This is a genomic window from Chloracidobacterium sp. D (assembly GCF_018304685.1).
GTDB lineage: Bacteria > Acidobacteriota > Blastocatellia > Chloracidobacteriales > Chloracidobacteriaceae > Chloracidobacterium > Chloracidobacterium thermophilum.
In genome coordinates, this window is sequence record NZ_CP072635.1 from 461,374 (window position 1) to 519,044 (window position 57,671).

Consider the following 57,671-nt stretch of genomic DNA (forward strand, 5'->3'; position numbering starts at 1 on the left):
GTGCTGCGCGCACAATCGCTGGTCAGCGCCGCTGAGCGCGAAATCGTGACGGCGCGCGCTCTGGTGCATCTGGCGCAGGAACAGCGCGCGGCCGGACTGGCCACCCAGCTCGATGTTGTTCGGGCCGGCGTCCGCCTGGCCGAGGAAGATGCCCGCCGGGCGCAGGCGCAGGTTGAGCTGGAGCAGTCCCAGGCGCGGTTGCGGCGGCTCATGGCCGTACCGGCCGACGCCGAACTGACCCTGACTGGCGAGCTGCGGTTCGTCCCCGTATCCACGCCGGACGTGGCCACCGCCCAGTCGGCCGCGCTGCGGCAACGGCTTGAAGTCGTCCTGGCCCGGCTTCAGTACGAAGCGGCCACCCGGGAACAGGCGGCCGTGGCGGCCGAACATCTCCCCTCGGTTGAAGTTTTCGCTGACTATGGCCTGAACGGCGTGCGCCCGAACCGCTTTGCCCTGCCGACGCGCACGTTCGGGGTGCGGGTCAACGTTCCGGTGTTCAACGGCGGCGCTTCGTTTGGCCGGCTGGTGGCCGAAAAGAGCCGGGCCCGCCAGCGTGAGTTGGAGGTTGCCGATGTCCAGCGGCAGGTCGAGCAGGAGGTACGGCTGGCCGTGGTCCTGCTGTCGGCCGCAGCGGAGCAGGTTGCCGCAGCCGAGCAGGCCGTGACACTGGCGCAGCGTGAAGTCGAGCTCGCCGAAGAACGCTTTGCCGCCGGTGTGGCCGACAACTTGGAGGTCATCCGGGCGCAGTCGGCGCTCAGTCAGGCCCGCACGGCACGGATTCAGGCGCTGGCACAGCACGTCATGACGCGCGTCAACTGGGCTTTGGCCCTGGGCACGATTGAGCAGTTTCAGTGGTGAGGCCATTTCAGAGGGTGACGCCACACCGTGCGCCGTGTTAGTCTGCTGTCTCCTGCACGTTGCCAACCTGGTCTGTTCGGTGCGTGCCATTCCCACCGTGGAGGAAAGGCCGTCATGAAGTGTCCGGCTTGTGGCTTTGAAAACCTGCCTGGCGCAGAAACCTGTGAGGCCTGTGGCTCTGACCTCACCGCCGTGGAGATGGATGAGCCGGAGCTTCCGATTCAGCAGCCCCTGGCCGAAGACACCATTGACCGTCTCTTTCCCTATCCGGCCATTACGGTCGAGGTGGGCGCTTCGATTGGGGCCACCCTGCGCGCCATGCAGGAAAAGCGGTTTGGCTGCGCGATGATCGTCCGTGGCGGGAAGCTGGTCGGCATCGTGACCGAGCGCGACATGCTCTACAAGGTTGCCAATCGCATCACCGAGCTGGACGCCACGCCGGTGGATACCATCATGACGCCCAACCCCGGCGTTGTGCGGCATGGCGATACCCTGGCCAAGACGCTCAATCTCATGGCGATGCACAAGTACCGCCACGTGCCGATTGTGGACGACGAGGACAAGCCCATCGGTTTCCTCTCCTCGAAGGGCATTTTCAAGTACCTCTGCCAGCACGCTCTGCCCAAGGCCTAGGCGGCAAGACGGCGGGTTGCCGCTCCAGCGGCGCTTGCCGGACATCAGGCGGGCGGCACTGTGGTTTCGGGAAGTGGCGGCTTCTCCTCGGCGACGAGAACAGCATACAGGCTGGGCAGAGCCAGCAGCGTCAGAATCAGGGCCGAAAAGAGACCGCCCACGACGACGGTCGCCAGCGGACGCTGGACATCCGAGGAGCCGATTCCGACGGCGCGCGCTGCCGGAATCATCCCCAGCAGCGCCACGATGAGCATCATCAGCACCGGCCGCATCTGCTGACAGGCGCCGGTGAAAATGGCGTCCCGTACGGACAGCCTCTCAACTTCACGCAGGCGGTTGATTTCCGACACGATGAGCACGCCGCTCATCACCGCGACGCCAAACAGGGAAATGAAACCAACGGCGGCCGAAACGCTCAGGTTGATATTGCGCAGCCACAGGGCCACCAGCCCGCCGACGAGCGCAAAGGGAACGCTAGCCAGCACGATGCAGGCATCCCGCGCCCGGCCGAACGTCAGAAACAGCAGCCCGAAAATGATGGCCAGTGTCACCGGCAGCACGATGGTCAGCCGCGCCCGCGCGCGGGTGAGGTTCTCGAACTGTCCGCCCCACTCGACGGCGTAGCCTTCAGGCAGGTTGACCTGGGCGGCTACAGCCTGCTGGGCTTCGCGGACGAAGCCGCCCTGGTCACGTCCCCGGATGTTGGTGCGCACCGTCACCTGGCGCTGGTTTTCACGCCGGGCAATGATGCTGGCCCCTTCCACGACGGCAATTTCAGCAAGTTGCGACAGGGGAATGCGCCCGCCATCGGCCGTCGGCACCAGAAGCTTGCCAATCGTGGCCGCACTGGCGCGGGCTTCCGGCGTGTAGCGGACGACGATGTCAAACCGCCGCTCGCCCTCAAACACCACGCCCACCGGCCGGCCGCCGATGGCCAGCTCGATGAGGTCCTGTACATCAGCCACGTTGATGCCGTAGCGCGCCACTTCTTCCCGGTTGACGCGCAGCCGCAGTTGCGGCTGGTCGGCTTCCTGTTCAATGGAGCTGTCAGCCGCGCCCGGAATCTGCCGGACAATGGCCAGGGTTTGTTTGGCCAGCTCCCGCAACTGCTTCAGATCGGGGCCGCGCAGAATAATGGCCAGGTCGGCACTCGATCCGGTGGCCATTTCGGTCGAGGTGTCAATGATGGGCTGGGTGAAGTTGAAGGTCGCTCCGGGAATGCTGGCTTCCAACCGGCGTGACATCTCGGCCACGAGTTGGGCCTTGGTGCGTCCGGTCGTCCAGCTTTCGTAAGGGTGCAGGTTGACCAGCAGTTCGTTGCGGTTGGGACCGAAGGGGTCGGTGCCGTCGTCATTGCGCCCACTCTGGGAGATGACGCCGGAAACCTCTGGAAATTCCCGAATCAGCGCACGGATGCGATTGGCCGTGCGAGCCGATTCCGTCAGGGAAATGCCAGGCGGCAGGTTGGCGCGAATCCAGATGACGCCTTCATCGAGCTGCGGCAGGAACTCCGTCCCAAGGCGCAGCCCGATGCCAAGTCCAACCAGCACGATGGCGCCGGCAGCCCCCACGGTGAGCCAGGGGCGCGCCAGGGTGACTTCCAGCGCGGCGGCATAGCCCTGCCGCAGCCACCGGACAACCGGGTTTTCCCACGTCCGCACGCTGCGCGTCAGCCAGTAGCTGGCCAGCACCGGCGTCAGCGTCAGGGACAGCACGAGTGACCCAAGCAGCGCACTGCACACGGTAAACGCCATAGGGCCAAACAACCGGTACTCGACACGCTCCATGGTGAACAGCGGCAGGTAGGCGGAAATCAGAATGACCATGGAGAAAAACACCGGCCGCTCGATGTCGAGCGCCGCCCGCCGGACGGTTTCAAACACACTTCGCCGGGAATGCCGGTCATCCGCCAGCCGGTGCACGATGTGCTCCACCATGACCAGCGTGCCGTCCACGATGATGCCGAAATCGAGCGCCCCCAGACTCAACAGATTGGCAGGAATGCCGGCCAGCTTCAGACAGACAAAGGCAAACAGCAGCGACAGCGGGATGGTGATAGCCGTCAGCAGCGCCGCCCGCACGTCGCCCAGGAAGAAAAACAGCACGAGCGTAACGACGATAAGCCCTTCAATGAGTGTCCGCGAGACGGTACGCAGGGTGTTGGAAACCAGTTCCCCCCGGTCATAGACGGTCACGAGGCGGACACCCTGCGGGGCAAGCTGGGTGTTGAGTTCGGCAATGGCTTCCTTGAGCGCGGCCAGTGTGTCGCTTGGATTTTCCCACCGGCGCAACAGCACAATGCCCTCGACGCCGCCGGATACGTCGTCGTAGCCAAAAATGCCGGTTTGCAGTGCCGGGGCCACGCTCACCTGGGCCACATCGCGGACAAACAGGGGAACGCCGTCAAAGGCCCCGATGACGATGCGTTCGATGTCCTGCCGGGAGCGAACCAGCCCGACGCCACGCACGACCAGGCTCTGCTGCTGATTGTCCACGATGCCACCGCCGGCATTGCGGTTGTTGGCGCTGATGGCATCGGCCACCTGCTTGGCCGTGAGGGCAAATTTTTCCAGCTTCAGTGGGTCAAGTTCCACGCGGTAGGTCTTGACCAGCCCGCCAAAGGTGGCCACATCCGCCACGCCCGGCACCTGGAGCAGGCGCGGCAGCACCACCCAGTCCTGAAGCTCGCGCAGCTTCATTTCCGGGATGCCGTCGCCGTCAAGCCGGTAGCGGTACATTTCGCCAATGCCCGACGTCAGCGGCCCCAGTCCCGGCTGTACGCCTTCCGGCAGTTCGGCATCCCGCAGCCGTTCGAGCACAAGCTGCCGGGCGAAGTAATCATCCACGCCGTCGTCAAAGGTCAGCTCGACGACGGACAGCCCGAAGATCGTCCGGGAACGGCGGCCGATGACCTTGGGCGTGTTGTTCAGGGCGCGTTCGATGGGAATGGTGACCTGCTGCTCGACTTCTTCTTCTTCAGCGGCATTGCCGGGAAACTGGGTGATGACGACGACACCCGTATCGGAAATGTCCGGGTATGCCTCGACCTTGAGGTTCTGAAACGCCCAGACGCCGGCGCCGATGAGCAGCAGGGCTGCGGCCAGGACAGCGGCGCGGTAGCGCAGTGCCAGATTTGGAAGTTCAATCATGGTTGCCCTCGCTTCAATTGCGGTACAGCAGCATCGTTCCCCCGACCACCACCCGTTCTTCCGGCCGGAGACCTTCGAGCACGGCGACCCGCTCGCCAAGCGCCACGCCCACCCGCACGGGACGCCAGTCAAACCTGCCCGCTTCCCGTTCAACAAAGACACCGGTGACACCTTCCCGTTCAACAACCGCCGCTTTCGGAATCACCGGCAGCGGCGTCGGGGCGTCAGAGAGCCGGAGACGGGCGAACATGTCCGGGCGCAGCCGCTGCACGCCGGAAGTGAGTTCCACAATGACCCGCGCCGTCCGGGTCTGCGGATCAATCGTGTCGGCAATGCGGATGACCCGCCCGGTGAAACGTTCGTTGGGAAAAGCCGTCAGTTCGACTTCGACGTTTTCACCCACCTCCACAAGGTAGAGGTTGGCTTCCGGGACGTTGGCCGTGACGACCAGCCGACTCAGGTCGGCGATGGTCATCAGCGACACGGACGTATCGGTACGGTACTCGCCGGGAACCACGGCGAGTTCAAGGACCTTGCCGTTGAGCGGGGCGCGGACGGTAATGCGCTGTTCGCGTCCGCTGTCATCCAGCCCAAGGGTTTCGAGCCGCCGCCGCACCTGTTCCCGGCCGGCTTCGGCCTGCGCCACGACGGCGCGGGCCTGCTCAACCGCTGCGCGGGACTGCACCACAACGTTGTCCGCCGCCAGAACTTCCTTCTGGGCAATGGCCCGGTGTTCGTAGAGGTCTTTGGCGCGTTCGGCATCCTGCTCGGCTTTGGCCAGCGCCGCTTCGGCCTGCGCCAGACCAGCCCGGGCCTGTACGAGGTTGGCTTCGGCCTGCCGCAGCGCCCCGATGGCTTCTGCCACGTCCGGGCTTTCCAGCGTCACCAGCGGTTGGCCGGCCCGGACAGCATCGCCTACCCGGACACGCACTTCCGTAATGCGTCCGGGCAGTGGCAGCATGATGCGCGCAATGCGGTTGGGATCGAGTTCGACCTTGCCGGGTGCGATGACTTCATCACGCGGCACACGTTCGACGGTCACGGATTCAACCCGGATTTCCTGTTTCCAGTCGTCTTTCCGGGCCGGATTGACCGGCGCTTCCGTCGGTTTCTGGCAGCCGATGGCCAGACTCATGACGAAGCCAGCCAGGGCCAGCCGACCGGCGTGGGTTTTCAAGACATCTCTCATGGCGTTCCCTGAGCGGTCAGGTTGTCCAGCGTAAAACGCAGCCGCGCATATTCGGCGCGGGCATCAATGTAGCCCTGCATCGTTTCGTTGTAGGTCCGCTGGGCGTCCAGAAATTCAACGAAACTGGCTTCACCCCGGCGGTAGGCGTATTCGGTCACGTTGAGAACATCGCGGGCCTGTTCGAGCAGGCCGCTCTCGAAACTCAGCAGGACGGTGTTGGCGGCCCGGCACTGGGCATACGTGGCTTCAAGTTGGGCGCGAATTTCCCGTTCGAGGGCCGCAATGCGCAGTTCGGACTGGCGGATTTCGGCCTGCGCCCGGGCAATCCCGCCCTGATTGCGGTCATAGATGGTCAGCGGCAGGGACAGGAACAGTCCCAGCGAGTTGCCCGTTCCGGCCAGACCCTGCTGGCGGCGGTATTCCACGCCGACGGTGTACTCGATTTTGCCCTGGGCAATCTGGAGTTTGAGATCGGCCAGCGTCCGCGCCTGCTCGGCGCGCAGCGCACGCAGGTCGGGGCGCAGATCAATCGCGCGGGACAGCAGCGGGGAAAGCCCCGGCGGAAGGTCATCCCGGCGCATGTCCCCGACGGCCTCGAAGGTATCCAGCGCCTCGGCCCGCCCCATCAGGGCCTGAAGCCGGTTTTGCGCCACGCGCCAGCGGGTTTCCGCCTGAATGACCGCCTGGTTGAGCTGGATGGCGGAAACGCGCGTCCGTACCAGTTCAATCGGGGACAGATCGCCGGCCCGCACCCGGGCGGCATTGATGGCGACGAGTTCTTCAAAGGTCTGCTGGTTGGCGCGCGCCAGTTGCAGGCTTTCTTTGGCGGCCTGAAGTTCGACAAACGCCTGCTGGACTTCAAGTGTGAGCTGGCGCAAAGCGTCTTACAGGCGAAATTCGGCTGCTGCCCGGGCCTGTTCAGCGACGGCGATCCGGGCGCGGCGCTTGCTTGGGCGTTCCAGCGGCCAGTCCACACGCGCCGCATATTCTGGCGGGCCGGCATTGTTGATGGCGTCGTAGCCCGTGCCGAGTACATCCAGGTGGTCTCCACCCAGACTCAGCACTGGATTGGGACACAGCCGGGCCGCGATGACTTCAGCTTCCGCCCGTGGAATTTCGTAGCGTTCAGCCAGAATGCTGAGGTTGCGTTGCAGGGCTTCGGCGACGGCCTGTTCGACGGTGATCGCCATCGGGTTGGGCGTCTGGGCCGAAGCGCCAACGGTCAGCCACAGCAGGGCCAGAACGGTGACACACCATACGTGCATCCGAACACCAGGCATGGACAGCTTTGTACTCCAGAAGGGTGTGGGTTGGTGTCCCCGCAGGATGAGGTAAGTTATCGTGGAAGACGAACAATTGACGTGGCTAAACAAACAGCCTGTCTTTTCCCGACCAAGGCTGTCCGGTCAGTCCATTTCGCCGACGCCAGCGGCCGGTTGGACGACCCACATCCGGGCCGTGCCGCCGGTGTGTTGGGCATAGGCCCGTGGGACTTCACGCAAAAAGGCATCCAGGGCTTCCGGCGCGACGAGGTTGACCGTACAGCCACCAAACCCGCCGCCGGTCAGCCGCGCACCGTAACAGCCGGGAATCTGCCGGGCGGCCGCCACCAGCGCATCGAGTTCCGGGCAACTCACGGCATAGTCTTCCGAAAGTGACCGGTGGGAAGCCGTCAGCAACGCCCCGGCCTGGGTCCAGTCGCTGGCGCGCAGCGCCTGGGCAAATGCCGTGACCCGGCCGATCTCGGTCACGACATGCCGCACCCGTTGCAAGAGTGAATCCGAAAGCATCCCGGCCGCCTGCGCCAGTTCGGCTTCGGTGACATCCCGCAATGTTGTCCGGTCGGGAAACAGGCGCTGGAGAACACTGAGTGCAGCTTCGCATTCCTGCCGGCGTGTGTTGTATTCCGAAGCCGCCAACTGGTGCTTCACGCCGCTGTCGACCACCACGACGGCGCACTGGTTTGTGTCGAGCGGAATGAAGTCAAAAGCCAGGGAACGGCAGTCCAGCCAGACGGCATGCCCGGCGCGCCCGTGCGCCACCACGAACTGATCCATCAATCCGCAGCGCATTCCGACGAAATCGTGCTCGGCCGCCTGTCCGGCGCGGGCGAGTGCCAGACGGTCAACGGTGTGTCCGGCCAGAGTGAGCAGGGCAAAGCCGACGGCGACTTCCAACGCGGCCGAGGAAGACAGTCCCGCCCCGGTCGGGATGTCGCTTGTGATGAGCAGGTTCGCGCCGGTCAGGCGAAAACCGGCAGCTTCGAGGTGAAAGGCCGTTCCGGCAAGGTAATCACGCCACGTGCCGGTACGCCGGCCGGGGGCATCAAGGTCAAGAACGTCTGTTTCCCCCAGGTCGTGGGCGATGACGTGCAGTTGCCGGTCAGAACGGGGACTGGCCCAGACCCACAGGCGCAACCCGATTGCCATCGGCAGTACGATGCCCGCGTTGTAATCCACGTGTTCGCCGATGAGGTTGACCCGTCCGGGAGCTGAAAAACACCGGCCGCCGACGCCAAACTGCTGCCGGAAGGTTTCCGCCGGGGTTGCCATTCACAGTACCCGCTGGATGAGCGCCCCACCGTCCACGGTTAACACCTGGCCGGTCATGTAGGATGCCTTGTCGGAGGCCAGAAACAGCGCGGCAAAGCCGATGTCATCCGGTTCGCCAATGCGTGGAATGGGCTGGGTGGCTTTGAGGCGGCGCATCAGGTCTTCGTTCTTCCAATAGAACTCGCTGAAGTCGGTGCGAACAAGACCCGGTGCCAGCGCGTTGACCCGAACGCCGTGGGGGCTGAATTCCTGCGCCCAGTTGCGCGTCATCATGATAAGTCCGGCTTTGGTGAAGCTGTACAGCAGTCCCTGATACTGCGGCTGAATGCCGGAAATGGACACGACGTTGATGATGGAGCCGCCGGTGCCGCGCTCGATCATCTTGGGCACGGTCAGCCGGATGAGCCGCAGCACAGACTTCACGTTGACATCCACCATTTTGTCGAGCATTTCGTCGGTCACATCGAGCGACGGCCCTTGGCCAATGTTCGTCACGCTGTTGTTGACGAGAATATCCACCGGGCCGAAAACCCTTTCTGTTTCGGCCACGAGGTTTTCGATGTCTTCCTTGCGTCCGACATGGCAGCCGACGCAGTGGATGCGTCCGGGCATGTCGGACAGCTCGGCGGCTGTCGCCTGAAGCACTTCCAGCTTGCGGCTGGCAATGACGACATTGGCGCCGGCCGCGACAAAATGCTTCGTGATGGATTTACCGATACCGCGGCCGCCGCCGGTGACGATGGCAACCTTGCCGGCAAGTGAGATGTCATTCAGGGCCATGGTGCGTCAAACCTGTGTGTGGAGTGGAATGTCGCCAGTTTGCCGGGAACACGTGTGAAGCGCAATGCTGCCTGCGGGCTGGAAGTCCCTCTTTTAATGCCGGCTTGGAAGCCTGCGCTCCCGGTAATTGCCCCAGGGTCACATTGCCGTCCGTTGCCTTGCCGTTACGCTCCAGCGTGCACCGTTCGAGCCGGGCGGCAGCGCGCTCCAGCGCCCGGACGCCCGCCTGCCGGTTGTCTGCAATGCGGCTGTCATAGGCCCGGAGCTGGGCCTGCCCGGTAAGCCGGATGCCATCTCCGCCGTGTCCGATAATGTCACATTCAACGAGTTCCAGCCGGGCGCCATCGGTGGCGGCAAGACCATGGCCCGGACCGTCGTGCAGGCGGCTGCGGCGCAAAACAAGCCGCGTCTCCATCCCTTTCACGGCAACACCCTCGCCCGCCACAGCCGTCATCTGACTGTCCTCGATGGTAAGCGCGCCCCCATTGAGTTGTATGGCCGGAGCCTGATGGCTTTGCAGCGTCAGGCCGCGCACAACCTGCGCGCCGAGGCTCTGGCGCAGGCAGGGCGCATCATGTGAAGCAATAATGACGCTGCCAGCCGGACCATCGGCGACGAGTTCGATGTTTTTTGTCAGGAGGACAGTTTCGCGGTACACGCCGGGACGAATGAGAATGCGCGCGCCGGTCCGGGCTGACCGGATGGCTTCTGAAATTGTTGCAAAGTCGCCGCCTGCCGGGGCCACAATCGTCTCGTTCGGCAGCATTCGCCACATGTCTTTGCCTTCAAAATACCGAACGGTTAGCCAGATGCCGGCCAGCATCAGAAAACTGATGAGTCCGATAACCAGTAGCGCCAGGCGTCCCGTGTGGCGTCCGGGCGGGGAAGCGATGGACGCCACGGCAAACGGACGGAGGGACGGTGACGACGTACGTGCCGTGGTTTCCTGGGCGAGTTCTGCGGCGCAGGCGGTCAGTTCTTCGGCCATCTGCTGCGCAGTGGCGTACTGCCGGCGGCGGTCGCGTTCGAGCGCACGCGCGACGATATGCCGCAGTCGCGCCGGAAGCGTATGTGGAAGTGGGTCAGGATAGAGCGTCCGAATCGCCAGCAGCAGATCGTCTTGGTTCTGGTGCGGAAACGGCAGGTCTCCGCTCAGCAGCTCGAACAGCAGTATGCCGGCTGCCCAGATGTCGTCCTGGGGCGTCGGCGGCGCGTCGAGCGCATGGGGAGAGACATACGGCAGGATTTCCGCCGGACGCGGGCGGACCTGGCTGAAGCCGTAGCCCCGCAGCCGCACCTGTTCGCCGTCGAGCGCCATGTAGTTCGGGGCAAGTCGTCCGTGTACCTGCCCGTGTTCGTGCAACACCTGAAGCGCCGCCAGAAGCTGCCGGATGGTGTGGACAGCTTCTTCCGGCGTGAGCGGACGTGGACGTTCGGCCAGCGACACGGGCAGGTAGGGGCTGACGACGAACGTCAGCGCGTCCATGGTCACGACATCCAGCACAGGGAGCAGATGGGGATGCGTCGGCAGTTTGGCCAGCTCGAATGCCACGCGGGTCAACGGACTCGTCGCCGGTGTGTCCTGGAACACGTCAAGCCGGACGATAGCCTGATCCAACAGGCTTTGCCCGCGCCACGCGGCATCGCCCACATCGGCCGTCAGCGAGGCATCGAGGCGGTATTCACCGATGACCAGACCGGGGCGCAAAGGAGGCACATTGGCGGCAGGGTGCGGCATGGGGTGCCTGGAATGTTACCGACGCAGAAAGGCGGCGTAGTCTTCGTCGGTGTCAATGTCGCATGCGCCTTCAGGGAAGGGCAACGTCGTCACCTCGTGGCGGTATTCCTGCAGGTAGCGTCGGGCGCCGATGTCGCCATGCGCTTCCAGCAGCCGGTGACGCCAGACGTACCGGAACAGTACCGGCACGCCGGGCGTCCCGGCATAGTCGCAGGCGGCCGCCGTGGCTTCGGGATGGTCGCGGAGAGCGTCCTGAAGCCGGTGAAGCTGTGTGACCGACACCAGCGGTTGGTCCGGGGCGAGGACGAAGAAGGTGGCTTCCGGCGGCCGGTTCGGGGGAAGTGCTGCGACGCCACAGCGCAACGAAGCGCCCAACCCTTCTGCCCACTGCGGGTTGTCAATGAGTTGGACATCGGGGCCGCTGTCGGCGTCGGCGAGGTGGGCGCGGTAGCTTTCGGCATGGCCGCCAAGCACAACAAGGGTAGGCACGGCGTGAACTGCGCGCGCCAAGCGGATGGCGCGTTGCAGGAGGGATTCGCCGTCAATGGACAGCAGAAGCTTGGGGCGTCCGCCCATCCGCCGCGCCGCGCCACCGGCCAGCAGGATGGCGGCACTGGGAAACCGTCCGGGCGCGACGCTCATGGCGACAGGGAGGATGAGACTGGCAGGGGCGTGTGAATGGGTGCTTCGCGTTGGCGCAGAAACTGGCCGTTGCGCCGGTTGGCAACGGCCAGAATTTCAGCCACGATGGAGACCGCCACTTCCACGGGCGTTTCCGCGCCGAGGTCGAGACCAACCGGAAAGTGCCAGGCTTCAACAATTTCTGGAGCAACACGACAGCCTTCGTCCGCCAGTTCGGCCAGCATGCGTTCGGTGCGCCGCCGGGGACCCAGCAGGCCGACGTAGCGCGGTTGGACGGCGGCCAAACGGCGTACGATGGCTTTGTCGCTGGGGTAGTGATGGGTCATGACGACGACATGATCCTGCGCCCGCAGCGGGAGGTCATTGACCGTGGGCACCACGAGTACCTGCCGGGCGGTGGGGAAGCGTTCCGGCGTAGCCAGAGCGGGACGCCGGTCGGCCACAGTGACATACCAGCCGAGCCGGTCGGCGAGTTGTGCCAGGGGAAGTGCATCATCGCCAGCGCCCAGAATGGTCAGTTGGAGCGGCGCGGGCAGGAATTCGACAAAGGCTCTGAGGCTGCCGCGCGCAGTGGTGTAGGTCATCTGCCGGGAGCGGCGTTCAGACAGGCAGGTGCGCAGTTCGAAGTGGAGCTGCCGTATCCAGCCTGCCTGTTCAATCGGCGCACCGTTGGCTTCGGGGGTGTCGGCGGTATGCAGCAGCCGAAAGCCGGCGCGCCCGGCAAACTCACCTTCTGCCTGGAAAACATGTGCCAAGGCAGCATCTTCGCCGGTTGCGCGGGTCAGGGCCAGCAGGTCGAGAGGGTGATGGCTCTGGTTGGCGTGGAAAGGCTCGATGTAGATGAGGGTTTCGCCTTCACAGCCCAGCGCCGGCCCCCACGTCGTATCCGTAGCGACATCGTGCAGGTCATAGCTCACCAGTTGCGCTTTGCCGCTGGCCAGAATCGCCTGCGCCCGCTCGATGAGGTCCGGTTCAAGGCAGCCGCCACTGATGTTGCCAACCGTCTCGCCTGTTTCAGCGATGAGCATGCGCGCCCCGGGCCGCCGGTAGAACGAGCCGGTAACACTCACCACGGTGGCGAGCGCCAAGTGGCATGGAGCCGGGGAGGTGAAACGGCGAAGCGCCATCAGAAGCACATCGAGTTCAGACATCGTGGTATAAAAGGCTAAGGCTGATAAAGGCGGTTGTTCACCACTGGCTGAATGAACGGCGGTTGTTCGTGCTTTGTAACATGCCTGGGTTGTCACACTGAAATTTTTGAGTGCCGTATAACCTGCCAGCCGGAACCTTTTGCTGTCGGCAGCGACTACCAGCTTGCCAACCGTACCCACAACTGAAGGACTGGCTATGTCATCTGCGTCCGAGGAACTCGACAATCCGCTGTATGGCGACTTTGAGGATTACCTCGACGGCAAGCTGCCGCCGGCGCGCCACCGGGAAGTTGCCGACTTGCTGGCGCGTTCCGCGGCGGCGCGGGAAATGCTGGAAGAGCTGCGAACGGCGCGCAGGTGGTTGGAGGGAACACACTGGGACGTGCCGGAGCCAGGCGGGTGGCCGTCGGCAGGGGAAATTCTGGCCCGCGCCGGCTGGCGCCCTGCGGCGTCGTTGCCGGCGGCCAAGCCTGACCGGTCAACCGGAAGATTTGCCGGGTGGCTGTCCGGGTGGATGCCCTGGCGATGGAATGTTCGTTCGCCGGTCTGGGCGTTTGGGGCTGCGGCGGGTGTGTTCTTGCTGGTTGGGGGCGGTTTGTGGTGGGTTCTCAGCCCGTCGGCGCCGGATGAACTGGCACAGTCAAAGGCATCTGAAACTTCAGCGCCACCAACTTCTGAACTGCCAGCACAGCCAGGTGCGGCAACGGCCCGGCCGGAGGATGCCGCCCGTCCGGTACTGCCTGCCGAAGCCGCACCGGTTGGTGCTGCACCACAGAAAAAAGACCCGGCGGCATCGGTGCTGGAAGCGGCGTCGCCGGAGGGGAAATCAAAGCGTTCGGGGCCCTCAGCCGGTTCGTCCGGGACGGCGGAAGACCGGCAACGGGCGGGAGCTTTACGCGCGCCGGCGTTGCCGACAACACCGCCGGAACAGATGGCTGGACAGTCATCCGTGGCGGCTGCGCCATCAGCCGGAGATGAAACGGCGCACAAGGCAGAAGCGATGTCGGCGGAACGGCGGGAAGCCCGTCCGTTGGCCGCAGCTCCGCTGCCGGAGGCGGGTGCTGCGCCGTCTGTGGCCGGGCGGGTGTCCGGTGCTGGAGCCACCGACAGGGCCCGCGATGAAATGAAGGAAGCCCCCAGAGCAAGGCCGGGTTCGGCGGCCGATGTTCAGGGAACAGCCGCCCCGGTCACAGCGCTGACCTTACGCCTGGTGGTGGCGAACCGGCGCGCGGCGCTGACTCAGGTGGCGACTGTGGCACGTGAGTTTGGCGGCAGCGTGCGGCTCGATGGTGAACAGGTGGCTGTGACCGTGCCGGCTGGGCAGGTCTCTGCCTGTGCCGCCCGGCTACGGGTGCGGGTGGCTGTTGTGACAGAAGGGGAAACGTTGCAGGTGACAATACGTGCGCGTGAATGAGGAGTAAGGGATGGCGAATGGTGGATAACGAAGAACACGTGTAGGGGCGGGTTCAGAACCCGCCCCTACACCATGTGATCAACACCTCTTGGCATCAAAGATTTTTGCACTCGGCACAATTTGGGCAGCGGTGCTCGAAGAAGAGGGCGTTTGAGTGGCGAAGGCGTGTGCGCTGCGTGGAGTTCATACCGGTCAGTGTACGATGGGTGCTCGCACGAATAACGTGTGACCACCGAGCACCCGAAAAAATTGTTTTGTGTCAGATGCTTCGCAGTTTGCCTGTCTCCAGTTGCCAGCCCGATGCCGGACCGCCGGGCAGGCTGGAGTCAACAGAAGAAGATGATGGATGAGACCCTGGCCAACCATCTGGCCGCGCTGCTTGCCGGCCGCCTGAGTGAAGCGGAAACCGATGCGCTGCTGGCATCGTTGACGCCCGACACCGCAACGTTTGAGCAATTCACCACGCTCATTGCAGCCGTCCGCGCCACGGCCTGCCCACTGCCGGAGCTGGCTGAGCCGGTCTTTGACTGCTGCGGCACGGGCGGCAGCGGTCGGCCGCACTTCAATGTCTCAACCACAGTGGCTTTCGTTCTGGCAGCCGGGGGCGTGCGCGTGGTCAAGTTCGGCAACCGCGCTGCCACCAGTACGAGCGGGAGCTTTGACCTGCTCGAACAGCTCGGCGTCCCGGTCGAGTATCCGCCGGAGCGGCTCCCGCGCCTGCTCGATGCCACCAACCTGGCGTTTCTCTACGCACCTCAGTGTTACCCGGCGCTCAAGGCTGTGGCGGCGGCGCGGCGGCGGTTCGGGCGTCCGACCCTTTTCAACTACATCGGCCCGCTGCTGCATCCCCTGCATCCCGGCCGGCGCGTCATGGGGGTGTCCCATCCGCGCATGCAGGCGTTCATCGCCCAGTGGCTGGCAAACAACCTGCAAACACGTCGGGCCATAGTCGTGCGCGGCTATGAAAACCGGGACGAACTGACGCCGGTCGGAACCTCCGTCCTGTATGAAGTGACGCCCCGGCGGATTGACAAACGCTCCTGCACACCGCCCGACCTGCCGTGCGATGTAGAAGCTCAGCCCTATACACCAGAGGCCAATCTGCGGCAGTTCCGGGACATCGTGACGGGACGGGATACCGTTTCGGCCGATTACCACAGCGTACGGCTCAATGCCGGCCTTGGGTTTGTGGCCGCCGGACGGACGGAAACGCTGGCTGACGGTGCCGCCTGCGCGGCCGAACTTCTCGCCAGCGGAGAGGTTCAGCGCCAGGTGGAAACCTTTTTGGCACACGTGCACAGGTGAAAGCGTTTGCTCTTGTGGGCGTGGGGCCGTAACCTTCACGCCTGTGATGGCCCCCGTCACGACCGTCCGTCACAAGGGAGGCACGTCGCTTATGTTGCGTCTGCCTACGCGCGAGGCTGTCCTGTCTGAGCTGGATGCGCTCATGCAACAGGGCGCTTTACTGTACCAGGCTACGGCCAATGGCAATGTTCGGGTACTGGCGGGGCTGCTCGGCCCGGCCTACCGTGGTCTGATTCAAAAACGCGGCAAACGGGAAGACACCACGGCGTTGCCGGTGGGGTATCCGGCCAACTTCGACTGGCGTTACGAACGCAATCAGCCCGAAATTCGTCGTCTGACCGAAGCCGCCAAAACCGCCCAGTGGAATGCCACCACCGATTTGGACTGGCAGCGTCTTGTCGATCCGTTTCATCCCGACACTGTGCTGCTGCCGGAGAAGTTTCACCCAGCCTACTGGCTTCCGCTCTGGTCAAAGCTGACCGAACACGAGCGCCGGGTGCAGCTCCACGCGCTGACAAGCTGGCTGCTCAGTCAGTTTCTGCACGGCGAACAGGGGGCGCTCTACGCGGCGGCGCTGACCACAACGGCCGTGCCATGGCTCGATGCCAAGCTCTATGGCGGCACGCAGGTGATGGATGAAAGCCGTCATGTCGAGGCGTTTCACACCTATCTGACGACGAAGCTGGAAAAGCTCTATGACATCAACGACAACCTCTACGTCGTCATTGATGCCCTGATGACGGATTCGCGCTGGGACGTGAAATTCCTGGGGATGCAAATCATGATCGAGGGGCTGGCCCTGGGGGCTTTCACCACGTTGCGCCAGTTGTCGGGCGAGCCGCTGCTGCGCGACCTGCTCAAAATGGTCATCACGGATGAAGCCCGCCACGTCCACTTCGGCGTACTCGCGCTGGGCGAGTTCTACCTTCGGGAGGTCAGTGAACGTGAGCGCCGGGACCGTGAAGACTGGGCGTTTGAAATGGCCGTGCTGCTGCGCAACCGGTTCCTTCTGCACGAAATCTACGATGAGCACTTTGCCCATCGCCTGCGCCGTGCGCAGTGGAACCGGCTGGTGCTCCACTCGGACATGATGGCCATGTTCCGGCGGACGATGTTTCGCCGCATCATTCCCAATCTCAAACGGATTGGGCTGCTCAGCGACCGCATTCGTCCGCACTACGCACAACTGGGACTGCTGGCCTTTGAGCACGAACGTCCGGCGACGGAACTCACGGCCGCCGACCTTCTGGAAGACACCGTGTGAACCTTCCACACCACAGTCTCAGCCACATCGGCCGTTGATGGGGTGGGGTCCGGGCTTACAGCGTGATGACGTAGTCGGGTGGATTTCCGGCCAAAGCCGCATAGAGCTGCGGAAAACACCCGGCTACGACGCCTTCAACCAGCCCCTTGGCTTTGACCTGTCCCTTGCCGCACTGCTCGAAGTTGCCTTCAGCCAGGTTGCGGCGCACCGCGCACTGGTCACACACCATCAGCAGGATGCCCTGTTCCTTGGCGAGGCGCGCCAGCCGCTCACCCACGGGGTCACCCTGCCGGAGGCAGAACAAGTTGTCATCAAAAAACATCATTCCGACGACCTGTGCGCCGTGTTCTCCGTCTTCGAGCTGCGGCAGGATCATCGTCGCCAGTTTGAAGGTGCTGGCCATGTTGGTGGCAAAGACGTAGGCAACTTTCATGAGCGTGCATCCAGAGTACGGGTGTGTTTTGTGTTCAGGAAAAATACGATTTTATACGCAGTCAGGCAAGAGGTCGCGCCGTCTGTGGCTGGCCGCGAACCGGGCAGCTAAAGGCGGGGTGTCTGGTGAACCAGTTCGCGCAGCCCGGTTTCAAAATCCACCTGGGGCGCATAACCCAGCAGGCGCCCCGCTTTGGCGATGTCGGCGCAGGAGTGGGCGATGTCGCCGGGCCGCGGTGCAGCGTGGACAGGGTTGAGGTCGGTCCCAAACAGCGCATTGAGCTGCTGCACAAGCCTCTGAAGGGAAATCTGCCGTCCGCAGGCGATGTTGAACACTTCGCCCTGGAAGCGCCCCGGAGCGTTCATAGCCAGCAGGTTGGCCTGTACGACGTTGGCAACGGGGGTGAAGTCCCGGGTGGCCGTTCCGTCGCCATAGATGGTCGGCCGCTCGCCGCGTGCCATCACCTGGACAAACCTGGCAATGACGCCGGCGTACTGATTGTTTGGGTCCTGGCGCGGCCCAAAGACGTTGAAGTACCGTAGGCACAGCGTATCCATGCCGCTCAAGGCTGCGTAGGCGGACATGTAGCCTTCTCCGGCCAGCTTGGTTGCCGCGTAGGGACTCAGCGGCCGTGGCGGCATGGTCTCCACCTTGGGAAGAGTTGGTGTGTCGCCGTAGATGCTCGATGAAGAGGCGTAAATGACGCGCCTGACGCTGCCGGCCCGGGCTGCGGCAGCGAGCAGCGTCAGGGTGGCGACTTCGCCGCAGCGTTGGGAGGTGAACGGGTCCTGGACGGAGCGGGGCACACTGGGCAGCGCTGCCTCGTGGAAAATGACTTCCACGCCGGCTACAGCCTGCTGCGCCGTTGCCGGGTCTTCCAGCGCGCCTTCGATGAACTCAACCTCGGCCGCGACAGCCGCCAGATTGTGCCGAAAGCCGGTGATGAGGTTGTCCACGACCCGGACGCGATGGCCGTCCCGGACGAGCCGTTCGACCAGATGGCTGCCGATGAAGCCGGCGCCGCCGGTGACGAGACAGCGGATGCTCATCGCCGCCTCCCGATGACAGCATAGAGGGGATCACCAGTGCCGGGGCTACGGTCAAGGGTGTGAATGTCGTCCCAGACGCCAGCCGCCCGAAAGAAATTCTCGACCAGCCGACAGCGCCCGGCATCGTCGAGCATCAGCCAGATGGCAATCGCCTTGGTGGGAAAACAGCGGTTGGAAAAGGTGACGACCAGCGGCCCGCCCGGACGCAGGACCCGCCCGATGTCGCGCAGTACGGCTACCGGATCGGTGAGATAGTCAATGGAAACGCACAGACCGGCGGCATCGAAACTGGCATCGGCGAGAGGCAGAACCGGCTTGGTATTCAGATCGTGAACGACCCAGTCCGTCAGCCGGGGATTGGCCGCCAGCTCGGCGGCATTCATCCCAATGCCAGTGACCTGCCGGTAGGTCACATCTTCCGGCAGGTGGCTGACCCAGCTTGAACAGACATCGAGGATGTCGCCGCCGGGAGGAAAATACTCACGGTAAAGCTGCGTGACAGCAGCGATGGCTCCGGCGTCAATGTGGGTGACGAAGCGCGGCAGGCTGTAGAACCGGGCATCCGGCGTTTCATCCCAACGTCGGAAGGCCTCGGGCGGCAGGTTGAGATGGCTCATAAGCTGAGGTTACAGCGAAAGGCTGATGATTTCGACGACCGGCCGCTCGAACGTACCGGTGACACGGACCGGAATCATCTGCCGCTCACTCAATGTTCCAAAGAAGGGGAGCCGGCTGGCGCTGCGTCCCGTAACGAAGTTCAGCGGGAAGCGCAGGTCGAAGTTAATCTGCGCCGGGCGCTCGGCCAGGGAAATCACACCTTGGCCAAAAATCTGGCGGTTTTCGGCGATGGTGCAGGTGAGTCCGTCAAGCCTGACGGTTGTGCCTTCCAAGGCAAAGCGGAAGACGAGTTCCCGGAAGGACAGCCCTTCGCTGGTTGAGGGCAGCCCGGATTCCGTTCCCAGCAGGCGTTCCTGCAGGGGGCCCAGGTCGAAATCGCCCAGACGCATGGGCAGCGCAGGGGTGGCGAGTGTCCGTCCAATGGCTCCCGGCCGGAGGCGGGGGAAGCACCCTTCACGCAGATCGCCATCGCCGGAGCCGGACAGTCCCTCGAAGTTTCGTGTCTCGTAGCGGTACTGTCCTGCGATGTCGAGCCGGAATGTCCCCTGACCGGTCACAGCCGCTGTTTCCGGGGGGGAAGCCAGCTTTTCAGTTGCAATGTTGGTCAGGCGGCCGGTGATGGCAAAGCCAAGGTGTTCCGGGGCAAAGGTCAGGCGTACGGCACTGGCTTCGAGTGTCCCGTTGAGCCAGTTGGCCGTGGTCTGGCGCAGGGTCACGTCACGTCCCTGCACACGTCCTTCGGTGTTCAGGCGCTCGAACTGGAAGGGCGTGTCGGGCCAGGACAGGCGGCTGTTCTGAACGGCCAACTGCTCAATGCTGAACGGTTCTGCATTGGTGTCAGTTGGAGTGTCGGCGGCAGGGCGCAGCATCAGTTCCGGGTGATGAAAAGCCCGGCGTGACGGTGCGGACAGGCTTGCGGGCAGATGGGGTGCGGATGGTACGGGCAACAGCCGCCACTGGCCGGACGGCCCGGCAGCCGTACCGGTTGAAAGCTGCAAGTCCGCTTCGACCAGGTGCAGGTGGGTAAAGGTCGGGCGGCGACGGAACAGGTTGAGCCAGCCAATACCAAACTCACCCTGCCGGATGGTTCCTGTCAGCCGGGCCTCCGGGCGGTTCTGACCCAGAGTGACGTTTTCAACGACAATCGTCAGCGGCAGAAACGAGGTGGCCCTGGCGCTGGCTACCTGAACCGGTGTGCCGAGCGCCCGGCTCAGAAGTTGCTCCAGTTGGGGAATGAGCCAGCCAGACGGGATAAGGTGCGGTGCAACGAAAAGGAGTAGCAGGAGAACAGCCGCGGCTGCGGCCGCGGTCCCGAGCAGAAGTGGCCATCGGCGCCGCAGGGATGAAGCGGGGGCGTTTTCCCTGGCCGTGGTCATGACGTTTCAACCTCGGCTTTCAACTGCTGAAGCGCCATGGCCGCGGCTGCCTGCTCGGCGGCCTTGCGACTTGGCCCGCGCCCTTCGCCCAGACAGTGGCCCTCAATCGTGACGACGACGTGAAACGTCGGTTGGTGGGATTGACCTTCGACGGCAATGGTTTCGTAGCAGGGGAGCGGTCGGCGGTGCAGACGGAGCCAATCCTGAAGTGCCGTTTTGGCGTCGAGTGCGGCAATGTGGGCAAAGTCGAGCGCGGCAACCTCATCGGCGAAAATGCGCCGTACGGCATCGGTGGCGACGGCGATGCCGCCATCGAGGTACAGGGCGGCCACAACGGCCTCGAAGGCGTTTTCCAGGAGCGTCGTCTTGTGGCGTCCGCCCTGTTGTTCCTCGTTGCGGCCGAGGCGCAGGGCTTCACCCAACCCAATGCGCTCCGCCGCCTGGGCCAGTTGGGCGGAAGCCACGAGGTGCCCCTTGGCCCTGGCCAGATCACCTTCGCTGGCGGTGGGGAACTGCTCGACAAGCCAGGCACAGATGATGAAACCGAGCACGGCATCGCCAAGGAATTCGAGGCGCTCGTTGTGGGGCGTGGGTGGGTGCTCCAAGGCGTAGGAGCGGTGGGTCAGCGCCTCGGCAAGCCATTCGCGGCGGGCAAACCGGTGGCCCAGCCGGGTTTCAAGCTGGGCCATAAGGTGTTCAAAAGTCTGGTTGCCACGTTTTGGCATGCGGCGGGTACGGGTTCAGATGACATGCCGGAATGCCTGTGGCTGAACGCAGCCTGGCCAGGCCCTTCCGGCTGGAGCCTTCATGGCCGGCAGGTGGATTTGAAGCCGGCCATGAATTCTTCCAGTCCGTCCTTCTTGCCGTCGTTCCAAATCTCATAAGCCTCTTCCATTTCCTTGCGGGCGTTGGCGACGATAGCCTTGTAGGTGTCTTTGTTCGGGGAAGCTTCGGCCACGAGAATGCCACGGGCGAAAAACTCGGCTGCCTTTTTGGATTCTTCCTTGGCTTCCTGCAGAAGCTTCTGTCCTTGTTCACCGCTTTGTACTTCGGCCGAGAGCTTGTTGAAGGCGTTGGCTTTGTCGTCATACCGCGCGTTGTGGATTTGGCCGAGCAGGAAATAGACATCGGGATAGGCGTCGCACTTGGCTTCGATGACCGCCAGCAGGGATTTTTCCGCTTGGTCATATTGCTTGGCAGTGAAGTGGGCAAAGGCTTCAATCCGGTGGAGATAGGCCACAAACCCCGGCTTGACCTTGTCCCAGGTTGTCGTCTTGGAGTCGTAGAGCAACGCTTCGCTCCGGTTGTCCTCAACGATGAGTTTGCGGGCTTTGGTGGCATATTTGGCGGCTTCCGCCCACGCCCCGGCGGCCTCCGGCTTCACGCCCTGTTTGAGGGCCTTGGTTTCAGCCAACGTCGTCAACTGGAAGGCAAAGAACAGATCGGTTTCGGGGACGGAAGCCACGTATTCATCGGCAATTTTGACGGCATTGGCCATGTCGCCGGCCTCTTTGTAGCGGGTAAACAGGGCATAGCGGGCGGCATTGACTTGTCCCTGAACGTACTTGACATACGTTGGAGTCGGGTCGGACTCAAAGAAGGCGCGCGCCAGTTCAAGTTTCTTGACCGGGTCCGGCTCCGCCTCAATTTTCTTGTAGTCGTCATATTCCTTGCGCTGCTTGGCAGCATTGTCCTGGGCAGACACCCCGGCAGCGGTGTAAGCCAGGGTGGTGGTACTTGTTGCCCCGGCGGCAAGTGCGAGGCTGAGGACGGCAATCGAAACGGTCTTCATGGCAAGTAGGCTCTCCTTGAAGTGGTTCGGTAAGTGTTTGGGATGGCAGCCCGAACGGGCGGGCACGGGCTGGTTCCGGCGATCAGACACGTTGCGTTTTTCTCGTCTCTGGGGTCAAACTCGTGGGTTGAACGAAACCGGTAATCCAGCCGAAGCAGTGATGCTGACAAGCCTGCTTGGGTTTGTCAAACGGGGACGAACGTGGGAAAGTGGTGACTGCTGACGGCCGTCCGTGCGTACTTCAGGGTTGACGCACCGAGGCGGTAAGGTATAACGCGCGCTAATCACGTATGCGCTCCCACACATCGAAATTCTTTCCGAAGGAGAATCCAGACTATGGCTTCTGTGCGCGTTCCGTACAGTAAAGAAGATGACTATGCCGATGAAATCATTCGGCAACGGCAGGAACTGGCCGAGCAGTACCTGGGTGAGCCGTTCCAGCATGTCAACCGCTATTCGTTCGACCCGCATGTTTGCCGTGGCAACATCGAAAGTTTCATCGGTGTGGCGCAGGTGCCGATTGGTCTGGCCGGGCCGATTCTCATCCACGGGGAGCATGCCCAGGGGGAGTTTTTGATCCCACTGGCTACGTCCGAAGGGACGCTCGTGGCAAGCTACAACCGGGGCATGAAGGCCCTGACCATGGCGGGGGGCGTCCTCTGTACGGTGACAGCCGACCAGATGCAGCGCGCACCGGTCTTCATTTTCCAGAATGCCCGCGATGCCCGTGATTTTGCCGACTGGCTGCGGGAACATTTCAGTCAGGTCAAGGCGGCCGCCGAATCCACGACCCGCGTCGGGAAGCTGCTCAATATCGAGTTTTACCAGGCGAACAAGTTTCTCTACACGCGCTTCAACTACTCGACCGGGGATGCCGCCGGGCAGAACATGGTCGGGCGGGCAACGTACGTTGCCTGTCAGTGGATTGTGCAGAACAACAGCAAAGTCGTGCGGTGGTTTCTGGAATCCAACTTTGCTACGGACAAGAAAGCTTCGCAGATCAACAGCATCATGACGCGCGGCAAGCGCGTCACGGCGGAAGCGACCATCCCCGGCGATCTGCTCCGGCAGGTGATGCGCACTTCTCCCGAAGCTCTCCACTACCATTTTCAGGTTCAGTCCATCGGCGGATTCCTGTCGGGCGTCAACAACAACGGCGCGCATTCGGCCAACGGCGTGACGGCGATGTTCATCGCCACCGGGCAGGATGTTGCCAATGTGGCCGAGTCCTCGGCGGGCATTCTCTACTGCGAGCGTACGCCGGATGATGCTCTTTATCTCTCCATCACGATTCCGTCGCTCATTGTCGCCACTTACGGCGGGGGAACGGGGCTGCCAACCCAGCGGGAGTGCCTGAAGTTGCTGGGCTGTGATGGGCCGGGTAAGGTCAACAAACTCGCCGAAATTGTGGCGGCGGTCGTCCTGGCCGGTGAGCTTTCGCTGGCCTCGGCCATCAGTTCGCACGACTGGGTATCGAGTCATGAACAGTATGGGCGCAACCGCTGAACCTTGCTAAGGTGCAGGTCCGGGCCGGTTGCCACGCGCTGTAGCGGCTGAATCTGTCTGGCACGGGTGGGCGCCGGCTCTGTGACCTGCCATTTTCCCTGAAACGACAGTCACCGCCTATGAGTGAATCACAACTGGCCGTGTTCCCGCCGGACGCCTCACCTGCTGCGCTGAGTTCGGCGCGGTTTGGATTGGCAGCGCACTTGGGAATTGAATTTGTGGAAGCCACACCAACCTACCTGCGGGCGCGCATGCCCGTGGATGAGCGGACGAAGCAGCCCTACGGCCTGCTGCACGGGGGTGCCTCTGTGGCGCTGGCCGAGACGATGGGCAGTGTCGCCTCGCATCTGGTGTCCCCGGAGCGGATGGTGGTTGGGCTGGAAATCAATGCCAATCACCTCCGTGCCGTGCGGGAAGGCTTTGTCTATGGGACGGTAACGGCCCTGCACATTGGGTCGAGTACCCATGTCTGGGACATCCGAATCCGGGATGAGGAAGGGCGGCTGGTGTGTGTCAGTCGCCTGACTGTCGCCGTGCTCAACCGTCCGTCCCCGCCGCCCGTGGTCTGAAATTACTGTCCCGAATCCCGTTGGTGACACGGTACACACCTTGCCGGGTGGCAGGGGTGGAGTACCATGTCCCGGCCGGGCTTCGGTTGGGGTCTGACTGTATGCCCAAGAAAACCAAAGCTCAAAAACTGCGGGCGCAGCAGCGCCAAAGCAGTGGTGGACGCCAGGTGACGACTGGTGGCACAGGCACTTCCCCGGTGGGCCCCCGTATGGCCTGGGGACGTTATCTGGGGCTGCGTTTTTTGCTCCATGCCACGCCGGTTGAAGCCAATCACACCGGGGATGACGGCAACCAGGCCGGGGAGTCCTGTGCTGACGAACAACCGGCAGCGTCCGGGCTTCAGGACGTTGCCCTGCTGTGCATTGACGAACTCCGGGACGGCATCATCAAGGTGTTTTTTGAGCGTCTGCCGGTGGAAGAACTCGACCGGCGCATGCGCGAAGCCCCCTTCCCCTGGTTGCCGGCCGACCGGCTTCAGGCGGCGCGGGTGATTGCTTACGGGCAGCGCATCAATGACTACGTTGGCAAAGCACCCCCGGACAACTTTGCCGACTTTCTGGCGCGGCTGGGTGAACTCCCGGAAGTGTCACTGCCGCCGGGCGTCTTTTTCTGTCCGGTGTCCGATGATCCCCTGCCCGGTGTCTATGCTGAGCAGATCAAAAAAAATGCCCTGGGTGGAGTGGATGCCTACTACATTTCGGACCGCGCCCAGCGCAAGCAGCTTGGCGCGCGCCATCCGCGCTACGCGCTGCCGCAGCACGTCCGCTACCGGACGGCCATGTTGGAGTCAGAGCGTCTGACCTGGCGGCCCGAAGGGTGGGACACGCCGGTGCGCGCCATTCCGCTTGAAGGCATCGAGGATGCCGTCGGGCTGGCGCTGACCCAGGACCTTGTCCGTGGAACGGTGTTTTCCATCGAGCGGCACATTGCCGATGCGGCCGTGCCCAATCCCTTCATCACTGATGCCGATGTTGAACAGGCGCTGCTGATGGCCCAAACGGCTGCCGCAGCCGGAGAAGACCCGCCGCTGGAGCATCCTTCCGCTTCCGTGGCTTTCATCCTGCAGGCAATTGACGAGGGACTGGCGCTGTGCCGGCAGATTCACCGGGAGAACGTCGAGCGTGAAATGGAAGCCGCCGTTGTCGTGCGCGCCTTTGATGGTTGTCTTCAGAACCTGCGCCGTCCGCGCGGGGTGACGCCGGGGCCGCGGGCGTATATTGAATACCTGGCACTGACCCTGCGCTAGCGCCGGGTCAGGCGCTGAACCGGTGTGGCGCAGACGGCAGGCTGTCGTCAAAAGTCGTTGACTTTGTGCGGGGTGGGCGGCACAACTCACCTGTGACCCGAAGGGCAAAGGTCGGGAAGGGAAGCGGAGGATCAGTATGAAACGTGAATCATACCTGCTGTCAAACGGGCGGAGCATTGTCTTTACGGACCGGAAGCTGTGGCTGACCCGCAATGGCGAGCTGTCCGACGTACTGAAGTCGCTGCTGGCAGTTGGTTTTGCGGTCGTGTCATTTGTGACGACCATGGCCGCGGCTGCAGGGCTGGCGCAACAGGTTTCCCTGCTGGGTGTGCTGTGTCTCATCGCCGGCAGTGCCGGGTTGTACACCACGTGGCTGTTTTTCCGGCAGGCGATGGGTGCCATTGCCGGGTTGCCTGAACTTGTGCTGGAGCGGTCGGGAGACCGGCTGACGGTGTTCGGCACCGACTATGACCTGTCCACAGCACGGTTCTTTGGCGCGTGGGGGGTGTTGGGCATCCGCCAGGGGGAGGTGGACATCCCGCTTCTGAAGGGTCTCGATGCAGATGAGGCCGACTCGTTGGCGGCGCACCTCAACGCGACGTTGCTGGGGGATGTGACCGGGTTGGCTACAGAGTCTGCTCTGGCGGCTGAGCCGCGTCTGCCGGCCCAGGCCTGAGAAATTCCACGTTGTCACCAGTCCAGGCGCCAGGCTGGACCCCGCGTGACGAGGACGTTGCGGCTGTGCCGGGGGAAGCCGCATTCTGAGCCGGCCGTTCGGGCCGGTTCTTTCAACGGTGGCATTGCCAAAAGTAAGGTTTCTCACATAGCATCCAGGGCAACAGTGGCCAGAAGGCGGTTGTTGCCCACGGCTTGTGACATCCCACTTTTGGAGCACGGCGCAGGCCGTGCATGGCGCCGCAGGTTGTCAGTATGTCTCTCGAACACATCATTCAGGACTGGAAAGTGCGGCATCTGGAGCCTTCGCGCCCGGTCATTGTCGCCCCGGATACGTCGTTGGCGGAAACCATCACGGCCATGATGGCCGAACGGGCGGGTTATGCTTTCGTCTGTGAAAACGGCTCCCTGCTTGGCATCGTGACCGAACGTGATTACCTGCTCAAGGTGATAGGACTGGGCGTTGAGTACACAGCACCAGTCAAAGACTTCATGACGCCCAATCCGACGACCATCCGGGAAGATGCCACCATCGTCGAAGCGATGCGTCTGATGGACGCCGGGAACTACCGGCATCTGCCGGTGCTCGACGCTGAAGGTAGGATTCTGGGAGTGATCTCGACCCGCCACATCATCAGCTTTATCGTCGAGCACTTTCCCCGCGATGTGGTCAACCTTCCACCCAAACTCGACCAGAAGAGCCTGACCGTTGAAGGCGGTTAGGGCTGTGGCCGCTTGTGCCGGGGCAGCGCCAGCGGCCCGTCCTGGTCCCATCATTTACGCTCAAGGCGGAGTAGATTCCGATGTCATCCACGGCCATTCTCGGCAATACTGAAGAAAAAGTTCAGGAAGTGACTTCCGTCACCGTTCGCTTTGCCGGCGATTCGGGGGATGGGATGCAGTTGACAGGAACCCAGTTCACCAACACGGCAGCGTTGCTCGGCAATGACATCAGCACGCTGCCGGATTTTCCGGCCGAAATTCGCGCGCCACAGGGCAGTCTCCCAGGGGTTTCCGGTTTTCAGGTCAACTTTTCGAGCATGGACATCCGTACGCCGGGGGATGAGCCGGACGTGCTGGTGGCCATGAATCCGGCGGCGCTGAAGGTCAACCTGCCGGATTTGCACGAAGGTGGAATTCTCATCGTCAACGAAAACGAGTTCATCAAGTCCAACCTTGACAAGGCCGGCTACACCTCGAACCCGCTGACGGATGGCTCTCTGAAGGGCTACCGGCTGATTTCGATTCCCATTACCGACCTGACCTACAACGCGCTGGCCGAGATGGAGATGACCAAGCGCAACAAGGAGCGGTGCAAGAACTTCTTTGCGCTGGGCATTGTGTTTGCCCTGTTTGACCGTCCGCTGGAGCCAACCTACCGGTGGATTGAGGAGAAGTTTGGGGCAAAGCCGGAAATTGCGGAAGCCAACCGGCGGGCCCTGAAGGCTGGCTTTGACTACGCTGACACCACCGAGATTTTCACGACGCACTACCGGGTGCGGAAAGCTAATCTGCCGCCAGGGAAGTACCGCAAAATTACCGGCAACGAGGCAACGGCGCTGGGGTTTGTCACGGCTTCTGAGCTGGCCGGACGACCGCTGTTTTACGGCAGCTATCCGATTACACCGGCTTCGGACATCCTGCACGAGCTGTCCCGGCTCAAGAATTTCGGCGTCAAGTCCTTTCAGGCCGAAGACGAAATCGCGGCCATGGGGGCGGCCATTGGCGCGGCCTTTGCCGGGCACATTGGGCTGACCGGAACCAGCGGGCCCGGAGTGTGTCTCAAAAGTGAAGCCATCGGTCTGGCGGTGATGACGGAGCTGCCGGTCGTGATCATCAACGTCCAGCGCGGTGGCCCTTCGACGGGTCTGCCGACCAAAACCGAACAGGCAGACCTGCTTCAGGCGCTGTACGGGCGGCACGGAGAGTGTCCCGTCGCGGCTGTGGCGCCGGCTTCGCCGAGTGATTGTTTCACCATGGCAGTTGAGGCTGTCCGCCTGGCCGTCACCTTCATGACGCCGGTCTTTTATCTTTCGGACGGCTACATTGCCAACGGTGCCGAGCCGTGGCGGATTCCAGACCTTTCCGAACTGCCTGCCATTCGGGCCGTGCTGCGTCAGGACCCGACGGGTTTCCTGCCTTACGAGCGGGATGAGCAAACGTTGGCGCGGCCCTGGGCGGTGCCAGGGACGCCGGGACTGGAACATCGCATCGGCGGTCTGGAGAAGCAGCATCGCACGGGCAATGTCAGCTACGACCCGGCCAACCATGACTTCATGGTGCGGCTGCGGGCGGAAAAAATTGCCCGGATTGCCAACTTCATTCCCGACCTAGCTGTGGAAGGCGACCCGGAAGGGGACTTGCTGGTGCTGGGGTGGGGCGGCACCTACGGGGCGATTGCCACTGCCACTGAGGAGTTGCGCCGTCAGGGCTACCGCGTGTCCAACGCCCACCTGCGCTATCTCAATCCCTTCCCGCGCAATCTGGGTGACGTGCTCAAGCGTTTCAAACGGGTGGCCGTTGCCGAACTCAACCTGGGACAGCTCAACCTGCTCATCCGGGGCACCTTTCTGGTGGACAGCGTGAGCATCAACAAGGTGGCCGGCAAACCGTTCAAAATCTCGGAACTCATCACGCGCTGCAAAGCCTTGCTGTGACGTGAGTCGTGACTTTACCGGCGGTGCATCCTCCGGCATCGCCTGTGCAGGGGCAGACCACTATGACCGAACCGCTCAAGATCGCTGGCGCATCGGAGACGCCACTCAACTTGCAACGTACGGACTTTATCTCCGATCAGGAAGTCCGCTGGTGTCCGGGCTGTGGCGACTACTCGATTCTCTTTCAGGTGCAGTCGGTTCTTCCCAAGCTCAACATTCCCCGCGAAAACCTGGTGTTTGTCTCAGGTATCGGCTGTTCGAGCCGGTTTCCGTACTACATGAACACCTACGGTTTCCACACCATTCATGGGCGCGCGCCCACGGTGGCCACCGGTATCAAGCTGGCGAACCCGGACCTTTCGGTGTGGGTCATCACGGGGGATGGCGACGGTCTCTCCATCGGCGGCAACCACTTCATCCATGTCATGCGGCGCAACCTGGATGTCAACATTCTGTTGTTCAACAACCGCATTTATGGATTGACGAAAGGTCAGTACTCGCCTACGTCAGAGTTTGGTAAAAAAACCAAGTCCAGTCCCATGGGAAATATCGAGCGGCCCATCAATCCGCTCTGTGTTGCCATTGCTTCCGAGGCTACGTTTGTCGCCCGTTCGATAGACGTGGATACCAAGCACCTGGCGGCCACCATTGAGCGGGCAGCGCGGCACAGGGGCGTGTCCTTTGTGGAGATTTACCAGAACTGCAACATCTTCAACGATGGGGCCTACAAGCCCATCAGCGACAAGGAAGTGCGGGCGGACAACATGCTCTACCTGGAGCACGGCAAGCCGATGATTTTTGGCAAGGACCGCAACAAGGGCATCCGGCTCAACGGCATCCGGCCCGAAGTCGTCACCATTGGGGAACATGGCGTGACGGTGGACGATTTGCTCGTCCATGACGAAAACGCGGAAGACCCGACGCTGGCCTACCTGCTCACTCAGATGAATTACCCGGAATTTCCCGTGCCGATGGGTGTGTTCCGAAGCGTATCCAGACCCACGTTCGAGGAACTGACTCAGCAACAAATCGAGATGGCCATGGCGCGGGGGAAAGGCAATCTGGAGCGGCTGCTTCACAGCGGCGACACCTGGGTGGTCGAATAATCCGGCCGTTTTATCCCAACCGGGCAGGCTTCGTCTGAAGTCTGTCCGGTTTTTTCATTTCCGGCCGGAGCGGAAAAAGGCATTGCTTTGCCGGCCGGCTGCGTGAACGATGTGAAAACTTTGAAACACAGCCTGCCCTGACCGCCAGAGCCGTGTTGCGGGATTGGTATGTCGGAGGTGTTCTCAGGGCAGTCCCGAACCTGTCATGCAATCTTTCGGCTATTTTGGACCGTTTGGTGGCGTCTATGCGCCGGAAACCCTTATGCCGGCGCTGGAAGAACTGGAAGCCGCTTTTCTGGCCGCGCAGTCTGATAATGTTTTTCAAGAGACGTTCCGGGACCTTGCAACCGGTTTTCTGGGGCGCCCGACACCGCTGTTTTACGCCCGGAATCTTTCCCGTGAACTGGGTATCGGGCTGTACTTCAAACGCGAAGACCTGCTGCACGGCGGTGCGCACAAGACCAACAACGCCCTTGGCCAAGCACTGCTGGCGAAGCAGATGGGCAAGACGCGCCTGATTGCCGAGACCGGCGCCGGGCAGCATGGCGTGGCCACGGCCATGGCCGGGGCGCTGCTGGGGCTGCGTACCGAAGTCTATATGGGCGAAGTGGATATGGCCCGGCAGCAGCCGAACGTCTTTCGCATGCAGGTGCTGGGGGCGACGGTTCATGCCGTCCGTACCGGCGGGCGTACGCTCAAGGACGCCATCAATGACGCCCTGCGGGACTGGATGACCAACGTCCGCACCACGCATTACGTGCTGGGAACGGCCGCCGGGCCGCATCCCTTTCCAACCATGGTCAAGTACTTCCAGCGGGTCATTGGCGATGAGGCCCGGGCGCAGATGCTGGAACAAACCGGCCGTCTGCCGGATGTCGTCGTGGCCTGTGTCGGTGGCGGCTCGAATGCCATCGGGATGTTCACGGCCTTTCTGGAGGATGCGGAGGTGCAACTCGTGGGGGTCGAGCCGGGGGGGCGGGGGCTGGATACGGATGCCCACGGGGCCGTTCTGGCCCGGGGGACACCCGGCACGCTGCACGGCATGCGCAGTTACGTGCTTCAGGACGGAGACGGCCAGATTTATGAAACCCACAGTATCTCGGCCGGGCTGGACTATCCTTCCGTCGGGCCCGAGCATGCCTATCTGAAAAGTATCGGGCGGGTGCAGTACGACGTGGCCACCGACGACGAAGCCATCGCCGCCTTTCACCATCTGTCACGGTGTGAAGGGATCATTCCGGCGCTGGAGCCGGCCCATGCCGTTGCCTGGGTACGGCGTCAGGCGCGTCACTATCCGCCGGGGACAACCATCCTGCTCAACCTCTGCGGGCGCGGCGACAAGGACCTGCAAACCGTGATGCAGTATGCCGCCGGGGGAAGCGCCTGATGGTGGCGAGTGGCGAATGGCGAGTGGCGAGTGGCGAATGATGCAGTATGCCGCCGGGGGAAGCGCCTGACGGGCGCGGGGGCGTACGGGCCAACAATCTCAACGCTGTTCTGACGCCCTGAAACAGGGACAGTGGGGAGGCGATGAGCGACGTACCTGTTCCGAAGCCGGTGGCTGCACCCGTCGTCGAGTTGCGTAGGGTCGGTCTGGTACGGGCCGGGGTGCCGGTGCTTGACGGCATTGATCTGGCGGTGGCGTCGGGGGAGGTGTTCATGCTGCTCGGCGCTTCGGGGAGCGGAAAGACCTCGCTGCTCAAGCTCGTCAACCGCCTGCTTGAGCCAACCTCCGGCGAGGTGCGGGTGGCCGGGCAGGCGGTGACGGCGTGGGAGGTCATCCAACTGCGCCGTCGGATGGGGTATGTCATGCAGGATGCGGGGCTGTTTCCGCACCTGACGGTGGAGCGCAATGTCGGGCTGCTGCTGGAGTTGTCCGGTTGGACGCCGGAGCGGCGGCGGGCGCGGGTGGGGGAACTGCTGGACAGCGTCGGTCTGCCGGCCGGGACCTATGCCGGCCGGTTTCCGTCCGAACTGTCGGGCGGCGAGCGGCAGCGGGTGGGGCTGGCGCGGGCGCTGGCGCTCGATCCTGACCTTCTGCTGCTGGATGAGCCCTTTGGGGCGCTCGATCCGGTTGTACGTTCCCGGCTGCAACAGGAGTTTGCGGAACTGGTCGCCCGGCTGGGGAAAACGGCTTTGTTCGTCACCCATGACCTGCGGGAAGCGCTGCGGGTGGGGACGCGCATCGGGCTGCTGGTCGGCGGGCGGCTGGTGGCGGATGCGCCGCCGGAAACCTTTCTGAAGCTGGACTGCCCGGCGGTGCGCGAATACGTGCAGGCGGCGCGCTTCTGAAGCCGGGTGGGTTGTCCATCACACGCATGACGTGGCTACAGTTCATTCTGGAAGAGCGGGCCATCTGGTTGGCCGCCTGGCGGGAGCACGTGCTGCTCGTTCTGGTGGCCACGGTGCTGGCGCTGGCCGTCGGGCTGCCGCTGGGGATTGCAGCGGCCTATCTGCCGCGTGTGCGGGGGGTGGTGTTTGCCGTGGTCAATGCCGTGCAGACGGTGCCGAGCCTGGCCCTGTTTGGGCTGCTGCTGCCGTTGCCGTGGCTGGGCGGTATCGGTGCGCGCACGGCGATTGTGGCCCTGACGCTGTACGCGCTGCTGCCCATCGTACGCAACACGGCCACGGGGATTCTGGGAATTGAACCAAGCGTACGGGAGGCGGCTGCGGCCCTGGGGCTGACGCCGTGGCAGCGGCTGCGCTACGTGGAGCTGCCGCTGGCGACGAACGTCATTCTGGCCGGGGTACGGGTGTCCGTCGTGCTGTCGGTCGGCACGGCCACGATTGCGGCGGCCATTGGCGCCGGCGGGTTGGGGACGCTCATTTTTCGCGGTCTGCGGCAAAACGACAACCGCCTGCTGGTGGTCGGTGGGGCACTGGCGGCGCTGCTGGCGCTGCTGGTGGATGTCATCTTTGCGGCTTTCGAGCGCCATGCCCCGGGGGCTGCTCCACATCTGGTGCGGGTCCGCCGTCTGGCAGCGGCCGCTGGACTGGTCGTGCTGTTGCTGCCGGTGCTGTGGAGTTACCGGGTGTCCTCCGGGCCGGTGACGCCGGCGGGACGGCCGGTGGTCATCGGTTCAAAGGATTTCACCGAGTCGGTCATTCTGGCGGAAGTGCTGGCGCAGGCGCTGGAGGCGCGGGGCGTGGCCGTGGAGCGCCGGTATGAGCTGGGTGGCAACCTGGCGCATACGTCCCTGCTGGCGGGGGCGGTGGATGTCTATCCTGAATACACCGGCACGGCCTGGACGGCCATTCTGGGGCAACGTCCGCTGACCGATCCGCAGCGCGTCTATACGGAAGTCCGGCAGACGTATGCCGCGCGTTTTGGGTTGGTGGTCGGGCCGCCGCTGGGTTTTCGCAACGACTTTGCCATTCTCGTCCGCCGCCAGACGGCCGTGGATTACGGTCTGCGGACCATTTCTGATGCGGCGCGGGCGCCGCTGCGGTGGCGGGCCGGCTTTGGGCAGGATTTTATGTCGCGCGCTGATGGGTACGCGGGGTTTTGTGCAACGTATGGCTTTGATTTTCAGTCGCCACGGGAAATGGACTTGGCACTGACCTACCGGGCGCTGGCGGCCGGCGAGCTGGACATCATTGCCGGCAATGCAACGGATGGCCTCATCGCGGCGCTTGATCTGGTCGCACTGGAAGATGACCGGCACTATTTTCCGCCCTACCAGGCCGTCTATGTCGTACGTCAGGCGGCATGGTCCGAAGTGCCGGCGCTTGCCGAAGTGGTGTCGTCGTTGGCGGGGGCCATTTCGACGACAACGATGCAGCGGATGAACTACGCCGTGGATGGTGAAAAACGCACGCCACGTGAAGTTGCGGCTGATTTCTGGGCAGCTTATCGGAAGAATGCGTCTGCTTCAACCGGCGGCTGCCCGCTTTTGGGGATGCTGAGATCACCAGTCCCAAACAATAAAGGAACTCAGCTAAACATAACTTGCAACCGGTCAGAGCAATGATCAAAAGTCCGTTACGCTATCCCGGCGGAAAGTCACGCGCGGTACAGCGCCTGCTCACTCTTGTTCCAGAGACATTTGATGAATATCGCGAACCATTTGTTGGCGGAGGATCTTTCTTTGTTTATTTGAGACAAAAACATCCCGAAGTCAGCATGTGGATCAATGATCTCAATACTGAACTATTCTGTTTCTGGAAGTGCGCTCAGGAAGACTCTGTGAAATTGGCGGATGAGATTATGAGGTTAAAGCTGGAGAGAGCAGACGGTAGAGAATTGTTTCATGATTTGCTTAGTATGGACACGTCGAAAAGGAATGACTTTGAGCGGGTAGTAAGGTTTTTTGTTCTTAACCGGATTACGTTTTCCGGGGTGGCAGAAGCGGGAGGTTATTCGGAAGGAGCATTCGTTGGAAGACTTACCAAGTCTTCAATAGAAAGGGTTGCTTGGCTCGGAAAAATCCTGGAAGGCATCAGGATTACGAATATGGACTATAAGGAGTTGTTGAAAGACGGCGACAGCACGGTATTTACCGAAAAAACGCCGTAAAGCCCTGCACTTTAGGGCAGGGATATAAGGCGCACGCTGTTTTATCAAGCCAAACCTGTGATAAAATAGCAGTATGAGAGTCATGGAAGCCAAGCTACTCAACGGGACAGCAGAGCAGTATCAGGCTCTGGATGAAGCCATCCGTACCGCACAGTTTGTCAGAAACAAATGTGTGCGGTACTGGATGGACAACAAGAGCGTCAACAAAGCTGTTCTCTATGCCCACTGCAAAGACCTGGCCAAAGAGTTTGACTTTGCCAGGAAGTTAAACTCAGCGGCAAGGCAGGCAAGTGCAGAGCGAGCCTGGGCTTCCATTTCCCGGTTCCATACCAACTGCAGAAACAAGGCGGTCAAGAAAGGGTATCCCAAGTTCAAGAAGCATTGCCGTTCTGTGGAATACAAGGTATCTGGCTGGAAGCTGTCAGGGGATGGGATGACTATCTCGTTCACCGATGGCTTCAATGCTGGCTCGTTTGCTCTGTACTGCAATGGTGAAGCAAGACGGTTGATTCTTGAATCCAAAATCAATCGGGTGCGGGTGATACGCAGGGCAGATGGATACTATGCCCAGTTCTGCTTGGATGTGGAGCGCAAAGAGCGGGGAGAATACACAGGCAATGTGATTGGCATTGACTTGGGCTTGAAGGCTTTCTACACCGACCAGAACGGCAACCCTGTACAGTGTCCTAAGTTTTTGAGGCGTAGCGAAAGGAGGTTAAAGCAACACCAGCGCAGATTAAGTCGGAAGTTCAAGAAAGGGGCGAAACCTCAATCCAAGAACTACCACAAGCAAAGAAAACGACTAGGTAAAGTTCATCTGAAAGTCCAACGCCAGCGTAAGGACTGGGCAATCAAGCAGGCACGGTGCGTGGTGGCATCTCACGATGTCGTGGCGTATGAAGACTTGCAGGTGAAGAATCTAGTCAAGAATCGTCATCTTGCCAAATCCATTCATGATGCTGGCTGGTCTCAATTCACCCAGTGGCTGGACTACTACGGCAAGGTGTGGGACAAGGCAGTCGTCAGCGTACCGCCGCAGTACACCACACAGGACTGTAGTAACTGTGGGCATAGGGTAGTAAAAACCCTATCCACCAGAACCCATAGTTGTCCTCAATGTGGATTTGAATCAGACAGAGACCAGAATGCGGCTTTGAACATCCTCAAGAAGGGACTAAGCATCTTGGGAATGGAGTGGCAAAACAGTACCTTTGGGCAAAAGGGAACTGCCTCGAAAGAGGGAACGCTTGGGGAGAGATGCACCGCTGCTTTAGAGGGGCAACCTGATGAAGTAAGTGCGCTCGCAGAACCAAGAACAAGAATCCCCTGCCTTTAGGCAGGGGAGTATGTCAAAAGCAGGGAAAAGCCGAGAAGGGAGCCGAGCTGTTTATCTCCAATTATCTACTCTCTACGAATGACGACATGCGCGTGCAGTGCAATAAGTACATCCAGCCTGCGTTGTGGCGATAGCGGCGTGTCCTTGCTTTATCAAACCGGTTTGCCGGTTGCACGGGTCATCTTATTGCGCGAATTTTCCCGGACACACAGCAACGCTTGTCATCACGCTGATCTTGCTCGTTGCATCCGTTACCGCAGCGCCGTCTCACGCTCCAGCAGCATGTGAGCGCAGGACGACCACACAGTGCCCTTATCAGCAACCCCAATCCTTGAAGAATGGTTCGCAGGGCAAGTACAGGTCAGGGAAAGATGGGGGGGCACGTCACCGCCGAGACCCTTGGCGGTAGAGAATAACGACGGCTTCACGCCCGCCGAAGGCTGTCTCGGCCACGGCCATTGCCGCAAACCGGAATCCTTCACGCCCGGCTTCCGCGAGTTCCTTCTGCATGGTCGAGGTTCGGCTGGTCGCCAGCAGTTTGTATTCCAGCGGCGCGTCGGCGGTGGAGGAACGCTCCAGAATGACCACCACTTCCCGGCCGCCGAACGCCGTCTCAAAGATGGTTTTGCCACGAACGTAAAATCCGCGTCGTCCGGCCTGCTGGAGTTCCTTCTGCATGGTTGAAGTCCGGTTGGTGGCCAGCAGTTTGTACTCGAATTCGGTTCCCAGCGGGGCCGTACGCGACATGATGACGACGCATTCGTTGCCGCCAAAGGCTGTCTCCCCGCCCATGACACCCTCGAAATGAAAACCCTCCCGGGCCGCTTCATTCATTTCCCGCTCCATCGTCGAGGTTTTTGACGTGGCCAGGAGGCGGTATTCGATGTTTTGGTCAGAAGCAGCCGGGCGTTCCGGGTTCCTTGCCATTTGCGCCCAAGCCGGGGTGGTGATGCTCAGACTGAAAAACAGCAACAGGCCAAACAGTGATTTGACAGGCACAGGACATGCTCTCCGGGTATTGTGAATATGAGTGTGGTTGGTCGTCTGGATAAGATGCCGACCGTTCGGGGTCAAGCCCAAAATTGAAAGGGCGTGGGCAAAAAACATCCCACGTTGCCTTTCGGGCTGAAGCGTCCAGGGGGTTGTCGCAAACGACAGAAAACCGGCTCAGGTTTCACCGGTGGTTTTGGCCGGTTGTTCCGTGGGGTCGGCTTTGTCTCTGGCGGGCGACCGGTCGCGCCAGACCCGCCCCAGGGCATTCCACCGGCCGGCAAGGCCGTGCCAGAAACGGGTGGCGGCGAGGTCGTCAAAGATGGAATAGGCCACCGGTGTGACCAGCAGCGTCAGCAGCAGGGAGAGACTCTGTCCGCCAATGACCACCAAGGCAATCGAGCGCCGTTCTTCCGCCCCCGGCCCCGTGCCGATGGCCAGCGGAAGCATCCCGGCCACCAACGCCAGGGTCGTCATCAGGATGGGACGCAGCCGGTTCTGATTCGCCTGCACAATCGCCGTCTGACGTTCCAACCCCTGCGCCCGAAGCACATTCATCTGGTCAATCTGCAGGATGGAGTTTTTCTTGACGACGCCAAACAACACCAGAAATCCCCAGTGGCCGAATACAGGTTGAGCGTGTCGTTGGTCAGCCACAGGGAGAGCAGGGCAAAGGGCGCCGACCAGCGGCAGACTCAACAGAATCGTGACCGGATGGATGAGGCTCTCAAACTGGGAAGCCAGAATCATGTACATAAACACCACCGAGAGCAGAAAGGCAAAGATGAACTCGGTGAAGGTGCGTTCGAGTTCGCGCCCACGCCCTGAAACCGCATAGGTGTAAGCTGTGGGCAAGTTCATCTCCGCAACGGCTTTCTTGAGCGCCTCCAGCCGGTCGGCAAGGGCATAGCCCGGGGCCGACGCCGCCCCGCAGCGATACCTGCCGCTGCCGGTCCAGACGGTCAATGCGTGACGGGCTGGTTTCCTCCGTAATCGTGACCAGGTTGCTCAGGGGAACAAGTCCGCCCCGCGATGAGGGGGCACGTACAGGCGCAGGATGGCTTCCCGGTCGTTGCGCTGGCCGTTGACCAGCCGGATTTGCACGTCGTAATCCTCGTTGAGCGCCACATCCCGGTAGCGGGAAACCCGGTCATCGCCCCCGACCATGAGCCGCAGACTCGTGGCAATGTCGGCTGTCTCCACGCCCAGGTCAGCCGCCCGCTGGCGGTCAATCACCACCCGCAGTTCCGGCTTGTCCAGCTTCAGCGTCGTGTCGGTATCCACGATGCCCCCCAACTGCATGGCTTTTTCCCGGAGCTGTTCGCCATAGCGCGCCAGCGCCACCAGATCGGGGCCACGCAGGACGAAATCAATCTCAAAGTTTCCGCCGCCGATATTGAATGAGGTGGCATTGCGCAGGCTGACGCGAAAGGGGGCGTACTTGCGCATTTTGGCGCGCAGGGTCTGCATCAGCTCGCGCTGCGTGAAGTTGCCTTTGAAGGCATCGAGCGGGCGTCCCCGCCAGGTTTCCCGCCACAGGCGCGTCAGGGAAAAGGTCCGCACGTCATGCGGCACCATGCGGACGTACAGGTTGCCCTGGTTCACCCCGCCCAGAAACGAGCCGCCAGCCGTGGCCAGCACCAGTGCCACGCCCGGCGTCGTCCGCACGTCCTGTTCGATGGCGCGCATGGTTTCATCCATGGCCGCCAGACTCGTGCCTTCCGGGCCGTTCACGTTCATTTCAAACTCCGACTCATCCACATTCGACGGCGTGTATTCCTGCCGGACAGCCTGGTACAGCGGCACCCCGGAAGCCATGACGAGCAGGGCCAGCAGGGAAACTGCCAGGCGATGCCGCAGGGAGAGCCGCAGCAGCGCCAGGTAGGCGCGCTCGATAAGGCCGTAGAAACCACGTCGGGAGGCGGCCGGCTGGTGCGCCGACCCGTGCTGAGCTGCTGCATCTGCTGCCCGGAGCAGCCTTGAACTCATCATCGGCGTCAGGGTGAAGGACACCAGCAGCGAAACGAGAATGGCAACGGCCGCCGTCAGGCCGAACTGATACAGGAAGCGGCCCGAAATCGAGGACATAAACGACACCGGCAGGAAGATGACGACCAGCGAAAGCGTGGTCGCCAGCACGGCCAGTCCAATCTCGGCCGTCGCTTCCCGGGCCGCAGCCATTGGCGGCAGTCCCTTTTCCTCGATGAAGCGGAAGATGTTTTCCAGCACCACGATGGCATCGTCAATGACGACCCCGACCATGAGCACCAGCGCCAGCATTGTGACGCCGTTGAGGGTAAAGCCCAGCGCCCACATCATGCCGTAGGTTGAAATCACCGAAGCCGGAATGGCGACGCCGGCGATGATGGTCGAGCGCCACGAACGCATAAAGAGCAGCACGGCCAGACAGGCCAGCAGACTGCCCAGCACCAGGTGGGTCTGAATCTCGTGCAGCGCCGCTTCGATATACCGTGACTGATCGCGGATGATTTCCAGCCGGACATCCCCCGGAAGCTGCCCCGCCACACGCTCCAGTTCCTGCTTGACGTTGTTGATGACCTCGACCGTGTTGGCGCCGGACTGCCGCCGGATTTCGAGCGTGACGGTCGGCGTGCCATTCAGCCGCGCCAGTGACCGCGGTTCCTTCGTTCCGTCTTCGACGTAGCCGATGTCGTGAACGTAGATGGGCCGGCCGTTGAGCAGGGCCACGGTCAGGTTCTCGAAGTCGCGCGGGTCGGTGTAGCGCCCCAGCGTGCGGAGCGTCATTTCGCGTTTGCCGGCATCCACATTGCCGCCGGGAATGTCCGCGTTCTGGCGCTGGATGGCCTGGCGCACCTGGGTGATGGGAATCCGGTAGGCCGCGAGGCGTTCCGGTTCAACCCAGACGTTGATGGCGCGGTTAAGACCGCCAATGATGCGGACCTCCCCGACGCCCCCGGCGCGTTCGAGGCGGATTTTCACGATTTTGTCCGCCAGTTCGGTCAGTTCCCGAAGCGGACGGTCAGCCGACAGGGCAATGGAGAGTACCGGCGCGCTGTCGTTGTCGAACTTCTGCACCACGGGCGGCAGAGCCTCCACGGGCAGGTCGCGCAGAACGGCATTGATCCGGTCCCGCACATCCTGCGTCGCGGTTTCGATGTCCCGGTTGAGCTTGAACGTCACCAGCACCAGTGAGATACCGGGGCCGGAAACCGACCGGAGCTGGTCAATACCGTCCACTGTGTTGACGGCCTCTTCAATCCTCTGTGAAATCTCGGTCTCGACTTCTTCCGGCGAAGCACCGGGCAGCGCCGTGCGGATAGTGACGGTCGGCAGGTCAACCGAGGGGAAGCGGTCCACACCGAGCCGGAAGTAGCCGGCCAGCCCGACAACGACCAGCGACAGGATGAGCATGGCCGCAAAAACCGGGCGGCGAATACAGATTTCGGCAAGTTTCTGCATGATGTTCCGTCCAGAGGTGACTGTTCCGGGATGTCGGTTCAGTCCGCGATAACGACCGGGTGGCCGGTTTGCAGGTTGCCCGGATCGAGGATGACCTCATCGCCGACCTGCACGCCCTTCACGATTTCGACCCATTCCGCCGTCCGGCGTCCGAGCGTGACCGGCCGTTCCAGCGCCTTGCCGTCCCGGATGGTCAGTACCTTGTCAATCCCGGCAAAGGTCACGATGGCGCGCGGAGAAACGGTCACGGCCGTTTCGCGGTCGTTGGTGACGATCTCGGCCCGGGCAAATGACCCCGGCTTGAGAGACCCGTCGTGGCTGACTTCCGCTTCGATGATGAGAATCCGGTTCTGCTCCAGCAGCGCCGGACTCAACCGTTTGACGATGCCGGTGTAGGCTTTGTCACTGCCTTCGACGGTGACGCGCACCTTCTGGTTGGGTTTGATCTGATAGGCTTCACGTTCAGGAATTTCAACCCGCAGCCGCAGGGGATTGAGTTTGAGAATGGTGGCCACGGGCGAGCCGGCGGCCAGAAACTCCCCGATGTTGCCAAGGCGTTCCTGCACGACCCCGCCAAAGGGGGCCAGCACGGCGGTGTCATCCAACTGCTGCTGGGCGATGGCCAGTTCCGACCGCCGCTGGGCCAGGATGCCCAGCCGGTTGTTGATTTCCTCCAGCGCGTCCTGGTAGCGGCTGAGCGCGACCTTGTAGGCCGCATCGGCGGCGTCGAACTGTGACCGCGAGATGATGCCCTGATCGAGCAGCGCCTGGAAGCGGTCGCGCTCCACCTGCGCCTGTTCGAGAACGGCCCTGGCCTGGCGGACCAGACCGGTCTGCTCCGGGTCAACCCGGTCACTGCTGCCCTCGGCCGGCAGCCCCAACCGGGCGCGGGCCTGGGCGAGCGCCGCCGCCGCCTGCTGGACGCGGAGACGGTAATCGTCGGGTTCGATCTGGGCCACAAGCTGCCCCGGTCGGACGGTGGTTCCCAGATCAACGGGAATGGACTGGAGCCGTCCGGGAACCTTGACGCGCAGGGTGGCCTGCTCCAGGGGGGCCAGCGTGCCCAGCGCCGTGACAACATGTTCGACCTGTGTTCTGGTTACTGGCGTCGTTTTGACGCGCCGGACTTCAGGTGTCGGACTCGCGTCGCCCCGGGCCGCCCGGGCCAGATCACGCTGGCAGGCCAGATTGCCGGCGACGCCAAACAGCACGGCAACGGAGAACATCCCCATGCCGAGCCTGTGTGCGATGGTGGTGATCATGTCGGTTGGCCTCATGGCCGGTTGGGCGTGCAGACGGTACAACGCCGCCGTTTCGTCTGCCGCCGGGATGATAAACGCAAAGTATCCCGGTGAAACGCCACGGGAAACTACAGGTTCATTTCAATGTTGAAGAACCGCCGATACACGCCAAAGAACGTCCCAAACTGGGGTGCGCCCGTGTTGGCAAACACGTTGCGCGGGTTGAAGTGATTGGTCAGGTTGAAGATGTTGACCGTGACGTTGACGGCTTCGGTGTCAATTTTCCGCCCGAATGCGCCCCGGCGCACCCACTGCGGCAGGCGAATCTTCTTTGTCACGGCCAGATCAACGGCCATAAAGCGTGGGTAGCGGGTCGCGTCGGCGTTGCGGCGGCCGATGAAGTTCTGGGCTTCGTCCACAACGCTGTAGGGAAAGCCGTCCCGCCACTCGAAGATGGGCGCCAGCGTCAGGTCGCCCGGCAGGGCAAAGACGCCGCGCGCAAAAAACCGGTTGGGCGCGTCAATCGGTGCGTTGCCAAACTGGTTCGGGCGCAGCACCGGGTTCGGCGTGTCGCCGAAGTACGAAATGAAGTCGTTGAGTTCGGCGCGGGCCCGGCTGCGTACGTAGGAAACAACAAACGTGTGGCGTGGCGTGAGCTTGACATCGGCCGTGACTTCAAAGGCGCGGTAGCTGGCGCGTCCGGTGTTGAACATCTGGATGGCATCGGCTGACGGCTCCACATAGAAATCCCGGAACGTACGGCTGTCGAGATAGGCCAGCTTGAGCAGCGCGCGCGGATGGAGTTTGCGCGCCAGTTCAACCCGGAAGGAGCGGTTGTAGGGCACGTCATACCGACCGTCCGGGCGTGCCAGGGCGAGCGTCAACGGGCGCGCCGGGCCGGGTGTTGTGCCATCCGGCGCAAAGCCGGTGCTGACCGGACGTGGCATCTGGCGGAACGCCAGCGCGTTGAGCAGGATTTTGTCATAGAACAGCCCGAATCCGGCGCGCAGGACGGTGTTTTGCTCTTTGCCGGGCGCATAGGAAAGGGCAATGCGTGGCGCCACGTTGAGCTGGGCCGCTGCCTGTTGCCATTCCAGCCGGAGCCCGTAATCGAGTTGCAGGTTGGGGCGGATGAGCCACTGATCCTGGGCGTAGCCGGCGACTTCGACGTTGCTCGCTGCCAGGTTGCCGGGATTGGCGTACACGATGCGTTCGGCCAGCGTTCCGTCGGCGCGCCGGATGTCAACCGGACGGTTGAGCACCCAGCCCCGGTTGCGGGCGGCGCTGCCGTCCACGCCGAACTTGATCTGGTGCCAGCCCCCGGCCTCGAAAGACGCCAGTGCGGTGGAGAACTGGAGCTGGTAGCGTTCCGTCGTGCGCTCGGTCTGACTGAAAAAGTTGCCGGTGCGCCCAAAGGGCGTGATGGCAAAGGGCGCGTCCCCCTTGCCGAAGACGCCGGCGCCAATGCGCTTGTAGCTGAAGCGCGTCTCACTGACCGAGCCGGCCGCGGTGGCGAAGCGGTGGATGCCGGCCAGGGTGACATCGCGGGTGCGCCGATTCGCCGAAGCCGGCACGGGGTTGAAAAAATCCAGATCAACATTGCGCAGCCGCTGGTAGGCCAGATTGACCGTCGCGGTCAGGCTCTGGCGGGGCGACAGAATGACATCGAACTGGCTGAAACTCCGCGCGGCGTACTTGCGGATTTCGTTGTCCGGGCTGGCCAGCCCCCGCACGATGGCTTTGTCCACAATGCCTTCGAGCGCCTGGGCCAGAAACACCCGGTCGCGGATGAGCGGACCCGTGATGGTGGCGCGGGGGGAGACGTTGGCCAGACCGAAGATTTTGCCGTAGCGCGCGCGGACGGACGGGAAAAAGTCATAGAGGCTGTACTTCCACTGCTGGCCGCCGGGCTTGGTTTCCAGTCGTTTGACGCCGCTGGTGAACTTGCCATATTCCGGCAGGTAGGGATTGGTGAAGATTTCCGCCCGTTGGAGGGCTTCCAGCGGGATTTCGACCTGGAACCGTCCGGTGGCCGGGTCGTTGCTGAGGCTGCCGTTGACCAGAATGGCTGCCTGGTCTTCACGCGCGCCTTTGATGCTCGTGCGGCCGTCATTGGAGCGGATGACGTTCGGCACCGGGGGAAAGGCCGTCAGGATGTCGCGTCCGCGGGTGGGCAGGATGCGAATCTCGGCCGGCGTCAGGCTGGTGGTTGCCGTGGCCCCCCGGGCAATGAGTGGAGCTTCCTCGTCGCCGCGTACTTCGACGATGTCGCCAGTGGCAGGGCTGAGTTCAATGGGCTGTTCGAGGAAAGCGCCCGGCTCAACGGCGTAATGTTCGTCGGTCAGAAGCGTGTAGCCGGTAGCCGTGACGGTGAGCCGGTAGTCTCCGCCAGGGGCCTCGGTAAACACCGCCTTGCCATTGGCATCGGTGACTTTGGTCAGCACGGGCGCGGTTGGCGAGCCGGATTTTGGCGTCAGCGTGATGGTGGCCCCCGCCAGGGGTTTCCGCGTTGTGCTGTCCGTGATGACGAATGCCACGACACTCGTCTGCTGTTGTGCCGCCGTTCCGGTCGCTGTCCCAAAGAACAGGGTGGCGCTGATTGTCCACAGAAGCACACCAACGAACCAAAGTTTGTTTGCGAACCAAAGTTTGTTCGCCACGCCGGCGTCGCCCTCCTTTCTGGCAACTGGACGTGTACAACTTTGCCCGGCCGGGTACGTCTGTGACTGTTCAGACACACACTGCGCCGGAAGATGCCGCGTCAACGCCTTTTTCCGCACAAACAACAAGCGTAAATGAAGACTTTTCAAGGTTTGCAGATTTTTTTGTGCAGATGCGAAAAAAAATCTTGACACAATGCGTTATCGGGGGCTAGTCTGGGAGCAGCCTACGGGGCTGTATTTCTGATGAACAGGAGTTGATTGTTGCCATGACACAACCGAAGCCAAAAGCGACCGAGACCTCTGACCGCCAACCTGCCCTGGCTGACCCACTGACGCTGGCTATGCAGTCTTCAACCGAGGCCATGCTGGACATGGCGAAAGCTTCCCGGGCGTTGACATTTGCCTCGTTGCGGGCTGGATTGTCGGTGCAAGAAGAAGCGATGAAGTCAGCCACGGTGGCTTTGACCGGGATGGAGCGGGCGACCATAGCCGCCGGTGAGGCGGCCCGTGAAATTGCGATGGCGGGGATGGACGCTACCCGTGCCACCCTTGAACAGTGGAATGTGCTGGTCAGTGAAGGGCTGCGGAAGCAGATGGAGTTGATGGCCTTTCCGGTCAGCCAGTCTGTCAAGTAAACTCGCCAAAACGTTCACCGGCGGGAGCGGCGTGTTCGGCGCCGGCTCTTTCCTGACCCGTCAGCGCCTGTCGGGCACTGACGGGTTGCCCGCTTCGCAGGACAGCCGGCTTTTGCCGGAAAGGAAGATTATCACCCGACGACAGGACAAACGAAACGATGGCCAGGGCGCAAGCCGAAGCAAAATCCAACCGGGGCACCAAGCCGAACCCGTCCGCCAAGCCGTTTCCGCAGGTGTTATATGAAACGGTGACACGAACTTCCTCTGCGCAGTGGGACAGGCTGTTGCGGCATCCCTGGTTTTTGCGCCCGGTTTCGCTTTACTTCCAGGGCGTTCTGACGTTGGTCGAGCGCAGCCGCATGGTGGTTGGATTTGGGCTGCGGCTGATGAACGTACCGACGCGGGAAGAGATCGCCGCGCTTGACCGCAAGCTGGACAGCGTTCAGGAGCAGCTTGACGAGCTGACCGCGCACCTGGTGCGGAGCGAACCGGCGGCCAAAGTGACCAGACCGGCGGCGGCGCGCAAGCCCACAGCCCGCCGGACGACCACCACCCGCCGCCGGACAGCACGGGCGGCGTCCCCGAAATCTGCTCCAGAGGCGGCACCGGAGGCGGCGGCTTCCGATGCGGTGGAAACTTCCTGACCTTGTTGCCTTTGAGTGAATTTCTCGAACAGTGGCAGTGGCGGCTCGACGGATGGTGGCTGCGCCAGACCGAACGCCAGCCGTGGGTTGGTTGGTCGGGCTGGCACGTGAACCGGTGGCTGGATTGGATGTCCTGGACCGGCGCGGCCCAGCCGTGGCATCCCTTTGCCATCGCCCAGGAAACACGCTGCCAGATGCAGTTGGCGGCTGTGCGGTCCGTGGCACCGCCGGTGGCCACAACGCCCTGCCTGGTGACGCCGCTCGTTGGGCCGACGCAGTTGCGCCACTATGCGCCGGTTCAGAACGGCCGCCGGACTTCGGCGCTACCGGTGCTGATTGTCAACTCGCTCATCAACCGGCACTACATCTTTGACCTCTACGCCGGGCGGAGTCTCGTGGCGTTTCTGGCGGGGCAGGGACACCAGGTGTTTGTTCTTGACTGGGGAACGCCCGGCAGGGACGAATCCCGGTGGCGTCTGGAAGATGTGCTGGAGGGCGTCATCGGACGCGCGGTTGAGGCGGTTCTGTCCCAAACCGGTGCTGCCCAGGTGCATCTGCTGGGATACTCGATGGGGGGCGTGTTGGCAACGACCTACGCGGCGCTCCATCCGGCGCCGGTGCGAAGTCTCATCCTGCTGGGGACGCCGGCGGATTTCGTCCGCGATACGCCGTTGCGGACGTGGCTGGCCGACCCGGCTTTCGACCCGCAGCGCGTGGTGGCCGTTTTTGGCAACCTGCCAGGCTGGCTGGTCAGTGCTTCCTTTCGCGGCATCAAGCCCATAACCTACACCACCAAGCCCTGGCTGATGTGGCTGGATACAGCCGAGCGGGATACACATCTGGCGACGGAAGTCTGGCTGGCGGATGCCGTTCCCCTGCCGGGACAGTTCTATGCTGATTTTGTCACGACCTACTACCGCGCCAACGCCCTGTGGGAAGGCACGTTGACCATCCAGGGGCAGCGCGCGGCCCTGGCGCAACTGGACTGTCCGGTGCTCAACATCATCGGTCTTCTGGATCAGATTGTGAATCCGGCCAGCGCCGCCGCGTTGGGAGAACAGCTTTCGCGGGTTCGCTACCGGGAATGCCGGGTGCGGCTGGGCCACCTGGCGTTAGCTGTTGGGCGCGGAGCGCTGACGACCGTATGGCCGGCCGTAAGTCAGTGGCTGGCTTCCCACGCGCACGTGTGACAGCCTTGGACTCGTGGCTGTGTGTCTGGCGAGACCGCCGGGGGCTTGACAGCCCCCTCCGGGAAGCGTTTGCTTGGCGGTAGAACCCTGAACCAACCGGACGGGTCCGGTTTTACCTGCCAGAAGCCCTATGAAAAAGCCCCGTTACCGCCTTCAGCCCGTTCTGGAAGTACGCGAGCAGGTCAAGAAAGAGGCAGCGCAGCGTCTGGCAACGGCCCGCCAGGCGCTGGCGGAGGCCGAAGCCGAGCTGGCACGGCGGCTGGCGGCTGTGGATGCCTGCCGGCAGCGGCAGGCCGAGGCTGATGCGAAGCTGGTTGCGGCTTTGCGGGCCGGCTCAGCGGCGCATGTCCTGCTGGCGCACCGTACCTTTCTGGCTGACCTGAAAGAAGAAGAACGGCGTCTGCGCGCCGCCGTCGAGCAGCAGCGCGCCGTCATACAGCAGGCCGAAGCCGCCGTGGAGGCGGCCCTGCAGGGCCTCATCGAGGCTTCCAAAGAGGTGCAGGCCATCGAGAAGCACCGGGAAAACTGGCAGCAGTCCCGCAAGCTGGAGGCTGAACGCCGCGAAAACAAGGCCAATGACGAGTTTGGCACGGCGCGTCATGGCCGGCAGGACTAAGCCGCTGGGATGGCGTAGTTTAGCGAGTGCTTGACAATGCAGTGCCGGTAGTGTTACCAAGCAGGAAATTTGTCTTACACCACACATTTTTGTCCAACATCAACCAAGCATATCAGTTGTCGCTGGTTGACCTGCCTCAAGATTCAGATTCAGATAGGGAGAAGCTAATCATGATACGCCAGATTCGATTTGGGTTGGGATTGGGTACGGTGTTGCTGACCGGATGGCTGGCCAGCGATGTCGTCTGGGCACAGATGCCCACCATGAAGCGCGAGGAACGCATTCTCGGCGACCGGGCCGGCGCCAACTACAGTGTCCTTGAAGGCGGGATGCGCGTGCCAGCGACCGTGACCCAGATTAAGCCTGTTGAGCAGGTGGTCATTATTCTGGATGGTTCAGGCAGCATGGTGCCGATCTATCCACGGATCGTGGAAGAACTGCGCAAGGCGCTGCCGTCCCAGATGGCTGTGCCCACGGCCATTGCCCGCTTCAGCATGCAGAAAACGATGTTGCAGGACTTTACGACCTCCCGGGCCGCCCTCGACGGCGCGTTGGCCAAAGAGCAGCAGTTGTGGTCGAGCGGTGGGACCAACGACGGTACGATGAAGTCAAAAACCAACATCTACGGAGTTCTGACCGCCTTGCAGGAAGTCATCGGCGACAAGATGACGCACTGCATCGTCGTCACCGATGGCAATGACAGCTTTACCGAACGTATAGACCTGCCGCGCATCATCAAGGAAAACATGGTGGTGTCGTACGTCAACTGGGCCTACCGCAGCTTCAGCGCCCGGGTGGACGAAGAAAATGCCGTTCTGGTGACCGGCAGTGGGTCGCGGCGCATGGACATCCCGAACGTGACGCTCCGCTTTATCGTCCGGCAGACCGGCGGCGAAGTGGTCAACTATGATGACTGGAAAGCCTTTGGCGCATATTTCAAGCGCCGTCTCAGTATGCCTGGTGTGCTTTATCGGGCAACCTGGGAGTCCACAAATCCTGAAATACCATTTACGCTGTCGGCGCGGTGAGCCGACAGCTCCGGCCGTTTGATTGCATTGTAGTTCACAGGTCTTTCAACTCTTTATTTGGAGAACCCATCCGATGACGCGCCATCTGAAACTCGCATGTGCTTTTGCGCTGGCCGTTGCGTTGGCAACGGCGGCGTGGTTTCCGCTCTCCGGTCGTCACGTCAGCGCGCAGGGCGCGCAAGCGGCCCAACTGATGCCGCGCGGTGACGTCAAAATCAATGGCAACCCGGCGGCCGGCAGTATGGCTGTCGCCAGCGGCAGCCGCATCACCACTGGCAAGACCGGCTACGCCATCCTGAGCATTGCCAATGTCGGGCAGTTCTACATGGGTGACAACAGTGAAATCGTTGTCAACTTCCTGGCCGACCGGGTACGGATCGAACTGGTCGCTGGGATTCTCCGTTGCATCAAAAGCAGCGGCTCATTAGTCCAGGTTTTTTCAACCCGGTGCATCCACATTGATGTCGTCAAAGGCAATGTGGCGAGGTTCGGTGGACCGGAAGCCTCAGCGCCGACAATCGAGACGATTGGTGAAGCGCAGGCCCGGGATTACCCGGAAAGTGCCTACATTCGTTTTGACTCAACCGGCATGGATGATTTCCGATGCGCCGTGTTTGACTGCGCCGTTTCGGCCTCCCCAGCACTGCCGGCAATCCCGCCGGTTGTTCCGGTGGTCGGCCCCAATCCAGGTGTACTGGCAACGGTTGTGGCGGCTACGACCATTGCTGGCATCCTTCCAATCATCACCATTGGGCAGGATGATGCGCCGCTCAGCCCCGCGCGCCCCTGAAGCCCTGATTGGAGTGGATGCTTCGGCGGCCTGGCGCTGACAGCATGAAGCCGCAGCGCCTGATTCTTGGCTTGTCCCTGACGCTCATCGGCGGCTTGGGGTTCTGGCTCTCCTGGCAGAACGAAGCCGCCGATGATGTTTGGCAGCAACGTCGCCCGCCAGCGTCCTATGAAGACCTGCTTCAAGCGGCGACGCGCGCGCCTTCAAATCCACGTCTCTGGGGTACCTTGGGGCTGGCCTGTCTGTTAGACCCGCAGCATCTCGACTATCAGGAATCTGAACGTCATCTGCGCTATGCTCTGGCGCTGGCACCCAACGACGTGCGCCTGTGGGGCTGGCTGGGCGACACGCTGGCTATCAGTGGGCAGGTGGACGAAGCCGAGCGCACCCTGCGGCAGGCCCAGTCCCTGGCCCCCAACCATTTCATCACGCAGTGGCGACTGGCCAATGCCCTGATTCGGGTCGGGAAGCTGGAGGAAGCCGCCCCCTATGCGCGGGGCGCACTGCGTTCAAACCCAACCCAGGCCATCCTGATGCTCGATCTGGGATGGCGAATTTCCAAGGGCAACCAGTCGTATGTCGAATCATTACTGCCGCCGGGACTGCCGGATGTGGAATACCAGTACCTGCGGCTGCTTGTGCAGCAGCAGCGCGTGGCGGCGGCCGTCCAACGCTGGCAGGCGGTGCTGGCAAAGCAGCCCGACCCGGAACGGAAGCGTACAACTGCTTTCATCCAGGATTTGCTGGCGGCCCGCGCCTACGAAGCTGCCTGGCAGGTGTGGGCCGCCCTGCCCGAACGGCAGGCGGCAGGGCTGGTGCGGACGGCCATCTACGACGGCGGTTTTCGTGAGCCGGTGGCCAAGGTGCCCATTTTTGAGTGGCGTTTTCAGCAGAATGAAGCCGGTGCGCGGCTGGCGCTCGACCGGGCCGCCGATGTCCCGGTTGGGGGCAATGCCCTGCAAATTGCCTATGACTCGCCAGGCCCGGCCTTTTACCACGCCCGTCAGCTTCTGGCGCTGCCGCCGGGCGCGTATCGGCTGACCTACTTCGTGCGCAGCCGTGACCTGGTGGCGGCTGCGCCGCCGGTCGTGGAATTGCAGGGGGTGGGGAATCCGAAGTGGCGTGTGCGTTCCCTTCCGCCCTGGCGTGAGAACCAGCCATGGCAGCGCGTGGTGTGTGAATTTGCCGTTCCGCCGGAAGTTGGCGCTGTTGAGTTGGTCATCCTGCGCCCGTCGGAGTGTCTGACGCCGGGGACCTGTCCCATTTCGGGAACGGTCTGGTTTGGTGGTTTTGCCCTCGAAGTGATTTCCAAAGCGCGCTGATGCCATCTTCCGCACCGCACCATTTCCGCCAACGGTTGGATTCCCCGGACGAGCCGCATCCCGCCTCCCGGTTCAACGCGGCGCTTTTTGTCGGCTTCCTGTTGTGGTTGGTGTGGCTGCCGATGCCGTTTGGTTCGGTTGAGGGCTGGGCGCGCCTCATCCTGCACGCCGGCGCTTTTGGGCTGACGCTGGTGCTGGGCATCCAGACCTGGCTTGGACAGCGGGAAGTCAACCTCACGGCCGGGGCCGTGATTGGTTTGGGCGTCATTGGACTGGCTCTGGTGCAACGGCTGCCGGTGCCTGGAGTGCAGACGGTGGATGATTTCTACACCCGCCAGGCGACGGTTCATCTGCTGGCTATGGTCTGTCTGTTCGTCGTCAGCGCCAACTTCTTTGCTTCTGAAAAGCAGGCGGTGCTGTTTGCCTACGTCTTTGTCGCCTGGGGTGGTCTCTTTGCGCTCTATGCCATCATGCAGCACTTCATCGGACAGGGAAGCTACGCCGCATTGCGGAAGCTGCTGGGAATGCCCTTCGGCACCTTTGTCAACCGCAACCACTACGCCGGGATGATCGAACTGCTGGCCCCTATGGCCGTGGCCATGGCGGCCCAGCGGCGGCGTGGGACTGAAGACGATGTGCGGTGGCTTTACGTGGTGGCAGCGGTGGTCATGCTGTTGTCCCTGGCGCTATGCGCTTCACGCGGCGGTTGGATTGCCGGAGCTGCCGGGACACTGACCGCAGTGGCGCTCGCCGCGCGGGTGCAACGGCGCTGGCGACGGGCGGCTCTGGGCAGTCTGTCGTTGATTCCGCTGGGGGTTCTCGTCGGCGTCTGGTGGATGGGCATTGATCCCCTTGTCAGCCGCCTGCAAGCCCCCGGTGAGTTGCCGGCCACAGCCGACCAGGTGGCGCGCAATGTTATCTGGAAAAACACCCTGACGCTTGTGCGCGAGCGTCCGCTGACCGGAAGCGGGCTGGGAACCTTCCAGATTGCCTACACACGGGTGGATACGTCCAACGGGGTGAATCGCGTCGAGCAGGCGCACAACGACTACCTGCAACTGCTGGCCGAAACCGGTCTCGTCGGTTTTGCGCTGGGGATGGCCTGGCTGGGGTGGTTTTTCCGGCGGGTGCGCCAGGGATTCCGCCGCCGGTCAGGGGAGCGCCGGGCAATGGAATGGACATACGTTCACTTGGGCGCGTTCAGTGGATGCGTTGCCGGGCTGGTGCACGCCTGCTTTGACTTCAACTGGCAGATTCCATCCAACGCCGCCTACTTCGTGGTTTTGGCGGCGCTGGCGACAACCACTCCGTCCCCGGAACCATTGGCGGACATACCTGTCGAAGACTGAGGTTCAAACAGGCTTTTTCAACCGGGTTCAACCGGGCTGTTTCAGCGTTGGGTGCTGGCGCTCATCTGGGCGAGGGTTTCGTCCTGCATGGCCATCAGGCGGTCAATGAGTTCCAGCAGCCGCAGCGACTGGTGCAGTTCATGGGACGCCCGTTGACGCTGGGGTTCGGGCAGGGCCAGGGCTTCCGGCGCGGGGATGTCTTCCGGCAGCGCGCGTCTCCGGCGGCGCTCCGGGTCATGCTCTTCCTCGTCACGCGGCAGAACGGCCAGCAGACGGCGTGCATTGCGTTGCTGGCGGTCAAGGAGTTTGCGCAGCAGTTCACGGCGCATGGTCGGGGTGAGGTGCCGCAGTGCCACGTCGTTGCCGAGCGGGGGAAGGATTGTCCCCGGCATGGTCGGCTGCTGGTTGAGACCGAGCAGTTCTTCCGTGGCTGAAGCGCCGCCGGTGGCCCGGAGCTGTTCGGCGGCCAGGGCCTGCGACGGGTCACGGCCGAGCAGGGCATCGGGAAGGATATTTTTCTGTCCTGGAACTTCCGGGGCCGGGAGTCCGCGTGGCTGGCCGATTTCGCCCGGCTGACCGATAGTGCCCTGGACGGGGTTGAACCGTGTACCGCCGACCCGTTCGTGGCTTCCGCCGGCTGAGTTGGCTGAAGGCAGGGGCTGCCGCTGATTGACGCCGCCGACTTCTGGCATGGATGTGTGCCTCCGGGATGGGGAAAGTCGTGGGTAAGTCGTTGGGGGGCGTGCTGGACGCCGCCCGGATGCTGTGAATTTGGCCGTTGGGGGTGGATGGTAAGCGAGCCGGCTGGCTGAGAAAAGGGCTTTTGTCGGTATGGCTGGGACGCGCCTGTAGGGTGTGGCTGTCCGTGGGCTGGTGGGGGTTGCCAGTTGTGGGGGCCACCAGGCGTGCAGAAGACCTCCGCTGTCAGTTACCTGCATCTGATAATGAAAAAGATGAGTTGTCAGGAATAACCCTTGAAGCACTTTCTACGACCACCGCCTTGAAGCACTTTCTACGACCGGGGATGGGTTTCCGCGACGGTGTAAGCCCAGCGCAGGACAATGGCAATGGCTTCGTAGAGGTTTTCAGGGATTTCGCTGTTGACTTCAAGTTCGTAGAGGGCACGTGCCAAGGCTATGTCCCGTTTGATAGGTACGCCGGCTTCCTGGGCCACCTTGCGAATCTGGGCGGCAATCAGGTCCGCACCCTTGGCCGTAATCTGCGGCGCCTGCATCGTTTTGCGGTCATAGCGCAGGGCAACGGCCACGTGCGTCGGGTTGACCAACACGACATCTGACTCACGGACGGCCTGGGCGCTGGCTTCGTTGAGCAGCTCCATGTGCAGCGCCCGGCGTTCGGCTTTGATGTGCGGGTCGCCTTCCTGCTCCTTCCACTCTTCCTTCACTTCCTGCTTGGTCATTTTCAGGTCCTGGATGTGGAGGAACTTCTGAAGGAAGAAATCCAGCGCCCCCAACGCCACGAAACAGATGGCCACGGCCAGACCCAGTTCAACGATCTGCGCCAGGATGAACTGGCTGGTTTCCGCCGGGGAGACCCGGGCCAGCGACGGAAGCATGTGCCGCGAACCAAGAATGGTGTAGCTGGCAATGCCCGTGGCAATGACAAGCTTGAGGAGGGTTTTGGCAAACTCGATGTAGGTGCGTGACTTGAAAAACTTTTGCTGAAAGGCCGTGAAGGGATTGAGCCGGTTCATGTCCGGCTTGAGTGCTTCGGTTGAAAACAGCGCTCCAACCTGGATGTAGCCAACCAGTGCTGCCAGAATGAACACCACCAGAAAAAGCGGCGCCAAGGTCAGGGCCAGGGTAGTCAGCCCTTCGAGCAGAACATCACCAGCCGTGGCCATATCCAGCTCGCCCCTGAAGGTTGCGGCCTGCTGAATGCTTTTTTGGGTGAGTCCGACAATCTGCCCGCCGATGAAGTTGCCGGTGAGAAGAAAAACAATGCCCATGGACCCGACGAGCAGCGCCGCTGAAACCAAGTCCTGGCTTTTGGCCACCTGTCCTTTTTTGCGCGCATCGTCGAGCTTTTTTTGAGTAGGTTGTTCGGTCTTTTCTCCGCTACTTTCCGACATGGGACGGCGTCTCCGTCTTCAGGCGTGACAGGATGGAAAGCATTTTGCGGCGGAAGTGCGGGTCATTGGCCGCCAGGTTGGCCAAGTCATCCGCCATCCGTTCACTGAGTGGGGATTCCCGGATGATTTCCGAAAAACTGAGCGTCAGGAGGGATTGGGCCGATTGCCGTACGGCGGCTGTCGCTTCTTCGGGGTTGGCCAGGTTCGACTGCGCCGCAATAGCCGCCAGAGCCGACCGGGCGGGGTTCTCCACGCTGCCGGTTGTGGATGTTTCGGCGGATACGTCCGTTTCAGCGGTTTCGCCGAGTCCCTCGATGAGATTTCCAAAGAGTCCCCCGGCACGCTTCTTGCTCTTGACCGGTTCAGATGAGGTTGGACCTGAACCAAATGGCGACCCCGGACGGATTTTCATGGGTGCAGCTCCTTTCGTCTGGCAGACAGCCGGGCGCAAGTGCGAAGTGGCTGAAAGCACCGGGGACAGAGGTGGGTCATTCGGTCAGCGCCGCCAGGGTGTCGAGCAACGCCTGGGCCGTCACGGCGTGCGGCGAATCGCCGCCCTCCGCAATAACGGAACGTAGCCGCTCTTCGCCTTCCTCCCGTGCTCCACGATAAAGCAAAATCTCACCCAGTTGGACTTGGGCATGCAGACTGTCGGGAGAACGGGCAAGGACAGACTCACACAACTCTTGGGCGCGGGCCAGGTCTCCCTGCCGTATCAGGACGCTGGACAGTCCCAGCACCGGCAGTTCCAGATCAGGGCGAAGGGCGGCTACGCCCTGAAAAACCGTAGCCGCCTCGTCATAGCGCATGACATCGCGCAGGAGAAAACCGGCCTCCAGAACAGCGCGTAGTTCATCATCCGAAGGTGTGGGCAAAACCGACATTGCAGACTCCGGCCCCGACAGGTGGCGGTAAAGCGGCCGAACTACTTGAGGTTCTGAATGGCAGCCATTTCACTGTCGTGGCGCGCCTTCATCAGGTTGCTGATCATCTGGAATTGCTGCGACAGGCTGTTGACGCGGCTCTGGATGGAGAAAAGCTGCATCTGCTGGTGGTACTGCTGGGCCAGCATGGTTTCGGCATCGGCCAGACCCGGCAGGTTCCCGCCGCGCAGGATGCCACCCACGATGGAACCCACGCCGGGGGCAACGACATTCAGCGCCCCACCGAGAATGCCGCCAAAAATGCGCCCAAACCGCCCCGGCTCACGTCCTGGAACGGCTGCTGGCTGATAGCTGTATGGTAAGGTGGTCGGAGGTTGCAGTCCGCTGATGATGGCATCCGGCATAATCGAGGTCTCCTGAGTGATTTCGCAAGTATCGAGGTTTTCCCTCATCCAGGGTTATCGTTGGCTACCGGCCGTTGTTGCGTCCGGTGCCGTGGACCGGCTGACTGGCAGCCGGACAAAACCTGTGTCAGGTCTGGTTTTGCTGTTGGTACAGCGTGGCCATCTCGTCCAGCAGTTTCCCCACAGTGTGCCAAGCCTGCGCCGCCTGTGAGGCGGTCGTGGCCTCGGCTTTGGTGCCCTGCCGGATAGCACGGTCAAGGGCATGCCGGGTGGCATCGAGCTGCCGGCGGAGCGCCGCCAGGTTGTCCGGCGACTGAAGCAGGGCATCAAGGGTTGGGTAACGCAGCAGTTCCGCGACCGGAAAGGTAGTGTCCGTCATGGGATTTGAGGTCGTCAGACAACAGGATACAGAGTGGTTACAGTGTGGCGCGATGCTAGCACAAAGCCGGCTTGAGATGGATGGGGCTTCTGCCAAACACCTGCCAGTGGGTGGCGCCTGCCAGCGGGTGGCGCAGATGACCCACGACAGTCTGGAAACTTCAGTCTGGAAACTTCGCCGGATGGTTGTCGTTCGCAACCGGCCCGACTATCTTCCTACGCTTTGGTGGGCGGTCATGTCGGTTGGCCCACCCTGGTGATGCAATGAACCGTTCCACGCCGTCCGCCTTGCCCGTCGCGCCTGTTTCTTCCCGTCCGGGAGATGGGGCTGCCCATTCCGTTTCGCAGCGGATTGCCGAAGCCTTTGCGCCGGAGGTGCGCGAGCGTGGCGAGGCACTGCTGCGTGAAGGCCGGGTGACAGCCGTCGAAGCCCAGGGCGACACGATAACGGCCAACGTTCGGGGGCGGATGACCTACCGGGTCGAGCTGCTGCACGACGATGATGTGCTCGTCGTGTCCTGTACCTGCCCCTATTTCGAGGAAGGGCAGGTTTGCAAGCACATCTGGGCGACGGTACGCTTGGCCGAGGAGCAGGAGCGGCTACCTGCGCCACCGGTCAACCGGCCCTTTCGGCTGTTGATGGCCGAGCTGGAGCGCCCGGATGAAGGCGATGAGTCGGACGAGGAAACGGGTGGTGGCCTGGTGTCTTCCAGGGGGGACAGCGCCCCGGCTGCCATCTCCACCACCGGGTGGCGGCGCTGGTTTGCCCAACTTGGACAGCAGGCCCGTCTGGCCGCTACGGATGTCGCCGAACAGGAAATTCTCTACCTCGTCAACATGGCGCGGACACTCGCCCACGGCATGCTCGTCGTGGATGTGTTTTCGCGCACACGCAAACTCGATGGCGAATGGGGCCGGCTGCGGGCGTCAGGCCTGACCGTCGGCCAGATTGCGACCCTGCCCGATGAGCGGGACCGGCAGGCACTCGCCCTGTTGAGCGGCATTCGGGAGCATGTGGACTGGGAGCAGGCAATGGATGCAGCACCGGTGCCGTCATCGGTGCGAATTCCCACCACGGCGTTGACGGTCGTCATGCCGCTGCTGTGCGCCACCGGGCGGTGCTGGTTGCAGATGGCGGATGAGGCCGACGCCCCGGCGCAGGTCGTGCACCGTCCACCGCTGCGGTGGGAACCGGAAGGGTGGCGGATGCAGCTTGAGGTCCAGCGGGTGGAAACGCCGCCGCACTACGTGTTGGTCGGCGGGCTGCGCCGGGGGGAGGAATGGCTGCCGCTGTCAGCGCCCCGGCTGCTGCTGGCCGGCGGCCTGGTGTTCTCGGAGGTCTCCGTTGCGCCGCTCCAGGATGAAGGTGCTTTCTACTGGATTGGTCTGCTGCGCAGGTCAGAAGCCGTGCGGATTCCGCTCGAAGACGGCCCCGACCTGGTGGAAAAGCTGTTGCGGTTGCCGACGCTGCCGCCGGTGACACTGCCGGAAGACCTGCGGTTTGAAACCTGCCAGGGGCAGCCCCTGCCGGTGCTGCGGCTGCGGGCCGGTGAAGGGCGTCCCGGTGAGGGCTGGTTGGGGGCAACGTTGGGTTTTGAGTACGAAGGTCACTGGCTGGAAGCCACAAGCGTCCAGCCGGGCATCTTTGATGCTCCCCGGCGGCGCTTCATCCGGCGCGATCTTGTCCGGGAACGGGCGGCGGCTGAGCAGTTGCGAGCGTTGGGTCTGCGCCCGGACCGCAGTCAGGCGGGAACGCCGGAATACCGGGTTCCGGTCAAACGTCTGCCGGCGCTGGTGCGCGACCTGGTGCTGCAGGGGTGGCGGATTGAGTCGGAAGGGCGTTTGTTTCGTCCACTTCAGAGTTTTGCGCTGGAAGTCCGTTCCGGGGTGGACTGGTTCGAGCTGCACGGCAACTGTGATTTTGGAACGGCGACGGCCCACCTGCCGGAACTCCTCCGGGCGTTGCGGCAGGGGGAGACGGTGGTCCCGCTGTCCGATGGCTCGCTGGGTGTACTGTCTGAGGAATGGTTCGAGCGGTATGGCTTTCTGGCGACGCTGGGCGAAGTGGAAGACGGTCATCTGCGGTTTTCCAGCGCCCAGATCAGCCTGCTGGATACCCTGCTGGCGGCACAGCCGGAAGTGCGGGTGGACGCCCGCTTTCAGGCGCTGCGTGAACAACTGCACCGTTTCAGCGGTGTTGAGCCGGCACTGGAACCTCCCGGTTTTGTCGGCGAGTTGCGTCCCTACCAGCGGGAAGGGCTGGGCTGGCTGCTGTTTCTGCAGCGGTTTGGGTTTGGCGGCTGTCTGGCCGATGCCATGGGACTGGGGAAAACGGCGCAGACCCTGGCGCTGCTCGAAACCCGGCGGGTACGGCGGCAGACCGAAGGCCTGCCGCCCTCGCTCGTGGTGGCACCCCGGTCGCTGGTGTTCAACTGGCGGCAGGAAGCCG

General features: G+C 62.5%; 48 protein-coding genes and 3 pseudogenes (2 of these 51 only partly in view). 26 read left to right on the top strand and 25 right to left on the bottom strand.

Annotated elements, in window-relative coordinates:
• Positions 1–858: the 3' portion of a TolC family protein gene (locus J8C01_RS13095; RefSeq protein ID WP_211433254.1), read on the top strand. The gene continues 528 nt to the left of window position 1, outside the view; the window shows 858 of its 1,386 coding nt (coding positions 529–1,386); its start codon lies off the left edge, out of view; its stop codon occupies positions 856–858.
• Between the two features lie 114 nt (positions 859–972).
• A complete protein-coding gene (locus J8C01_RS13100; protein WP_211433255.1) occupies positions 973–1,491 on the top strand; it encodes a CBS domain-containing protein in 519 nt (172 codons plus the stop codon).
• Positions 1,492–1,535: 44 nt separating this feature from the next.
• Here the strand turns inward: J8C01_RS13100 and J8C01_RS13105 are convergent, their stop codons facing one another.
• The 9 genes and pseudogenes from J8C01_RS13105 to J8C01_RS13145 all read right to left on the bottom strand — a co-directional run bounded on the left by J8C01_RS13105 (position 1,536) and on the right by J8C01_RS13145 (position 12,692).
• Positions 1,536–4,640 (bottom strand): efflux RND transporter permease subunit, encoded by a 3,105-nt coding sequence (locus tag J8C01_RS13105; RefSeq protein WP_211433256.1) that lies wholly within the window; start codon positions 4,638–4,640, stop codon positions 1,536–1,538.
• Between the two features lie 13 nt (positions 4,641–4,653).
• Complete coding sequence (locus J8C01_RS13110) at positions 4,654–5,829, bottom strand: efflux RND transporter periplasmic adaptor subunit (protein WP_211433257.1); 1,176 nt, start codon at positions 5,827–5,829, stop codon at positions 4,654–4,656.
• Positions 5,826–6,455 (bottom strand): TolC family protein, encoded by a 630-nt coding sequence (locus J8C01_RS13115; protein WP_371821121.1) that lies wholly within the window; start codon positions 6,453–6,455, stop codon positions 5,826–5,828. The genes J8C01_RS13110 and J8C01_RS13115 overlap by 4 nt, the downstream gene beginning before the upstream one ends.
• A 6-nt stretch (positions 6,456–6,461) precedes the next feature.
• Positions 6,462–7,109, bottom strand: a pseudogene (locus J8C01_RS15435) (TolC family protein); the annotation flags it as partial.
• A 126-nt stretch (positions 7,110–7,235) separates the two neighbouring features.
• Positions 7,236–8,381, bottom strand: a complete 1,146-nt coding sequence (gene galK / locus J8C01_RS13125; RefSeq protein ID WP_211433260.1) for a galactokinase — start codon at positions 8,379–8,381, stop codon at positions 7,236–7,238.
• Positions 8,382–9,161 carry an SDR family NAD(P)-dependent oxidoreductase gene (locus tag J8C01_RS13130; RefSeq protein WP_041569983.1) on the bottom strand — a complete coding sequence of 260 codons (780 nt, stop codon included), beginning with the start codon at positions 9,159–9,161 and terminating at the stop codon, positions 8,382–8,384.
• Entirely contained in the window at positions 9,148–10,899 is a 1,752-nt protein-coding gene (locus J8C01_RS13135; protein ID WP_211433261.1) for a protein kinase domain-containing protein, read from the bottom strand. Before J8C01_RS13135 ends, J8C01_RS13130 begins: the two co-directional genes overlap by 14 nt.
• A 15-nt stretch (positions 10,900–10,914) precedes the next feature.
• A complete protein-coding gene (locus J8C01_RS13140; protein WP_211433262.1) occupies positions 10,915–11,541 on the bottom strand; it encodes a nucleotidyltransferase family protein in 627 nt (208 codons plus the stop codon).
• Positions 11,538–12,692, bottom strand: a complete 1,155-nt coding sequence (locus J8C01_RS13145) for an XdhC family protein (RefSeq protein ID WP_211433263.1) — start codon at positions 12,690–12,692, stop codon at positions 11,538–11,540. The genes J8C01_RS13140 and J8C01_RS13145 overlap by 4 nt, the downstream gene beginning before the upstream one ends.
• Positions 12,693–12,888: 196 nt before the next feature.
• Between J8C01_RS13145 and J8C01_RS13150 the strand changes: the two genes are divergently transcribed.
• The 3 genes from J8C01_RS13150 to J8C01_RS13160 all read left to right on the top strand — a co-directional run bounded on the left by J8C01_RS13150 (position 12,889) and on the right by J8C01_RS13160 (position 16,675).
• Complete coding sequence (locus J8C01_RS13150; RefSeq protein WP_211433264.1) at positions 12,889–14,106, top strand: hypothetical protein; 1,218 nt, start codon at positions 12,889–12,891, stop codon at positions 14,104–14,106.
• A gap of 339 nt (positions 14,107–14,445) precedes the next feature.
• On the top strand, positions 14,446–15,411 hold the full coding sequence (gene trpD / locus J8C01_RS13155; RefSeq protein ID WP_211433265.1) for an anthranilate phosphoribosyltransferase: 966 nt from the start codon (positions 14,446–14,448) through the stop codon (positions 15,409–15,411).
• Between the two features lie 91 nt (positions 15,412–15,502).
• Positions 15,503–16,675, top strand: coding sequence for a ferritin-like domain-containing protein (locus tag J8C01_RS13160; protein ID WP_014101079.1), 1,173 nt, complete (start codon positions 15,503–15,505; stop codon positions 16,673–16,675).
• A gap of 55 nt (positions 16,676–16,730) precedes the next feature.
• On the opposite strand, the gene J8C01_RS13165 is transcribed toward J8C01_RS13160, so the two are convergent.
• The 6 genes from J8C01_RS13165 to J8C01_RS13190 form a co-directional block, all read right to left on the bottom strand.
• The gene (locus J8C01_RS13165) at positions 16,731–17,108 is read right to left on the bottom strand and encodes a SaoD/DsrE family protein (protein ID WP_014101078.1); all 378 of its coding nucleotides are present in this window, start codon (positions 17,106–17,108) and stop codon (positions 16,731–16,733) included.
• A gap of 107 nt (positions 17,109–17,215) precedes the next feature.
• Entirely contained in the window at positions 17,216–18,157 is a 942-nt protein-coding gene (locus tag J8C01_RS13170; RefSeq protein WP_014101077.1) for an NAD-dependent epimerase/dehydratase family protein, read from the bottom strand.
• A complete protein-coding gene (locus tag J8C01_RS13175; protein ID WP_014101076.1) occupies positions 18,154–18,774 on the bottom strand; it encodes a class I SAM-dependent methyltransferase in 621 nt (206 codons plus the stop codon). Before J8C01_RS13175 ends, J8C01_RS13170 begins: the two co-directional genes overlap by 4 nt.
• A gap of 9 nt (positions 18,775–18,783) precedes the next feature.
• The gene (locus J8C01_RS13180) at positions 18,784–20,151 is read right to left on the bottom strand and encodes an AsmA family protein (protein ID WP_211433266.1); all 1,368 of its coding nucleotides are present in this window, start codon (positions 20,149–20,151) and stop codon (positions 18,784–18,786) included.
• The gene (gene rnc / locus J8C01_RS13185; RefSeq protein ID WP_041570144.1) at positions 20,148–20,840 is read right to left on the bottom strand and encodes a ribonuclease III; all 693 of its coding nucleotides are present in this window, start codon (positions 20,838–20,840) and stop codon (positions 20,148–20,150) included. The genes J8C01_RS13180 and rnc overlap by 4 nt, the downstream gene beginning before the upstream one ends.
• 116 nt (positions 20,841–20,956) lie before the next feature.
• Complete coding sequence (locus J8C01_RS13190) at positions 20,957–21,943, bottom strand: hypothetical protein (protein ID WP_211433267.1); 987 nt, start codon at positions 21,941–21,943, stop codon at positions 20,957–20,959.
• Between the two features lie 330 nt (positions 21,944–22,273).
• On the opposite strand from J8C01_RS13190, the pseudogene J8C01_RS13195 reads away from it, so the two are divergent.
• The 12 genes and pseudogenes from J8C01_RS13195 to J8C01_RS13250 form a co-directional block, all read left to right on the top strand.
• A pseudogene (locus J8C01_RS13195) lies at positions 22,274–23,449 on the top strand (hydroxymethylglutaryl-CoA reductase); the annotation flags it as partial.
• Between the two features lie 119 nt (positions 23,450–23,568).
• A complete protein-coding gene (locus J8C01_RS13200; protein WP_014101071.1) occupies positions 23,569–24,018 on the top strand; it encodes a hotdog fold thioesterase in 450 nt (149 codons plus the stop codon).
• A 101-nt stretch (positions 24,019–24,119) separates the two neighbouring features.
• Positions 24,120–25,265, top strand: coding sequence for a hypothetical protein (locus tag J8C01_RS13205; RefSeq protein WP_211433268.1), 1,146 nt, complete (start codon positions 24,120–24,122; stop codon positions 25,263–25,265).
• A 136-nt stretch (positions 25,266–25,401) separates the two neighbouring features.
• Positions 25,402–25,941, top strand: coding sequence for a hypothetical protein (locus J8C01_RS13210; RefSeq protein WP_211433269.1), 540 nt, complete (start codon positions 25,402–25,404; stop codon positions 25,939–25,941).
• Between the two features lie 254 nt (positions 25,942–26,195).
• Positions 26,196–26,663, top strand: a complete 468-nt coding sequence (locus J8C01_RS13215; protein WP_187288473.1) for a CBS domain-containing protein — start codon at positions 26,196–26,198, stop codon at positions 26,661–26,663.
• Between the two features lie 80 nt (positions 26,664–26,743).
• A complete protein-coding gene (locus tag J8C01_RS13220; protein ID WP_211433270.1) occupies positions 26,744–28,597 on the top strand; it encodes a 2-oxoacid:acceptor oxidoreductase subunit alpha in 1,854 nt (617 codons plus the stop codon).
• Between the two features lie 62 nt (positions 28,598–28,659).
• Positions 28,660–29,703: a 2-oxoacid:ferredoxin oxidoreductase subunit beta gene (locus tag J8C01_RS13225; RefSeq protein WP_014101066.1), complete on the top strand. Its 1,044-nt coding sequence runs from the start codon at positions 28,660–28,662 to the stop codon at positions 29,701–29,703.
• A 205-nt stretch (positions 29,704–29,908) separates the two neighbouring features.
• Positions 29,909–31,090: a tryptophan synthase subunit beta gene (trpB, locus tag J8C01_RS13230; RefSeq protein WP_014101065.1), complete on the top strand. Its 1,182-nt coding sequence runs from the start codon at positions 29,909–29,911 to the stop codon at positions 31,088–31,090.
• Between the two features lie 143 nt (positions 31,091–31,233).
• Positions 31,234–31,995, top strand: a complete 762-nt coding sequence (locus J8C01_RS13235) for an ATP-binding cassette domain-containing protein (protein ID WP_211433271.1) — start codon at positions 31,234–31,236, stop codon at positions 31,993–31,995.
• A gap of 26 nt (positions 31,996–32,021) precedes the next feature.
• Entirely contained in the window at positions 32,022–33,674 is a 1,653-nt protein-coding gene (locus tag J8C01_RS13240) for a glycine betaine ABC transporter substrate-binding protein (RefSeq protein ID WP_211433272.1), read from the top strand.
• A complete protein-coding gene (locus tag J8C01_RS13245; protein WP_211433273.1) occupies positions 33,671–34,219 on the top strand; it encodes a DNA adenine methylase in 549 nt (182 codons plus the stop codon). The genes J8C01_RS13240 and J8C01_RS13245 overlap by 4 nt, the downstream gene beginning before the upstream one ends.
• A gap of 73 nt (positions 34,220–34,292) precedes the next feature.
• Positions 34,293–35,555 (top strand): RNA-guided endonuclease InsQ/TnpB family protein, encoded by a 1,263-nt coding sequence (locus tag J8C01_RS13250; protein WP_211433274.1) that lies wholly within the window; start codon positions 34,293–34,295, stop codon positions 35,553–35,555.
• 384 nt (positions 35,556–35,939) lie between these two features.
• Here the strand turns inward: J8C01_RS13250 and J8C01_RS13255 are convergent, their stop codons facing one another.
• The 4 genes and pseudogenes from J8C01_RS13255 to J8C01_RS13270 form a co-directional block, all read right to left on the bottom strand.
• Positions 35,940–36,554 carry a hypothetical protein gene (locus J8C01_RS13255; protein ID WP_211432730.1) on the bottom strand — a complete coding sequence of 205 codons (615 nt, stop codon included), beginning with the start codon at positions 36,552–36,554 and terminating at the stop codon, positions 35,940–35,942.
• 168 nt (positions 36,555–36,722) lie between these two features.
• Positions 36,723–39,986 (bottom strand): annotated as a pseudogene (locus J8C01_RS13260) (efflux RND transporter permease subunit).
• Positions 39,987–40,024: 38 nt separating this feature from the next.
• Complete coding sequence (locus J8C01_RS13265; RefSeq protein WP_211432731.1) at positions 40,025–41,248, bottom strand: efflux RND transporter periplasmic adaptor subunit; 1,224 nt, start codon at positions 41,246–41,248, stop codon at positions 40,025–40,027.
• Positions 41,249–41,355: 107 nt separating this feature from the next.
• Positions 41,356–43,842 (bottom strand): TonB-dependent receptor, encoded by a 2,487-nt coding sequence (locus J8C01_RS13270; RefSeq protein ID WP_249355493.1) that lies wholly within the window; start codon positions 43,840–43,842, stop codon positions 41,356–41,358.
• A gap of 314 nt (positions 43,843–44,156) precedes the next feature.
• Between J8C01_RS13270 and J8C01_RS13275 the strand changes: the two genes are divergently transcribed.
• The 8 genes from J8C01_RS13275 to J8C01_RS13310 all read left to right on the top strand — a co-directional run bounded on the left by J8C01_RS13275 (position 44,157) and on the right by J8C01_RS13310 (position 51,464).
• Entirely contained in the window at positions 44,157–44,525 is a 369-nt protein-coding gene (locus J8C01_RS13275) for a hypothetical protein (protein ID WP_014101056.1), read from the top strand.
• A gap of 248 nt (positions 44,526–44,773) precedes the next feature.
• Positions 44,774–45,169, top strand: a complete 396-nt coding sequence (locus J8C01_RS13280; protein ID WP_211432732.1) for a hypothetical protein — start codon at positions 44,774–44,776, stop codon at positions 45,167–45,169.
• An 11-nt stretch (positions 45,170–45,180) separates the two neighbouring features.
• A complete protein-coding gene (locus J8C01_RS13285; RefSeq protein ID WP_211432733.1) occupies positions 45,181–46,359 on the top strand; it encodes an alpha/beta fold hydrolase in 1,179 nt (392 codons plus the stop codon).
• A gap of 130 nt (positions 46,360–46,489) precedes the next feature.
• Positions 46,490–46,975, top strand: a complete 486-nt coding sequence (gene fliJ, locus J8C01_RS13290; protein WP_211432734.1) for a flagellar export protein FliJ — start codon at positions 46,490–46,492, stop codon at positions 46,973–46,975.
• A gap of 170 nt (positions 46,976–47,145) precedes the next feature.
• Positions 47,146–48,003, top strand: a complete 858-nt coding sequence (locus J8C01_RS13295; protein ID WP_211432735.1) for a vWA domain-containing protein — start codon at positions 47,146–47,148, stop codon at positions 48,001–48,003.
• A gap of 73 nt (positions 48,004–48,076) precedes the next feature.
• Entirely contained in the window at positions 48,077–48,793 is a 717-nt protein-coding gene (locus tag J8C01_RS13300) for a hypothetical protein (RefSeq protein ID WP_211432736.1), read from the top strand.
• Positions 48,794–48,837: 44 nt separating this feature from the next.
• A complete protein-coding gene (locus J8C01_RS13305) occupies positions 48,838–50,115 on the top strand; it encodes a tetratricopeptide repeat protein (RefSeq protein ID WP_211432737.1) in 1,278 nt (425 codons plus the stop codon).
• On the top strand, positions 50,115–51,464 hold the full coding sequence (locus J8C01_RS13310) for an O-antigen ligase family protein (protein WP_211432738.1): 1,350 nt from the start codon (positions 50,115–50,117) through the stop codon (positions 51,462–51,464). Before J8C01_RS13305 ends, J8C01_RS13310 begins: the two co-directional genes overlap by 1 nt.
• Before the next feature lie 41 nt (positions 51,465–51,505).
• Here J8C01_RS13310 and J8C01_RS13315 read toward each other — a convergent pair whose 3' ends face one another.
• The 6 genes from J8C01_RS13315 to J8C01_RS13340 all read right to left on the bottom strand — a co-directional run bounded on the left by J8C01_RS13315 (position 51,506) and on the right by J8C01_RS13340 (position 55,223).
• Positions 51,506–52,156, bottom strand: coding sequence for a hypothetical protein (locus J8C01_RS13315; RefSeq protein WP_211432739.1), 651 nt, complete (start codon positions 52,154–52,156; stop codon positions 51,506–51,508).
• 320 nt (positions 52,157–52,476) lie between these two features.
• Entirely contained in the window at positions 52,477–53,556 is a 1,080-nt protein-coding gene (locus J8C01_RS13320; RefSeq protein ID WP_211432740.1) for an EscU/YscU/HrcU family type III secretion system export apparatus switch protein, read from the bottom strand.
• Positions 53,543–53,968: a hypothetical protein gene (locus J8C01_RS13325; RefSeq protein WP_211432741.1), complete on the bottom strand. Its 426-nt coding sequence runs from the start codon at positions 53,966–53,968 to the stop codon at positions 53,543–53,545. The genes J8C01_RS13320 and J8C01_RS13325 overlap by 14 nt, the downstream gene beginning before the upstream one ends.
• Before the next feature lie 76 nt (positions 53,969–54,044).
• Positions 54,045–54,440 carry a tetratricopeptide repeat protein gene (locus J8C01_RS13330; RefSeq protein ID WP_211432742.1) on the bottom strand — a complete coding sequence of 132 codons (396 nt, stop codon included), beginning with the start codon at positions 54,438–54,440 and terminating at the stop codon, positions 54,045–54,047.
• Positions 54,441–54,481: 41 nt separating this feature from the next.
• Positions 54,482–54,892 carry a hypothetical protein gene (locus J8C01_RS13335; protein ID WP_211432743.1) on the bottom strand — a complete coding sequence of 137 codons (411 nt, stop codon included), beginning with the start codon at positions 54,890–54,892 and terminating at the stop codon, positions 54,482–54,484.
• 79 nt (positions 54,893–54,971) lie between these two features.
• Positions 54,972–55,223, bottom strand: a complete 252-nt coding sequence (locus J8C01_RS13340) for a hypothetical protein (protein ID WP_211432744.1) — start codon at positions 55,221–55,223, stop codon at positions 54,972–54,974.
• 263 nt (positions 55,224–55,486) lie between these two features.
• Here J8C01_RS13340 and J8C01_RS13345 point away from each other — a divergent pair, with 263 nt between their 5' ends.
• Positions 55,487–57,671, top strand: the 5' portion of a protein-coding gene (locus J8C01_RS13345) for a DEAD/DEAH box helicase (protein WP_211432745.1). It continues 1,172 nt past the right edge of the window; only the first 2,185 of its 3,357 coding nucleotides appear in the window; its start codon is at positions 55,487–55,489; its stop codon lies off the right edge, out of view.

Excerpts from the sequence above, each read along its gene's own strand:
- J8C01_RS13315 (WP_211432739.1), bottom strand. The coding sequence starts at position 52,156 with ATGCCAGAAGTCGGCGGCGTCAATCAGCGGCAGCCCCTGCCTTCAGCC.
- fliJ (WP_211432734.1), top strand. The coding sequence starts at position 46,490 with ATGAAAAAGCCCCGTTACCGCCTTCAGCCCGTTCTGGAAGTACGCGAG.
- J8C01_RS13240 (WP_211433272.1), top strand. The coding sequence starts at position 32,022 with ATGACGTGGCTACAGTTCATTCTGGAAGAGCGGGCCATCTGGTTGGCC.
- J8C01_RS13340 (WP_211432744.1), bottom strand. The coding sequence starts at position 55,223 with ATGACGGACACTACCTTTCCGGTCGCGGAACTGCTGCGTTACCCAACC.
- J8C01_RS13310 (WP_211432738.1), top strand. The coding sequence starts at position 50,115 with ATGCCATCTTCCGCACCGCACCATTTCCGCCAACGGTTGGATTCCCCG.
- J8C01_RS13300 (WP_211432736.1), top strand. The coding sequence starts at position 48,077 with ATGACGCGCCATCTGAAACTCGCATGTGCTTTTGCGCTGGCCGTTGCG.
- J8C01_RS13150 (WP_211433264.1), top strand. The coding sequence starts at position 12,889 with ATGTCATCTGCGTCCGAGGAACTCGACAATCCGCTGTATGGCGACTTT.
- J8C01_RS13190 (WP_211433267.1), bottom strand. The coding sequence starts at position 21,943 with ATGAAGACCGTTTCGATTGCCGTCCTCAGCCTCGCACTTGCCGCCGGG.
- J8C01_RS13235 (WP_211433271.1), top strand. The coding sequence starts at position 31,234 with ATGAGCGACGTACCTGTTCCGAAGCCGGTGGCTGCACCCGTCGTCGAG.
- J8C01_RS13215 (WP_187288473.1), top strand. The coding sequence starts at position 26,196 with ATGTCTCTCGAACACATCATTCAGGACTGGAAAGTGCGGCATCTGGAG.
- J8C01_RS13330 (WP_211432742.1), bottom strand. The coding sequence starts at position 54,440 with ATGTCGGTTTTGCCCACACCTTCGGATGATGAACTACGCGCTGTTCTG.
- J8C01_RS13335 (WP_211432743.1), bottom strand. The coding sequence starts at position 54,892 with ATGAGGGAAAACCTCGATACTTGCGAAATCACTCAGGAGACCTCGATT.
- J8C01_RS13205 (WP_211433268.1), top strand. The coding sequence starts at position 24,120 with ATGCCCAAGAAAACCAAAGCTCAAAAACTGCGGGCGCAGCAGCGCCAA.
- J8C01_RS13250 (WP_211433274.1), top strand. The coding sequence starts at position 34,293 with ATGAGAGTCATGGAAGCCAAGCTACTCAACGGGACAGCAGAGCAGTAT.
- J8C01_RS13105 (WP_211433256.1), bottom strand. The coding sequence starts at position 4,640 with ATGATTGAACTTCCAAATCTGGCACTGCGCTACCGCGCCGCTGTCCTG.
- J8C01_RS13325 (WP_211432741.1), bottom strand. The coding sequence starts at position 53,968 with ATGAAAATCCGTCCGGGGTCGCCATTTGGTTCAGGTCCAACCTCATCT.
- J8C01_RS13135 (WP_211433261.1), bottom strand. The coding sequence starts at position 10,899 with ATGCCGCACCCTGCCGCCAATGTGCCTCCTTTGCGCCCCGGTCTGGTC.
- J8C01_RS13145 (WP_211433263.1), bottom strand. The coding sequence starts at position 12,692 with ATGTCTGAACTCGATGTGCTTCTGATGGCGCTTCGCCGTTTCACCTCC.
- J8C01_RS13115 (WP_371821121.1), bottom strand. The coding sequence starts at position 6,455 with ATGGGGCGGGCCGAGGCGCTGGATACCTTCGAGGCCGTCGGGGACATG.
- J8C01_RS13165 (WP_014101078.1), bottom strand. The coding sequence starts at position 17,108 with ATGAAAGTTGCCTACGTCTTTGCCACCAACATGGCCAGCACCTTCAAA.
- J8C01_RS13100 (WP_211433255.1), top strand. The coding sequence starts at position 973 with ATGAAGTGTCCGGCTTGTGGCTTTGAAAACCTGCCTGGCGCAGAAACC.
- J8C01_RS13320 (WP_211432740.1), bottom strand. The coding sequence starts at position 53,556 with ATGTCGGAAAGTAGCGGAGAAAAGACCGAACAACCTACTCAAAAAAAG.
- J8C01_RS13130 (WP_041569983.1), bottom strand. The coding sequence starts at position 9,161 with ATGGCCCTGAATGACATCTCACTTGCCGGCAAGGTTGCCATCGTCACC.
- J8C01_RS13220 (WP_211433270.1), top strand. The coding sequence starts at position 26,744 with ATGTCATCCACGGCCATTCTCGGCAATACTGAAGAAAAAGTTCAGGAA.
- J8C01_RS13275 (WP_014101056.1), top strand. The coding sequence starts at position 44,157 with ATGACACAACCGAAGCCAAAAGCGACCGAGACCTCTGACCGCCAACCT.
- trpB (WP_014101065.1), top strand. The coding sequence starts at position 29,909 with ATGCAATCTTTCGGCTATTTTGGACCGTTTGGTGGCGTCTATGCGCCG.
- J8C01_RS13225 (WP_014101066.1), top strand. The coding sequence starts at position 28,660 with ATGACCGAACCGCTCAAGATCGCTGGCGCATCGGAGACGCCACTCAAC.
- J8C01_RS13140 (WP_211433262.1), bottom strand. The coding sequence starts at position 11,541 with ATGAGCGTCGCGCCCGGACGGTTTCCCAGTGCCGCCATCCTGCTGGCC.
- J8C01_RS13180 (WP_211433266.1), bottom strand. The coding sequence starts at position 20,151 with ATGACCACGGCCAGGGAAAACGCCCCCGCTTCATCCCTGCGGCGCCGA.
- trpD (WP_211433265.1), top strand. The coding sequence starts at position 14,446 with ATGATGGATGAGACCCTGGCCAACCATCTGGCCGCGCTGCTTGCCGGC.
- rnc (WP_041570144.1), bottom strand. The coding sequence starts at position 20,840 with ATGGCCCAGCTTGAAACCCGGCTGGGCCACCGGTTTGCCCGCCGCGAA.
- J8C01_RS13210 (WP_211433269.1), top strand. The coding sequence starts at position 25,402 with ATGAAACGTGAATCATACCTGCTGTCAAACGGGCGGAGCATTGTCTTT.
- J8C01_RS13160 (WP_014101079.1), top strand. The coding sequence starts at position 15,503 with ATGTTGCGTCTGCCTACGCGCGAGGCTGTCCTGTCTGAGCTGGATGCG.
- J8C01_RS13110 (WP_211433257.1), bottom strand. The coding sequence starts at position 5,829 with ATGAGAGATGTCTTGAAAACCCACGCCGGTCGGCTGGCCCTGGCTGGC.
- J8C01_RS13175 (WP_014101076.1), bottom strand. The coding sequence starts at position 18,774 with ATGAGCCATCTCAACCTGCCGCCCGAGGCCTTCCGACGTTGGGATGAA.
- J8C01_RS13265 (WP_211432731.1), bottom strand. The coding sequence starts at position 41,248 with ATGATCACCACCATCGCACACAGGCTCGGCATGGGGATGTTCTCCGTT.
- J8C01_RS13200 (WP_014101071.1), top strand. The coding sequence starts at position 23,569 with ATGAGTGAATCACAACTGGCCGTGTTCCCGCCGGACGCCTCACCTGCT.
- galK (WP_211433260.1), bottom strand. The coding sequence starts at position 8,381 with ATGGCAACCCCGGCGGAAACCTTCCGGCAGCAGTTTGGCGTCGGCGGC.
- J8C01_RS13245 (WP_211433273.1), top strand. The coding sequence starts at position 33,671 with ATGATCAAAAGTCCGTTACGCTATCCCGGCGGAAAGTCACGCGCGGTA.
- J8C01_RS13170 (WP_014101077.1), bottom strand. The coding sequence starts at position 18,157 with ATGAGCATCCGCTGTCTCGTCACCGGCGGCGCCGGCTTCATCGGCAGC.
- J8C01_RS13295 (WP_211432735.1), top strand. The coding sequence starts at position 47,146 with ATGATACGCCAGATTCGATTTGGGTTGGGATTGGGTACGGTGTTGCTG.
- J8C01_RS13305 (WP_211432737.1), top strand. The coding sequence starts at position 48,838 with ATGAAGCCGCAGCGCCTGATTCTTGGCTTGTCCCTGACGCTCATCGGC.